The following is a 56779-nucleotide window of genomic DNA, read 5'->3' on the forward strand; positions in this document are numbered from 1 at the left end:
ACCACGGCGTGGCCACCGGCCTGCGGGACGTGTGGCTGGCGGTGGACGGCGCGATCGCCCTGGTCGTGGACCGGACCACGCTCGCCGACCTGCTGAGCGACCGGGCGACGGCACCCTGACGCGCGTCCGGTCACAGGGCGACGGCGCGCGGGGTCGCGGACCCGGCCGTTGTCGGCCACAGAGGGCATGACTCCTGGCCGATATGACTCTCGGGCATATTTATACCTGAGAGTCATATCGCTTTCCGGGCATCATCCGCCCGGCGGGGCTACTGAGCGTGCGGGACGCTCATCCCGGGCGTGAAGCTGCGGGCGGCGCCGCGATCCGGCGAGCCGCCGTCGGAGGGCCGCCAGGGCCCGAACGCGGCCATCGCGGCGAGCGCCAGGCCGGCCCCCGCCACCGCGAGCACCAGCAGCACTTCCCGTGCACCGCCCGATCCGGCTTCCCCCGCCATGAACCGCTCCCTCCGCGTCCGGCCGACCCCCCGACCGGTTCCCCGCCCGACAGCATCGCCGCCACGGCGAGGCCGGACAGTCGGACAGCCGACCGAACGTCGACTGATTCCCGACTCAGGAACGATCACCCGGCCCGCTCGAAGCCGAGCCGGTCAGGCGCGGTCAGCGGCGGCGCGGACGCCGACGGGGCCGGGTCGCCGGGGCGGGGTGCGCGGCAGCGGGCGCGGCGATGGTCACCGGCACACCGGACGGCTCCCGGGCGCCGGTGAGCCGGCTCAGCTCGCTGTCGCCGGGGCGTACCCGGGTGGTCTTGGGGTTGATGCCCGCGGTGCTCATCAGCCGGGCGACGTCGCGGCGCTGCTCCGGCAGCACCAGCGTGACCACGGTGCCCGACTCGCCGGCCCGCGCGGTCCGGCCGCCCCGGTGCAGGTAGTCCTTGGCCTCCGCGGGCGGGTCGGCGTTGACCACCAGGTCCAGCCCGTCGACGTGGATGCCCCGGGCCGCCACGTCGGTGGCCACCAGCGCGGTGACCTGGCCGGTGCGGAACTGCTCCAGGATGCGGGTGCGCTGCGGCTGCGACTTGCCGCCGTGCAGCGCCGCGGCGCGTACGCCCTTGGCGAGCAACTGCCGGGCCACCCGGTCGGCGCGGTGCTTGGTGGCGATGAAGACGATGGTGCGGCCCTCGCGGGCGGCGATGTGGGCCAGCGCGGCCTGCTTGTCGTCCGCCTCGAGGTGCAGCACGTGGTGGGTCATCGCGGTGACGGTGGCGGTGCCCGGGTCGACGGAATGCGTCACCGGGTCGGCCAGGAATCGGCGGACCAGCCGGTCCACGCCCCGGTCCAGGGTGGCCGAGAAGAGCATCCGCTGCCCGCCCGGCGCGACCTGCTCCAGCAGCTTCGTCACCTGCGGCAGGAAGCCCATGTCGGCCATCTGGTCGGCCTCGTCCAGCACGGTGATGGTCACCTGGTCCAGCCGGGCGTCCCCGCGATCGATCAGGTCGTGCAGCCGGCCCGGCGTGGCCACCAGCACCTCGGCGCCGGCGCGCAGCGCGGCCGCCTGCCGGGTCAGGGAGAGCCCGCCGACCACTGTGGCGCAGCGCAGCCCGAGCGTGGCAGCGTACGGGGTGAGCGCGGCGGTGACCTGCGCGGCCAGTTCCCGGGTGGGTACGAGCACCAGCGCGAGCGGACGGCCCGGGCGGGCCCGGCGGCCGGCCGTACGGTGCAGCAGCGGCAGCCCGAACGCGAGCGTCTTGCCGGAGCCGGTGCGGCCCCGGCCGAGCACGTCGCGGCCGGCCAGCGAGTCCGGCAGCGTGGCCGCCTGGATCGGGAACGGCGCGGAGATGCCCTGCGCGGTCAGCTCGGAGACGAGCGCCGGCGCCAGGCCGGTGGCGGCGAACGTGGGCAGGGTCGTGGTCATGCGGAAAGCCTTCCTCGAGGCGGCACGTGTCGAGGAAGGGCGCCGGGCTGCGGCGCGTCACCGGCGTCACCGGTGGTCACAAGCACGAACCGAAAGGGACGGGCCGGCCCGGCAGAGGCGGGCCGGCCCGTGCACCGCGCCCGAGAGGGCGCGGTGGTGGTGCCGGTTGATCCGAAGATCAGAGCGGGCGGATGTTCTCCGCCTGCGGGCCCTTCTGGCCCTGGGTCACCTCGAACTCGACCCGCTGGTTCTCGTCCAGGCTCCGGTAGCCGGAGGTCTGGATCGCCGAGAAGTGGGCGAAGACGTCGGCGCCGCCGTCGTCCGGGGTGATGAAGCCGAAGCCCTTGTCAGCGTTGAACCACTTGACGGTGCCAATTGCCATGTGTTTCGTCTCCTTGACGGAACGGTCGGCCCGCACGTGTTGCGGGCCGGAGAGGAGCACCCCGCGCGTGGAATACGCGGGGTGCCTGTCGCTGCTGGTCGCCCCGCCCGGAGAACTCCGGACACAACAAAGAGCGCCTGGGGCCACAATCCGCCAGGCGCACACAGAGTCTCTGGAAACCAAAACTGCAACCCGGACAACGTATCACGGACTCGTGCGCTGCGGTAGATCCCCCGGGATTTCCGGCACGGCGGCCACCAGATCGGCCAGCCCGTCCGCGTCGAGCAGGTCGGCCGGGCGGACGGTCACCGAGTCCCGGACGTAGTGGAACGCCGCGCCGACCCGCTCCACCGGCACCCCGGCCAGTTCCGCCCAGGCCAGCCGGTAGACCGCCAACTGCACCGCCGCCGCGTCGGCCTCCCGGCCGGTGGGCTGCCGCCCGGTCTTCCAGTCGACCACGTCGTAGCGCCCGCCCGGGCGGGCGAACACGGCGTCCATCCGGCCCCGGATCACCACCCCGGCGACGACAGTGGCGAACGGCACCTCCACCTCCACCGGCACCCGGTCGGCCCACTCGCTGGCCAGGAAGCGCTCCTGCAACTCGACCAGGGCCTCGTCCGGGGCCGCGTCCTCGTCCGCCGCGCCGGGCAGCTCGTCCACGTCGAGCAGCCGGTCCGCGCCGAAGCGCTGCTCCAGCCAGGCGTGGAACGCGGTGCCGCGCCGGGCGTACGGCGTCGGTTCGGTGGGCATCGGGCGGCGCAGCGTACGGGCCAGCGCCTCCGGGTCGCGGCGCAACGCCACCAGCTGGGTCACCGAGAGATGGCCGGGCAGTTCGACCTCGACCGCCTCGGCCTGCCGGGCCAGCTCCGCCCGCTCGGCGAGCAGCAGCTCGGCCTCACGCCGCCAGCGGGCCACCTCGGCGTCCTCCGCCGCGCCGGTGGTGGCGAGCAGCGCCGCCTCGCGCCGGGCCACCTCCGGGTCGGCGAGGTACCGGCGGACCAGCGCCGCCGCCTCGGTCAGCGCGGGCCGGCGGGCGCCCAGCGGGTCGGCCGGCCACTCGGCCCGCAGCACCGTCTCGGTGGTCGGGTTCACCGCGTCCCCGGCCGGCTCGGGCGTCCACGCGTCGACCACACGGCCGTCCGGGTCGGCCAGGCAGGCGTCGTGCACCTCCCGCAGGAACACCGACGGGCCGCGGAACCGCTTGGTCCCCTCCCCCCACCAGTAGCCGGAGCAGAGCAGCAGGCGGCGGGGGCGGGTCACCGCCACGTACGCCAGCCGGCGCTCCTCCCGCTCGTCGTGCGCCCGCCAGTCGTCGGTGAACTCGGTCAGCGCCCGGGCCACCCCGCGCTGGTCCTCCGCCTCCGGCAGGGCCAGCTCGGGCAGCCCGTCCGCGTCGCCGCGCAGCGGGAACGGCAGCACGCCCAGCCCGCCCAGCCAGTGGTCGGAGTTGCGCACCGGCCCCGGCCAGACGCCCCGGGTCATCCCGGCCACCGCCACCACGTCCCACTCCAGGCCCTTGGCGGCGTGCGAGGTGAGCACCTGCACCGCGCCGGCCACCACCTCGACCTCGCCCGGCGCCAGCCCACGCTCCTCGTCCTCGGCGGCGGCCAGGTAGGCGAGGAAACCGGCGAGCGTCGCGCCGGGCGTCTCGCCGCTGAACCGGGCCGCCACGTCGCCGAGCGCGTCCAGGTGCGCGCGGGCCAGCCCGGCGTCGCCCGCGCCGTCCCGGCCGGCCCGGACCGCCACCTCGACGTCGAGGCCGATGGTCCGCTCGATGTCCGCGATCAGTTCCGGCAGCGACTGGTCCAGGCGGTAGCGCAGCAGCGCCAGTTCCATCCCGTACGAGCGCAGCCGCGCGTAGCCCTCGGCCGAGTACGCCTGCGCCGGCCCCAGGTCCGCCAGCGCCTCCACGAGCGTCGCCTCGTCCAGCACGTCCACGGTGATCTCCGGGCCCTCGTCGCCGGTCAGTTCCCGGCGGCTGCGGGCGATCGCGCGAGCGCGGCGGTGCAGGGCGACCAGGTCACGCGGGCCGATCCGCCAGCGCGCGCCGGTGAGCAGTCGCAGCAACGCCGCCCCGTCGGTCGGGTCGGCGAGCACGCGCAGCGTGCACACCACGTCCCGTACCTCGGGGGTGTCCAGCAGCCCGCCCAGGCCGACCACGTCGACAGGAAGCCCACGGGCGCGCAACGCCGCCTCGATCGCCGGGATCTGGCTGCGCAGCCGCACCAGCACCGCGGTGGTCGGGCGGCGGTCGGCCGGGATGTGCTCGGGCAGCGCGCCGGGCATCCCGGCCGCGCCCCGCCAGGCCGCCAGCACGCTGTCCGCGATCCAGTCGGCCTCGTCGGCGTACGTCTCCAGCAGCGCGCAGTGCACGGTGCCGGCGGCCTGCCCGCCCGGGGTGCGGTGCGGGATCGGGTCGCGGACGCTGAGCGCGGCGTGCAGCTCCGGCACCCGCGCGCCGGCCGCCCGCAGCGGCACCGACAGCGTGTTGGCGACACCGAGGATCTCCGGCCGGTTGCGCCAGCTCGTGGTCAGGCTGAGCACGTCGGCGGGGCTGCCGTCGGTGCGGGCGAACTCGGCCGGGAACCGGTCCAGCGTGCCGGCGCTGGCCCCGCGCCAGCCGTAGATGGACTGGCACGGGTCGCCCACGGCGGTGACCGGGTGGCCGCCGCCGAACAGCGCGTTGAGCAGCACCACCTGGGCGTGGCTGGTGTCCTGGTACTCGTCGAGCAGCACCACCCGGAACCGGTCCCGCTCGATCACGCCGACGCCGGGGTGGTCGCGGGCCACCCGGGCCGCGCGGGCGAGCTGGTCGGCGAAGTCCATCGCCTCGAAGTCGTCCTTGCGCCGGGCGTACGCGCGCACCAGCGGCAGCAGCTTCAGCCGGGTCCGCTGGAGCTGGAGCGCCTTGCGCACGTCGGCGTAGACCCGGCCGGGACGCGACTGCACCTCGGCGAAGAACCGGCCGGTCCAGCCGGCCAGCTCGTCCGGGTCGACCAGGTGCTCGTCCAGCTCACCGGCGAGCGCCAGGACCGCGTCGGTGATGGTGGACGGCATCCGGTCCACCTCGGACATGTCCCCGTCGTAGTTGCGCACCAGCATGTCGACGAGCTGCCAGCGGGACGCCTCGGTGAGCAGCCGGGTGGTCGGCTCGTACCCGGCGCGCAGCCCGTGCTCGGTGACGATCCGCCCGGCGTACGAGTGGTACGTGGACACGGTCGGCTCGCCCGCCAGCGGGTCGTCGTGCGGGTCCCGCCCCTGCCGGCCGAGCCGCCGGATGAGCTGGTCGAGCCGGGTCCGGACCCGGTGGGCCAGCTCGCCGGCCGCCTTGCGGGTGAAGGTGAGGCCGAGGATGTGCTCGGGGCGCACGTAGGAGTTGGCGACCAGCCAGACCACCCGCGCGGCCATCGTCTCGGTCTTGCCGGAGCCGGCGCCCGCGACCACCAGCAGCGGCTCCACCGGCGCGGCGATGATCGCGGCCTGTTCCCGGGTGGGCGCGGGCAGCCGCAGCAGCCGGGCCAGCTCGACGGGCGTGTAGCGGGGCCCGGCGTCGGCCGCGCGCGGCGCGGGCGTGGCGGAGGCGCCGAACAGCGCCGGCTGAACGCTCATGAGTTCTCCGGTGGCGGCTCGACCACCTGGCGGCCCTGGCCGGAGACCGGGCAGCTGGTGCGTACCGGGCAGACCCGGCACTTGGAGTTGGCCACCGCGGCGAACGTCGAGGCGGCCATCGTGTCGGCGGTACGGCGCACCAGCGCGGTGGCCCACCCGGCCTCCGGCCCCTCCCCGGCCGCGGCCTGGGTCTGCTCCTTGGCGTCCCGCGCGCCGGTGCCGAGCTGCACCAGCGCGGCCCCGCCCGTTTCCTCGCCGAACTCGGCGAACCCGCCCGCCTCCACCGCCGCCTGGTACGCGCCGAGCTGCGGATGCTCGGCCACCTCCCGCTCGGTGACCGCCGTCGACTTGCCGGTCTTCAGGTCGATCACCACGAGCCGCCCCTCGGCGTCGACCTCCAGCCGGTCGACCCGGCCGGTCAGCTCGATCGGGCGGGACGGATCGTCGAGGCGGACCGCGAACTCGTGCTCGATCGCCAGCAGCCGGCGCGGGTTGCCGGCCAGCCAGCGCAGCAGCTTGTCCACCATCGCCTCGGCGCGCTGCCGCTCCGGGCCGGCCATCCACCGGGCGGCCAGCTCGATCGCGTCGAACCGCGCGGCCACGTACTCCAGCAACGCCTCCCGGTCGACGCTGGCGTCCTCGGCCAGCATCGCGGCGGCGTGCACCAGGTTGCCGACGCCCTGCGCGGCGCTCGCCGGCCCGCTGCCGCCGTGCCGTTCCAGCAGCCAGCGCAGGCTGCACCGCAACGCGCTCTCCATCGCCGACGGGGTGACCCGCACCGGCTCGCCCTCGTCGACCAGCGGCCGGTCGTCGGAGAGGCCGCGCAGCCCCCACCAGTCGTCCGGGTGCGCGCCGGGCACCCCGGCGGCGGCCAGCCGCGCCAGCTCACCCGCCGCCGCGTGCCGCCGGGTGATCGGCGCCGCCGGGTCGGTGACAGCGGTACGCAGCTCCGCCACCAGCGCGGACAGGGTGAGACCGCGTGGCGGCAGCGTGACCGGGAGTACGGCGGGCGGCCCGTCCTGCGGATGCTCGTCCCCGTGCGGCACCGGCCCGTCAGCGGTTTGCCCGCGCGTGACCTGGCCGGTCGGTCCGTTCCCGGCCGGGCCGGGGCCGGTCGGGTCCGGGCCGGTCGGGTCCGGGCCGGTCGGGGCGGTGCCGCCTGCGCCGGTGGCGGGTGGGTCGGCGGCTGCGATTTCGTGCAGGAAGCGGCTCGGCTGCTCCTCGTGGTCGTCCCCGCCGACCGCCGCCGACGCCACAGCGGTGACCAGCAGCCGCCGCCGGGCCCGGCTGATCGCCACGTGGAACAGTCGCCGCTCCTCGTCCAGCAACGCCGACGTCTGCCCGACCAGGCTGGCCCGCAGGCCGGCCCCGTCGGCGCGACCGGCCAGCACGTCGACCAGGCGCTCCGAGCCGAGCAGGCTGCCGCGCAGGCGCAGGTCCGGCCAGACGCCCTCCTGCACCCCGGCCACCGCGACCAGGTCCCATTCCAGGCCCTTCGCGGCGTGCGCGGTGAGCAGGCGTACCGCGTCGCCCCGGTCGGCGGCGGCGGCGAGCGTGTCGGCGGGCAGTTCCTGCCCGAGAACGTGGTCGAGGAACACCTCGGTACGCGCGCCGGGCAGCCGGTCGGTGAACCGGGCCGCCGCGTCGAACAGCACGAGTACGGCGTCCAGGTCCCGGTCGGCGGCCTCGGCCCGCCACCGCTGGGCGGTCTCGTGCTCGCCGGTGGCCGCCCGCCCCCTGGTGATCGCCCCGGCCCAGCGTTCGGCCAGCCCGCTCTCCCGCCACACCGCCCAGAGCACGTCCTCGACCGTCGCGCCCGGGGTGGCGGCGGCCTGCCGGGCGGTCTCCAGCAGGTGCGCCACGGCCTGCGCGGGGGCCGCCCAGCGGCGCTCGATGGTGGACAGTTCGGCCGGGTCGCGCAGCGCCTCCACCAGCAGGTCGCCGGAGGGACGGCGGTCGCCGCCGGCCAGCGCCAGCGCCCGCAGCCCTTGACGCAGCCGCCGCTCGGCCAGCGGGTCGGCCCCGCCCAGCGGCGAGTGCAGCAGCGCGACAGCGGCCTCGTCGTCCAGCCGGTCCGGTTCGAGCGCACAGCGCAGCAGGAGCAGCAGCGGGGCGACCGCCGGCTGGAGGTGCAGCGGAAGGTCCTCGCCGTGCACGACGGTCGGCACCCCGGCCGTGTGCAGCGCGCGCCGCAGCGACGGCAGTTGCCGGCCGGTGGAGCGGACCAGCACCGCCATCCGGGACCACGGCACGCCGTCGAGCAGGTGTGCCTCGCGCAACGCGTGGGCCAGCCAGGCCGACTCGCTGGTGGCGGAGCGGAACGTCCGTACCTCCACCGTTCCGGCCGGCGCATCGGGCAGCGGGCGCAGCCGCCGGTGCGCCGCCGGGCCGCGCAGCCGTCGGGCCAGCCGGGCGGTGGCCGCGAGCAGTTCCGGCCCGGCCCGGTACGAGGTGGTGAGCGTGACCTGGGCCGCCGGCGCGCCGGAGGCGGTGCGGAAGCGGTGCGGGAACGTGGCGACGCCGGCCGGGTCGGCGCCCCGGAAGGCGTACGTGGACGAGTCCGGGTCGGCGAACGCCACCAGGGACCGCCCGCCTCCGGCCACCACGGCGAGCAGGTCGAGCTGCGCCGGGTCGGTGTCGGCCAGCTCGTCGACGTACACGTGGGCCAGGCGGCGGCGCTCGGCGGCGAGCAGCTCGGGATCGTCGAGCAGCATGCCGGTGGCGGCCCGCACCAGCTCCGCCGGGTCGTACGCGACCGAGCCCCTGTTGCTCACGTCGCGCAGGGCGAGCACGGCGACGTACTCGCGCAGGAAACGCGCGGCGGCCGGCCAGTCGGCGCGGCCCAGCTTCTCGCCCAGCCGGGCCAGCTCCACCGGCCCGACGCCGCGCTCCGCGGCCCGCATCAGCAGGTCGCGCAGCTGCTGGGCGAACGCCCGGGTACGCAGCGCGGGGCGCAGGTCCTCCGGCCAGCCGACCGGGTCGTCGCCGGGCTCCTCCCCCACCACGTCGAGCAGCTCGCGGATGATCAGATCCTGCTCCGGGCCGGTGAGCAGCCGCGGTGAGGGCTCGCCGCGTTCGGCCGCCGCGCGGCGCAGCAGCCCGAAGGCGTACGCCGGGAACGTGCGCACCAGCGGCTCGCGGACCACGCGGTGTCCGTCCCCGGCGATACGCGCCTCGATCCGGTGGCGCAGCTCGGTGGCGCCCCGCCGGCCGAAGGTGAGCACCAGGATCCGCTCCGGGTCGACGCCCTCGGCCACCCGGGCGGCGACCGCCTCGACGAGCGTGGACGTCTTGCCGGTGCCGGGACCACCGACGACGAGCATCGGCCCGTCGGTGTGCGCCACCACCTCGGCCTGCACCGGATCGACCCGGCGCGAGACGTTCGTGCCCGCCCCGGCCCCGGTCCCCGCCGAAGCGGCCGACGGTGACGACACCCCGGTCTCGGTCTGCGGCGAAGCGCTGTCGTGCGGCGTGGCGGTCTGTGGGTGCGCGGCATCGCCCGCCGACCCCCCGGATCGCGGCTCCGCCTCGGCCGGCCCACCGGACCGACCCACCCCCTGCCCCGCCCCGGCGTCGTGGGTGACCCCCGCCCCCGCGCCGCCGGGCCGGCGCACCAACCGGTACGCCTGCATCACCGACATCCCACCACGCCGGTACGACACCCGGAAACCGACAGTCGTCCCGCCCGTCACCAGCTCACCTTGCCCGCGGCGCGCACCATTGCCGGCTCCGCCCCACGCCCGGCTCCATGCGTTCACGCCACCTCGGCGAAGTGGCCGCATCACGCGCGCCCGGACACCACCACCTCCCCGAAGTGGTGTCGATCAAGCACGCCGAGACGGTGGTGAACAAGCACGGGTGGCCGGGCGCGCGTCAGGTGAGGCGGGCGTCGATCAGGTCGAGCGCGGCGGGCACGCTGTCGGCGACCATCAGCAGGTCCAGCGCGGCCGGCTTGAGGAAGCGCTGCTCGCCGAGCCCGCGGATCCAGTCGAGCAGCGGCCGGTAGAAGCCGTCCACGTCGACGATCACCATCGGCTTGGCGTGCAGGGCCAGGGTGGCTGTGGTCCACACCTCGAACAGCTCGTCCAACGTGCCCAGGCCGCCGGGCAGCGCCACGAACGCGTCGGACTTCTCGTCCATCAGCGTCTTGCGGTCGGCCAGGCTGTCGGTCACCAGCAGCTCGTCGGAGTCCAGGTCGGCGACCTCCAGGTCGACCAGGGACTGCGGGATGACGCCGATGGTGCGGCCGCCGGCCGCCCGCGCGCCCTCCACCACGGCGCCCATCATGCCGACGCAGCCGCCGCCGCTGACCAGCGTGTGACCGCGCCGGGCGAGTTCCGCGCCGGTCTCGGTGGCCAGCGCGAGCCAGCGGTCGTCGAGGGTACGGGAGGACGCGCAGAAGACACAGACGTTCGCCACGTTCAGCTCCGTCCGGCCGGGCCCTCGGGGGCGGCCTCGGCGGCGGCGCGCTGGTCGGCGGCGACCCGGGCGACCGCCTCCTCGCGTACCGCCTCCTGCTCGGCGGAGAGCACCGCCTCGGCCTCCACGATGTGCCGGACCGCTTCGTTGACGTCGTCGGTGAGCCGGATCAGGTCGAGGTCGGCCGGGCCGATCTTGCCCTCGGCGGCCATCGTCGTACGCAGCCAGTCGAGCAGTCCGCGCCAGTAGTCGGTGCCCATCAGCACCACCGGGAACCGGGTCACCTTGCCGGTCTGCACCAGGGTGAGCGCCTCGAACAGCTCGTCCAGGGTGCCGAAGCCGCCGGGCAGCACCACGAACGCCTGGGCGTACTTGACGAACATGGTCTTGCGGGCGAAGAAGTAGCGGAAGTCGATGGCCAGGTCGACCCAGTCGTTGAGGCCCTGCTCGAACGGCAGCTCGATGCCGAGCCCGACGGAGAGGCCGCCGGCTTCGCCGGCGCCACGGTTGGCGGCCTCCATCACGCCGGGGCCGCCCCCGGTGATCACCGCGTAGCCGGCCCGGGCCAGTGCCGCGCCCACTTCCTCGGCCATCCGGCACTCCGGGCTGTCCGGCTTGCTGCGGGCGGAGCCGAAGACGCTCACCGCCGGGGGCAGGTCGGCGAGGGTGTCGAAGCCCTCGACGAACTCGGACAGGATCCGCAGGGCCCGCCAGGCGTCCTTGGTCTTCCAGTCGCTGCGTCCCCGGGAGTCGAGCAGTCGCTGATCAGCGGTACTCGTCGGAATCGCCCGGTTGCGCAGCGTCACCGCACCGCGGTGCCGTTCCACCCGACGCGTCTCCCCCCGCTGCCCCTGCCCAGCCGACTTCCCGCTGCTCTCGCCCATGTGGTCACCGTAATGGAGCGGATCCGGCGGGACGCGCTGGCCCGGGAGCCGAAGAAAATCTGGGATACGGGCAACTAAATCGCTGGCTCGTACGTCTTACTATTCACATACCCGGTATACCCCGGGCGACGCGCCTTCGGGGGAGGAGCCAGCGTTGATCAGTAACAGCGAGATGATCCGGATTCGCCGTCAGATGCAGCGGCGGATCCGCGACGTGGTGGCCGAGCGCCGCCGCGCCCGGATGATGGAGACCCACCGCACCGACCTCACCGGCGAGACCGGCGAGGCGGACGCGCCCCTGACGACCAGCGTCTGACGATCCGGGGCCCGCCAGGCGGGTGCGGGCCCCGGATCGCGGCGCGTCAGGCCGGGGCCAGCCAGCGGTGCAGGGTGGCCGCGCCGTCCCGGATCTTGGTCAGTTCGACGTGCTCGTCCTTGTGGTGCGCCAGGTTCGGGTCGCCGGGCCCGAAGTTCAGCGCCGGGATGCCCATGGCCGCGAACCGCGCCACGTCCGTCCAGCCCAGCTTGCCGATCGGGGCGGCGCCCACCGCCGTCAGGAACTCCTGCGCCGCCGGGTTGTCCAGCCCGGGTGGCGCGCCGGCCGCCGCGTCGGTGACCGCCAGGTCGAAGCCGGCGAAGACCTCGCGCAGGTGCGCCTCGGCGCCCGCCGGGTCGCGGTCCGGGGCGTACCGGTAGTTGATCTCGATCTCGCACCGGTCGGGGATGACGTTGCCGGCCACCCCGCCGGTGATCCGTACCGCGTTGAGGCCCTCGCGGTAGTCGCAGCCCTCGATCGTCACCCGGCGCGCCTCGTACGTGGTCAGCCGCCGCAGCACCTCGCTCGCGCCGTGGATGGCGTTCACCCCGTGCCAGGAACGCGCCGCGTGGGCCCGCTCCCCGTGCGTGGTGATCACCGCCCGCATGGTGCCCTGGCAGCCCGCCTCGACGATGCCGTACGTCGGCTCCAGCAGCACCGCGAAGTCGGCCTCCAGCCACTCCGGGTGGGTCTGCGCGACCAGGGTGAGGCCGTTGTACTTCGACTCGATCTCCTCGGCCTCGTAGAAGAAGTACGTGACGTCGTAGCGCGGGTCGGGCAGCGTGACCGCCAGGTGCAGGGCGAACGCCACGCCGGACTTCATGTCGGAGGTGCCGCAGCCGTACATCAGGTCGCCGCGCATGGTCGAGGGGAAGTTGCCGTTGAGCGGGACGGTGTCCAGGTGGCCGGCGAGCACCACGCGCTGGGCCCGGCCCAGGTCGGTACGGGCCATGACGGTGTTCTGGTGCCGGTACGTGGTCAGGTGCGGCACACGGCGCAGCACCTCCTCGACGCAGTCGGCGATCGCCTTCTCGTTGAGGGAGACCGACTCGATGTCGACCAGGGCGCGGGTCAGCGCCACCGGATCGGCCAGGACCTCGGGGGTCAACGGGTTCTGCATGTCTCGCACGGTACCGTCAACCTCGGCGGGCCAGGGAACACGTTCGGCGAGGCCCGCGGCCGCGAGCAGCGGCGGACGCCGTTGCCGGAGGAGAAGGGTGACATCGTGACGTCCGCACCATCTGCCTGGGGCATCGGCCTGGCCACCGTCACCGCCGAGGACCAGGTGCTCGACACCTGGTACCCGACCGGCAAGCTGGGTCTGGGCGAGCTGCCGCTGGTGCCCGGCGAGGACCAGGCCGACGTGCTCGACCTGCCGCCGGGCGCGATCGGCGCGCGGGCGCTGCCCGGGTTGCGCACGGTCGAGGTGACCACGGTGATCGGTTCGCTGGACGACCCGATCAAGGACGCGGCCGACGCGTACCTTCGGTTGCACCTGCTCTCCCACCGCCTGGTGCGGCCGAACGAGCTGAACCTCGACGGCATCTTCGGCAAGCTGGCGAACGTGGCCTGGACGTCGGCCGGGCCGTGCCCGCCGGAGCGGGTGGACGAGCTGCGTGTCATCGAGCGGGCGGCGGGCCGCCACCTGGCCGTGTACGGGGTCGACAAGTTCCCCCGGATGACCGACTACGTGGTGCCGTCCGGGGTGCGGATCGCCGACGCGGACCGGGTCCGGCTGGGCGCGTACCTGTCCTCCGGCACCACCGTGATGCACGAGGGCTTCGTCAACTTCAACGCGGGCACGCTGGGCACCTCGATGGTCGAGGGCCGCATCGTGCAGGGCGTGGTGGTCGGCGACGGCTCCGACGTCGGCGGCGGCGCCTCGATCATGGGCACGCTCTCCGGCGGCGGCACGGAGAGGGTGCGCATCGGTGAGCGCAGCCTGATCGGCGCGAACGCCGGTGTCGGCATCACGCTCGGCGACGACTGCGTGGTGGAGGCCGGCTGCTACATCACCGCCGCCTCGAAGATCACCCTTCCGGACGGCCGGACGGTCAAGGCCCGCGAGCTGTCCGGCGTCGACGGGCTGCTGTTCTGGCGCAACTCGGTGACCGGCGCGCTGGAGGCGAAGCCCCGCACCGGGCAGGGCATCAAACTGAACGCCGCGCTGCACGCCAACGACTGAGCCGTACCCCCGTCCGGGTCCGCGCCCACCGCGCGGACCCGGACGGCCGGCTCACCGCAGGCGGTACGCCTGGATGATCCGCTGGGTCACGGTGTTGCCGGCGTCGTCACGGGCGGTGGCCCGCAGCGACGCGTACCCCGGGCCGGCCGGGTGCCGGACGGTGGCCGTCCACGCCCCGCCCTGCTTCTTCACCGTCGCCTTGCGCCAGGTCTTCCCGCCGTCGTAGGAGACGTCGACGGTGAGCGCGACGACCCGGCCGGACGGCGCGCCGGGCTGGCGCTGCACCGCCACCGGCACGGTGAACGTCCGGCCCGCCGGTGCCGAGCTGTCCACCGCCAGCGGCGGGGTGAACCGGACCGCCATGGCCGGCAGCCGGGCCGGCACGTCGCCCGGAACCCGCTTGGAGCGGAACGTCCAGCTCGCCGAGACCTCGGTGCTCAGGTCGGTGAAGCCCCGCTTCGCCACGGTCTCCAGCCGGTAGTTCGCCGCGCCCGGCGGCACCGTGAACTCGCCGTACCCCGGGTAGGGCGACTCGCCGACCAGCTTGCCGTTGCGGAACAGCCGCGTGTGCTCGGTGTCGTTCAGCGAACCGCCCGGATGCCCGGCCGCGTCGCTGTGCACCGGCAGCGCGACCACGATGCTGTCGCCGATGCGGGTGATGCTCTCCTCCGGCCAGCGCGGCTGCGGGAACGACGGGCCGAAGGGGCCCTTGTTCCATTCCTCGGTGTAGGTGCGCCCGGCCCGGTAGCGGGTGGGCACGGACTGCAGCACCGCCCGCGCCTCCAGCCAGCCGTCCTCGTCCCGCTCACCGAAGTCCAGCTCGGCGCTCCAGCGGGTCTTGGCGGTGGAGAGGTGCTCGATCCGCTTGCCGGGCACCTGGACCGGCAGGACGATCGCCGAGCCGCCGATGTCGTAGTCGGACTCCGGGAACACGACCCGTTCGTTGTCCATCCCGGTGTAGCCGGCGGCGAACCGGCTCGTGACGGTGGCGAAGTCGGCGGGCCGGTAGTGCCTGACGAAACCGGTCGGGAACCGGCCCGGGAACTGCTCGTTCAGGCCGTAGAAGTACGGGCTGCGCTCGGGCGCCTTCGCCTCGGTCCACTGGCTGGCGACCGCGCCGACGAAGAGGTCGCCGGAGACGTTGCGGCCGACCTGGCCCGAGTAGAGACCGTCGAACTTGTCGGCCCAGAGCCCGAAGCTGGCTTGGAAGTCGTCGAGCTTCCAGGCCGCGGTGAGGTCGATCAGCAGCGGTGCCGCGCCGCGCTGCGGCACCGTGGTACGGACCGGCTTCGCCGCCCGCGCGTCCAGCACGAGCCGCTGGTTGCCGGTCACCACCAGCTCCGGCTGGGCGAGGAAGGAGACCTCCGACCAGCCCTCGTCGCCGGCTGCGAAGATCAGGCTCTGCACGCCGTACCGGCCCTTTGGCACCCGCAGCCGGGCCTCGCCGTCGGCGTCGTACACGTCGCGGTAGCTGGCGTCGTCGAGCCCGAGCAGGCTGGTGAAGTAGTCACCGGTCAGAGCGCCGGAGCGGTTGCGGTGCGTCACCGTCAGGTCGTAGCTCTCCACCTCGCGGTCGACCGCGAGCGGGGTCACCGCCACCGCGTCGCCGGCGCGGGCGACCAGGCGGCCGGTCCAGTAGCCGTCGGCGCCGCCGAGCCGGGTGTCCACGACCACCGTCACCTGGGCGCTGCCGCCCGCCGGGACGGTGAGCCGGGAGGCGCCGAGGGTGAGCATGCCGGCCGGTGCGGACCGTCCGCCCGGCCCGGTGAACTCGGTGCTCAGGTCCAGCGTGACCGGGGCGGTCCCGCCGTTGCGGTAGGTGACGGTCCGGCTGATCGGCTGGTCGTCGGTGTGCGGCCAGGTCGCCACGCCGAACGAGACGGACGGCGGGTCGCTGATCACCTGCTGGGTGATCGCGCGGGCGAGGTCGACCCGGCCCGCGCCCTGCTGGTACGCGGTCTGCTCCGGGTGCGGCTTGGCCGAGGCCATCAACGTCGCCTTGTAGCTGGCGGGCGTCCAGCCGGGGTGCTGCTGGGCGAGGAGCGCGACCGCGCCGGCCACGTGCGGCGTGGCCATCGACGTGCCGGACAGTGCGGCGTACTTGTCGCCCACCGGGTCGCCGATCTCGCCGTGTGCGGCCCGGGCGGCCACGATCTCCACGCCGGGCGCGGTGATGTCCGGCTTGATCGCTCCGTCGCCGACCCGGGGGCCACGGCTGGAGAAGTCGGCGAGCGCGTCGTCGCGGTCCACGGCGCCGACCGCCAGCGCGGCGTCGGCGCTGGCCGGCGACCCGACCGAGCCGTCGGCGCCGTCGTTGCCGGCGGCGATCACGAAGAGCGTCCCGTGCTGCTCGGTGAGCGTCCCCACCGCCTCCTCCAGCGGGTCCACCTCCGGCGTGTCGCCGCCGCCGAGACTCATGTTGACCACAGTGGCGTGCTGTTCGGCGGCGGCCCACTGCATGCCGGCCAGGATGGCCGACTCGGTGCAGCCGTAGACCTCGCAGACCTTCCCGGACAGCAGCGTGGCGTCCGGCGCGACGCCCCGGTACTTCCCGCCGGAGGCGGCCCCGCTGCCGGCGATGGTCGAGGCCACGTGGGTGCCGTGCCCGACGATGTCGTCCGGGTTGGTCTCCTCGGTGAAGTTGCGCGACTCGGCGACCTTGCCCGCCAGGTCCGGGTGGGTGAGGTCGACGCCGGTGTCGAGCACCGCGACCCGGACGCCCTTGCCGGTGTATCCGGCGGCCCAGGCGGTCGGCGCGCCGATCTGCGGCACGCTGTGGTCGAGCGTCACCCGCCGCCGGCCGTCGAGCCAGATCCGCTCGACACCCCCCGCCGCGTCGAGCCGGGCACCGGAACTGTCGGCGCTGACCGCGTTCCAGAGCGCGCCGGTGTCGCTCTTGGACGCGACGACCGCCGCGCCGGTGATCGCCGGCAGGTCGCGGGTCACCCGGGCGCCGGCGAGCGGAGCCGCCGCGCGCCGGGCCACCCCCGGCCGGTACGTCACGAGCAGCGGTACGGTGTCGCGCCGCGCGTCGTCGTAGCCGGCCTCGATCAGCCCGGTGACGTCGAACAGCCGCCGGTCGAGCTTGCCGGCGCGGACCAGCGGGAGCGCGTCCTGCGGCAGCACGGTGAGGCGGTCGCGCTCGCGGCGGACCAGGAACTCGATGCCGGTACGCCCGGCGCCGGGGCGTACCGCGGCGTGGCCGCCGGTGACGGTGACCCGGTCCCCGGTGATCAGGGTGACGGTGGCCGTGCGGTTGCCGGCCTGTTCGGACGGGCCGGTGGGCGCGGTCGGGCCGGTGGGCGCGGTCGGGCCGGTGGGCGCGGCAGCCCGCGCGGGCACCGGCAGACCGAGCGCCAGCGCCAGGGCCATGCCCAGCGCGCCCAGTTTTCTGCGATTCCGGAGCAACCTTCCTCCTTCGTCGAACGTTTCATCGATGAGGGACACATCGATGCGGGTATCAGCATTGCATACCGCGTATGCATCGGGAAGTCGCCGATCCGACGGAACCGCCACCACGCTCCCGAACCGGCCGGGACGATCGAGCGATGACCTCCATGAAGGACCGGATGCTGGCCGGCGAGCAGTACATCGCCGACGATCCCGCGATCATCGCCGACCTGGCGCGCGCGGCCCGGCTCAGTGAACGCTTCAACCGCAGCTCCGCCGACGATCCGGCGGGCCGCCTCGCCGCGCTGCGCGAACTGCTCGGCTCACTCGGCGAGGACGCCTGGGTCCGGCCGCCACTGCACTGCGACTACGGACACCAGACGCACATCGGCCCGCGCACGTTCGTCAACTTCAACGCGGTCCTCCTCGACGTCGCCCGCATCACCATCGGCGCGGACGTCCAGATCGGACCGAACGTGCAGCTGCTCACCCCCACCCACCCGGTCGAACCGGAGGCGCGCCGGGCAAAGTGGGAATCCGCACAGCCGATCACCATCGGTGACAACGTCTGGCTCGGCGGCGGAGTGATCGTCCTGGCCGGAGTGACCATCGGCGAGAACACGGTGGTCGGCGCCGGCGCTGTCGTGACCCGTGACCTGCCGGCCAATGTGGTGGCGGTGGGTAACCCCGCTCGTCCGATCAGAAGCCTGACTCAGCCATCCTGAGCTGCGGGAACAACCGCTCCAGCGGATGCGGACTCCAGCCCCGGCGTGCACTCTGAGTAGTAGGGCGTTCACCGGGAGGCACTATGGAGCGGGTCCTCGAACTACGGGTGCACGGGGTGTCGAACACCCCGCCGGATCAGCTGCTCGGCCTGAAAGCAGGCGCGAACGGTGACGGTGGGCAACCAGCACTCGTCGCCGGCGGTCAGGTGACCGGCTTCTACCGGTCCACCACAGCCGGCCGGGACGACCCGATCACCGTCGAGGCGTACAGCTGGGGGCAGTTGACCTCCGGCGCGCGGACCCGGCGGGACGTGGAACGGGCGCTGTGGACGCTGCTGCTCCCTTTCGCCCTGGCGAACGTCGCGCTGCACGCCCGCGCGGGCATCCCGCCCGACCCGGACCAGGAGCGCTGGGCCAGCCGGTCCGGCATCACCGCCTGGCTCATCCGCCTGTTCTGCCTGAGCCTGACCTGCACGCTCGTCATGACCGTGACCGGCGTCGGCGTGGACCTGATCGGCTGGCAGTGCGTGGAGGCGGACTGCCTCGGCCGGCTCCCCGGGCCGTGGCAGTTCCTCGGCGACTCCTGGTGGCGGCAGGGCACCCGGGCGCTCGCGCTCGGACTGCTGCTGCCGCTGCTCGTGCTGGCCGCGATCGGACTCGTCGCCTTCCGCACCTACCAGTACGAGGCGCAGATGCCCGCCGACCCGCACCACCATGCGCCCGTCCGGGAAGACGGTGAGCCGGTCGAACCACCGGAGCCGCGCGAGCCGCCGCAGAACCCGCTCCAGGATCCGACGTTCTGGAACGGGGAAGGGCAACTGCGCCGCGCCGCCGTGCTGCACCTGTGCACGGGCGCGGTCACCGCCGCCGCCGTACCCGTCACCGCGGTTCTCATCATGGATCCGCCGCGCGGCCTGCGGGCCGCTGTCGCCTGGCCGACCGTCGCGCTGCTCGCCGCCGTGGTGACGATCGCCGTGATCGCGGTGGCCCGGCCCTGGTTGAGCCGGCGCCAGGGCGCCACCCCGCTCGGCCGGTGGAGCATCGCCGTCGCGGCGCTCACCGCGCTCGGTCTGGTCGGCACGTTCGTCCTGCTGCTGCTGCCCGAGGGCCCGGCCGGCCGGCCGCTGTCGGCGTACCGGCCGCCGCTCGGGTGCGCGGCGCAGCCGGAGATCGCCGGCTGCCATGCCGACCGGTCACTGCCCGGGTACGACACCGCCATCGCCTGGCTCGTCGCCTACCAGGTGCTGCTGCTGGTGGCCATCGCCGCGGCGAACCGCTCCGGCCGGCGGGCACTGGCCGGTCCGGCCGCCGGGGCGCTGCTGCTGCCGCTGGGCGCGACCTGGATCGAACGCGGGCTGCCCGGCCTGCCCGACGCGCCGGACGCGCTGCGCACCTGGATGCTCGTCGGCCCGGCCGGTGTGCTGGCCGGCATCGGACTGCTCCTGCCCCGCCTGCGCCCGGCGGTGCCGACCCAGCCGCTCGGCGCGTACACCGATCTGGCCTGGCGGGGCTGCGCCCCGGCGGTCATCGCCGGTTTCGGCTGGATGATGGCGGCGGCCTACTGCGCCGGACTGCTCTACTGGGTCAGCGACCGGCTGGACGCGTCGGCCGAGCCGAGCGGCCCGAGCCGGGTGATACCTCCGCTCGCCGTCTTCTGGGCCGGGCTGGCCTGCGCGGTCGGCCTGCTCGCGCTGATCGGGCTGCTGGTCCGGGTCGCGGTCCTGCTGCACCGCCTGCGCCGGGTGGAGTACGCCCGGCTCACCGCCGCCCCCGGCCTGTCCGCGCACGACCGGCGACGCTGCCGCGACGTCAGCACGTACCGGGCGCTGCACCGGCTGGTCGGCGAGCACGCGGTCCGGCTGATGGGCTGCTACGCCGCGTTCTGCGCGGTCCTGGTCACGCTCTGCTGCGCCGCCGCGCTCTCCGGCGAACGGCCGAGCCCGCTGTCCCCCTCCGGCTGGCAGACCGCCATCCACTGGACCGCCGAACGGGGAGACGCCATCCTCGGCTGGCTGCCGGTGGTGATGGCGGCGCTCGGGCTGCTGGTCTACCGCACCGACTCGGTACGCCGCTCGGTCGGCGTGATCTGGGACGTGTGCACGTTCTGGCCCCGGGCCGCGCACCCGCTCGCCCCGCCCAGCTACGCCGAGCGCGCCGTACCGGAACTCCAGACCCGGGTCGCGGGCCTGCTGGCGCTACCGCCGCACCACAGCGACCGGATGGACGGCGTCATCCTCTCCGGGCACAGCCAGGGCACCGTCATCTGCGCCGCAGTGCTTCTGCAACTGCCCCGCCGGTGGCGGCTGCGTACCTGGTTCTTCTCCTACGGCTGCCAGCTCACCCGGCTCTACGGGCGGGTCTTCCCGTCCTACTTCGGCCCGGAGCGGCTGCGTACGCTGGCCGGCGCGCTCACCTGGCCCGGCGGCCACGTGGCCTGGACGAACTTCTGGCGGGACACGGATCCGCTCGGCTGGCAGGTCAGCGCCGGGCAGCGGGACGTGCCGGTGGCGGACCCGGAGGCGCTGCACCCGACCGGCGGCGAGGTGGCCGATCCGCCCATCCGCAGCCACAGCGGCTACCCGGAGGCGGCGGAGTTCACCCGCGAGCGCGCCGTGGTGGCCCGGTTGCTGCGCCGCACCGTGCCGTCGCCCCGGCAGCGGGCCGGCTGACCGTGTGCCGGTGCGGCGGCGGGTCGGCGGCAGCGCCCGGCGTCACGCCGGCGGCGGGTCGGCCAGGCGGACCACCAGGTCGGCGTGCACGGCCGTGCCCGCGACCAGCCGGGCGTTCTCCTCGTCGCTGCCCAGCGCCCAGGCCCGGGCCTGCTCCGGCGACTTCCCGTACGCCTCGTGCCGCGCGGTGAGGCGGCGCACCCGCACCTCCGCGTCCAGGTCGAGGAACCATGCCTCGTGCAGGAGCGTCCGCACCTCCTCCCACGGGTCGTCCCGCAGCAGGAGGTAGTTGCCCTCGGTGACCACCAGGCGCACCTCGGGCGGGACCTCGATCGCCCCGGCGACCGGCTCCTCCAGGTCACGGCGGAACTCCGGCGCCCACACCGACGTCGGCTCCAGCCGGCGCAACCGGCGCAGCATCGAGGCGAACCCGTTGACGTCGAACGTATCCGGCGCGCCCTTGCGCCCCGACCGGCCGAGCCGCTCCAACGCCGTCCCGGCCAGGTGGAAGCCGTCCATCGGGACCAGCCGGGCGACCGGGCCGAGCGCGGCCACGATCCCTTCCGCCAGGGTGGACTTGCCCGCACCGGGTGCCCCGGCGATGCCGAGCAGCTGACGCGGGCCGGCCTCGGCCAGCGCGCGCGCCCGGGCGACCAGGTCGTCGAGCCCGAGCACCTCCGCCGCCGGCATCAGCCCAGCACCGGCTCGCTGATGGTGAACCGCGCCTCGACCGCCGCCTGCACCGGCTGCGGCGCCGGGTCCAGCTCCAACTCCAGCTCCGGCTGCTCGCCGGAGCGCGCGTACGCCGCCTTGACCATCATCGGCGGGGACGCGCTCAGCCCGGTGTCGGACAGCTCCCGCAGCGCCGTCACCCGGGCGCCGAGCGCCTCGGCGTACTCCCGGGCCCGGACCAGCGCGTCCGCGATCGCCGCCTGCCGCGCCTCCCGGTAGGCCGGGCTGTCCGGCCGCAGCGACCACACCGGGCCGGCCACCTCGACCTGCTCCTGGTCGGCCAGGCGGAGCATCAGCTCGCCCAGCGCGGTGAAGTCGCTCGTCGTGACAGTGGTGCTCACGCTGCCCTGGTAGGCCACCACGCGGTCGCCGGAACGCCTCGTCACCGGCCAGACGTGCACCTGGCCCGTCTCCCGCCGCTCCACCGCCGGCTCGGCCGCGTCGAGCAGCGCCCGCACCGCGGCGGCCCGTTCGGCCAGCCGGGTCAGCGTGGTCTCGCGATCCCGGTCCCGGGCCGTCGCCGTCACCGTGAACCGCGCCAGCTCGGGCGCCACCTCCCGGTACGCCTCACCGCGTACCGCCACGACCGGTGCGTCCGCCATGCCGATCAGCCTAACGGCGGCGTGGCCGGCAGGTGCCCCGTGTAGGTGACCGCGCCGCCCGCCTCGCGTACCCCGGTCAGGTGACCGCCCGCGGCGCCCAACTCCCGCAGGTACGCCAGCTCGCCGACGTGGTCGGCGGCGCACGGGAACTCCCGCCGGTGCGCGGTGAACTCGCGCGCCCGCAGCGTGGACCGGGTCTGCCGCCCCTCGGCGAGGCGCTCGGCCAGCGCGTCGGCGTCGCCGGCGCGCAGCGCCTCGGTCAGCTCGCCCAGGAAGACGCCGAGCGCGTCCAGCTCGGCGAGGACGCGGTCGCGGTTCCCGAGCAGCATGTTCGCGGTCCGTTCGGGCGGCCCGCCGGCGACCCGGGTGCCGTCGGAGAAGCTCCCGGCCGCGAGCGTCAGAACCGCGTCCCGCAGCGCCGACCGGTGCACGGTGCCGGCCAGCGCCCCGGCGAGCACGTGCGGCACGTGCGAGGCGAGCGCCGCCGCTCCGTCGTGCTCCGGGGCGGACATCGGCACCACCCGGGCGTGGAAGACGTCCACGAGCAGCGCGGCCAGCCGCCGGAAGGCGTCCAGCCCGGTCGGCCCCGGGCAGAGCACCCAGGCGGCGCCGTCGAGCAGGCCCGGCTCGGCCGCGTCCGGTCCGGCCCGGTCGGCCCCGGCCATCGGGTGGCCCGGCACGAACCGGTGCCCGAGCCCCTGCACGGTGGCGACGGTGCTCACCTCGGCCTTGACGCTGCCGACGTCGGTGAGCACGCACCTGTCGTCGGTGACGGCGGCGACCCGGGCCAACGTCGCCGGCAACGTCGGCAGGGGGCCGCAGAGGAACACCACGTCCCGGCCGGCCACCGCGTCCTCGACCGTGTCGGCCACCACGACGCCCCGCTCGCGTACCCGCCCGCGGGTCTCCGGGTCCGGGTCCCAGCCGGTCACGTCGAGCCCGGCGTCGCGCAACCGGAGCAGCAGCGAACCGCCGATCAGCCCGGTGCCGACCACCGCCGCCCGTGCCAGCTCGCCCGCCATGTCAGGACCCGGTGAGCCGCCCGGCCACCGCGTCGACACGCTCGTCGGACTCGGTGAGCGCCACCCGGACGTGCCGGGCGCCGGCCGGGCCGTAGAAGATCCCGGCCGCGACCAGGATGCCCCGGCGGGCCAGCCAGTCCACCGTGTCCCAGCAGTCCTCGTCGCGGGTCAGCCAGAGGTAGAGGCCGGCCTCCGAGTGCTCGACCGTGAAGCCGGCCCCGGTGAACGCCGCACGCAGCTTCTCCCGCCGGACGCGGTAGCGCTCCCGCTGGGCGTCGGCGTGCTCCTGGTCGCCGAGCGCGGCCACCATCGCGGCCTGCACCGGCGCGGGCACGATCAGACCCGCGTGCTTGCGGATCTTGAGCAGCTCGGCCACCAGCGCCGGGTCACCGGCGACGAACCCGGCCCGGTACCCGGCCAGGTTCGAGCGCTTGGACAGCGAGTGCACCGCCAGCACGCCGTCGTACGAGCCGCCGCACACCTCGGGCGAGAGCACCGAGACGGGCTCGGCGTCCCAGCCCAGCGGCAGGTAGCACTCGTCGCTGGCCACCACGGCCCCGCGCTCGCGCGCCCACTCGACCACCTTGCGCAGGTGGGCGGCGGGCAGCACCCGGCCGGTCGGGTTGCCCGGCGAGTTGACCCAGACCAGCCGGACCCGGGGATCCGGGCCGAGCGCGGTCAGCGAGTCGGTGCGTACGGTGGTCGCGCCGACCAGCCGCGCCCCGTCCTCGTACGTCGGGTAGGCCACCGACGGCACCACCACCACGTCACCGGGGCCGAGCCCGAGCAGCGTGGGCAGCCACGCCACCAGCTCCTTGGAACCGATCGTGGGCAGCACGCCCAGCCCGTCGACGCCCGCGCCGCAGGCCCGGGCGACCCACGCCGCGATCGCGTCCCGCAGCGCCGCGGTGCCGGCGGTCAGCGGGTAGCCCGGCGCGTTCGACGCGTCGGCCAGCGCCTGCCGGATCAGCTGTGGCACCGGGTCGACCGGCGTGCCCATCGACAGATTGATGAGACCGTCCGGATGCGCCGCGGCCGTGGCGGCCGCGGCGTCCAGGGTGTCCCAGGTGAAGTCGGGCAGCCGTGCCGAGACCGGCGAGCGCCGGTTCAGTGGCCCTCGCCGCGCGGCGGCTGCGCGGCGACGAAGGTGGCGTCCTTCTCCACCTTGCCGATCTTCGAGGCGCCACCGGGCGAGCCCAGGTCCTCGAAGAACTCGTAGTTGGCCCCGGTGTAGTCCTTCCACTGCTCCGGGACGTCGTCCTCGTAGAAGATCGCTTCTACCGGGCAGACCGGCTCGCAGGCACCACAGTCGACGCACTCGTCGGGGTGGATGTAGAGCATCCGGTTGCCCTCGTAGATGCAGTCGACCGGGCACTCCTCGATGCATGCCTTGTCGAGCACATCCACGCACGGCTCGGCGATGATGTAGGTCACCGGTCTTCTCCTCCGCAGACTCGTCGCGATCACCCGCAACGGTAAGAGCCTAGTATCTCGCCGGGGAGGGGGTCGATCGTGCTCCGACAGCAGGACGTGGGACACCGGATCGTGGTCCGCCGGATTGTGGGGATTCGTGAGGGCCGCACGCTGTTCTCCGACGCGCTCGGCGAACTCGTCGAGCTGAGCGAGACCCACATCACCCTCGCCACCGACGCCGGCCCGCTGCGCGTACCGGTCGCCGAGGTGCACCGGGCCAAGCGGGTGCCGCCGGCCCGCCGCCCCACCGCCGCCGCCGTGGTCGCGCTGGAGCTGGCCGCCGACGAGGCGTGGCCCGCACCGGTACGCGGACGGCTCGGCGACTGGCGGCTGCGCTGGGCCGACGGCTGGACCGGCCGGGCCAACAGCGCGCTGCCGGTCGGCGACCCGGACCGGCCCCTGCCCGCCGCGCTGGACGCGGTGCAGCGCTGGTACGCCGAGCGGGGCGGCACCGCGCTGGTGAACACCCCGCTGCCGCTGGCCGCCCCGGTCGGCGCCGAACTGGACGCGCGCGGCTGGACGGCCCGGCCCCCGGTGCTGGTGCAGACCGTGCCGCTGCGCGCCCTGGCCGCGCCGCCGGACGCCGGGCTCGCCGACACGCCGCCGGATGCCGACACGCCGACCGCCGGCCCGGACGGCCCGCCGCCGCTCGCCGGTCCGGACGGCACGCCGCCGGTGACGCTGGCCGGCGCGCCCGCCGACGACTGGCTGGCGATCGCCGCCGGTCGCAAGGGAGGCCTGCCGGACGCCGCGCGGCACGTGCTCACGGCCGTCGACCGGGTCCGCTTCGCGGAGCTGCGGATCGACGGCCGGCTGCTCGCGGTCGGCCGGGGCACGGTGACCGGCGAAGGCCGCTGGCTCGGCGTCAGCCTGCTCGAAGTGCTGCCCGAGGCGCGTCGGCGCGGATTCGCCGTCGCGGTCGTCCGCGCCCTGGCCCGCTGGGGCGCGGACGAGGGCGCCACGCGGGCGTTCCTCCAGGTGGAGCAGAGCAACACCGGCGCGGTCGAGCTCTACCGCCGGCTCGGGTTCACCACCCACCACACCTACCTGACCCGGGTCGCCCCGGCCGCCTGAACGGCCGGAGGGTCAGCGCCGGACGACCCGGCGCGGCCGGGACCCCTTCATCTCGGCGTACCGCTTGAGCTGCCGGGACCGGTAGTCCCGGCCGAGCGCGGTGAGGATCAGGTAGCCGACCAGCACACCGGCGGCGGTGGCGGCGAGATAGAGCCAGATCTGGGCGAAGAAGAGACCGGCGCCACCGCCGAACGGGTTCTCCCCGACCACCAGCGGACCGACGAACACGGTGAGCGCCAGCGCCACCCCCACCGCGGCGGCCAGGTCACCGGCCAGGCGGCCGAGCGGACGGTCGGCCCCCCACCGGAACGCGACGCCCGCCAGGATCAGCCCGATCACCAGGAACATCACCAGCGACACCCGGTCGGACGCGGCGTCGTCGTCCGGGAACGCGAATCTGGTGACCAGCCGGGCCACCACGTTCACCGCGAACAACGCGGCCGCCAGCACTCCGACCGCACGCCACCGCTGACCCATCGCACGCCTCCCGCCGTACCGCCCGCTCCCTCGGCGGGCCTCTGGCAGGAATGTCTACCACCGTCGCCTGTGTGGCGTCAGCACCTCACCGGACAGGGGGCGGCGTCACCAGGTGCCGGAAACCGACCACCGCGAACGTGACCGCGCCGGCCACGATCAGCGCCAGCCCGAGCACGTTGTCGCCGACCAGCGCGAGATCACCCTCGACGGTCCGGACACCGCCCGCCACGATCACCACGAACCACGGCAGCGCGGCCAGCACGACCGCCCAGCGGCCCCCCGTCGACCGGTGCCCGAACGAGCCCAGCAGCACCGTCGCCGCCACCACCACCGGCACGCCGACGACCACCGCGCCCACCCCGACCAGCGCCTGCGCCGCGCCGGAACGGCCCTGCACCAGCTCCCAGGCCCAGGTCGAGAAGATCAGTTCGAGCAGCGCGAGCAGCACGCCGCCCCAGACCGTCAGCACGCCGCCGGTAACCCGCAGCGCGCGGTCGAGCGTCCGCTCCGCCCGGCTCGGCGGCGCGGCCTCCGGTGGCGGCTCGGCAACTGTCGACACGGGTACGGCCGGCAGCGTCACCGGACACCGGCCGCCGCGACGGGGGACCGATCCGCGGCGGCCGGGGCGATCCCGGCGAAGAGGTCGTCCTCCCAGCCGTACGGGCCATGGCCGGGCCCCTTCTCGCCCACCGCGAGCGTGAAGTACTCGACGCCCATGAACTCGCCGCCGAAGTTGCCGGCGATCGAGTAGAGCCACGAGTTGGCCGGGATCTGGGTGGCGTGGGCCCGCATCGCCGCCTCCTTGGCGGCGTGCTGCTCGGTGCCGTCGATCCGGGCGGCGATCTCCGCGTCCGGCGTGCCGAACGGCAGCTCGTCGGCGCTCTCGATGCCAGCGAACGGGTTGTCCGAGGACTCGGTGAACGTCTCCAGCCCGGCGTCGAGCACGCTGCGCGGCATGGCCGTCCAGTAGACCTTCGCCGGGGCGATCCCCTCGGCCGCAGCCAGCTCCACGCCGCGCATCGCCACCCGGTGCGCCTGGATGTGGTCCGGGTGGCCGTAGAAGCCGTTCGGGTCGTACGTGACGAGCACCTGGGGACGGACCTCGCGGATGACCTCCAGCAGGTGCCCGGCGGCGACGTCCAGGTCGGCCTGCCAGAACGCCCGCGGATGCTCGTTGGTGGCCATGCCCATCATGCCCGAGTCGCGGTAGCGGCCCGCCCCGCCGAGGAACCGGTGGTCGGTGACGCCGAGCGCGGCGCAGGCCTCGGCCAGCTCGCCGATCCGGTAGCCGCCGAGCTGGTCCGCCTCGGCCGCGCAGAGCTGGGCCAGCGCCGGGACATGGATCTCGCCCTCCTCGCCCAGCGTGCAGGTGACGAGCGTGACGTGGGCGCCGGTGGCGGCGTAGTGCGCCATCGTCGCGCCGGTGCCGATCGACTCGTCGTCGGGATGCGCGTGGACCAGCAGAAGGCGTCGGTCGGGCAGCGTCGTCACGCCCGTCACTCTAACCGGCGGTCCTGCCCGCTCGACGGTGATGCGTCCGCTCAGGTCGGCCACATCACCTCCGGCGCGCGCCTACGCTGCAGGCGTGGACTTTCCCGAGCTGGCCGCCCGTACCCGTCGGTTCAGCCACGGGGCGCCGCGCGCCGTCACCGTCTCCGGCGACGGCGCCCGGGTCGTCTTCCTGCGCTCCGCGGGACCGGAGGACCCGGCCGACGCGCTCTGGCTGCTCGACATCGACAGCGGCGAGGAACGCCTGGTCGCCGACCCGGCGGTGCTGCTGGGCGCGGACGCCGATCCGGCCCGCCTGTCCCCGGGTGAGCGGGCGCTGCGCGAGCGGCTGCGGCTCAGCTCCGGCGGCATCGGCTCGTACGCCCTGGACGCCGCCGGCCGGGTGGCCGCGTTCGCGCTGGCCGGGCGGCTGTTCCGGGCCGACCTGGTGCACGGCGACGTGGTCGAGGTGGCCACCGGCGGGCCGGTGATCGACCCCCGGCCCGACCCGACCGGCGAGCGGCTGGCCTACGTCACCGACGCCGCCGAGGGCGTACGCCGGGGCCAGCTGCGGGTGGTGGAGCCGGACGGTACCGACAACCTGCTCGCCGGTGAGGACAGCGGCGTGACCTGGGGGCTGGCCGAGCACATCGCCGCCGAGGAGTTCGACCGCTACCGCGGCTACTGGTGGGCGCCGGACGGGCGCAGCGTGCTGGCCGCCCGGGTCGACGAGTCCCGGCTGGAACGCTGGTACCTGCACGACCCGGCCGACCCGGCGAGCCCGCCGACGTCGCTGGCGTACCCCGTCGCGGGTGGCCCGAACGCGGAGGTCAGCCTGCACCTGCTCGACCTCGACGGCGGCTGGGTCGACGTGCACTGGGACCGGGAGACCTACCCCTACCTGAGCTCGGCGGACTGGTCCGACGGCGGGCCGCTGATCACGGTGCTGCGCCGCTCGCAGCAGCACGGCCTGGTGCTGGCGGTGGACCCGCGCACCGGGGAGACGCAGGTGCACGCCGAGCTGGCCGACCCGCGCTGGGTGGAACCGATCCCCGGCACCCCCGCCCACCTGCCCGACGGGCGGGTGCTGGTCGGCGGCGAGCTGGCCCACGACGGGTACGACGCACGCTGCCTGTTCGCCGACGGCACGCTGCTCACCCCGCCCTCGCTGTACGTGCGGCGGGTGGTCGGGCGGCTGCCGAACGGCCCGGGCACGACCGCGGACCTGCTGGTCGAGGCGAGTGAGGGTGAGCCGAGCCAGCGCCACCTCTACCGGGTGCGGACCACCATCGGCGGCGGCATGGACGCCCGCCGGATGGGCAGCGACCCCGGCTGGCACACCGCCTCGATCGGCGGCTCCACGCTGGCGGTGGGCATCGCGTCGCTGGAGCACCCCGGCGTGCGCTGGCGGGTCTGGCACGGCGACCGCGAGGTGGGTGAGCTGCGCTCGCTGGCCGCCACCTGCTCGTACGCGCCGCGGCCGACGATGGTCCGGGTCACCGACCGGCGGCTACCAAGCGCGGTGCTCTACCCGGCCGAGCACGTCAAGGGCACCCGGCTGCCGGTGCTGCTGGACATCTACGGCGGCCCCGGCCACCAGGAGGTGGTGGCGGCCCGCAGCGTCTGGCTGGAGCGGCAGTGGTGGGCCGAGCAGGGCTTCGCGGTGGTCACCATCGACAACCGGGGCACCCCCGGCATCGCGCCTTCGTTCGAGAAGGCGATCCACCGCCGGGTCGCCGACGTGATCCTCACCGACCAGGTGGACGCGCTCACCGCGCTCGCCGACAAGCACCCCGACCTGGACCTGGAACGGGTGGCGGTGCGCGGCTGGTCGTTCGGCGGCTGGCTGGCCGGGCTGGCGGTGCTGCGCCATCCGGAGTTGTTCAAGTGCGCGATCGTCGGCGCGCCGGTCACCGACTGGGCGCTGTACGACACCGCGTACAGCGAGCGCTACCTCGGCATGCCCGACGACGGCATGGACGTCTACGCCCACCACTCGCTGGTCGAGCTGGCCGCCGAGCCGCTCGGCGACCCGGCGCAGGCCCGGCCGATGCTGCTGGTGCACGGCCTGGCCGACGACAACGTGCTGGCCGCGCACACGCTGCGGCTGTCCGCGGCGCTGCTGGCGACGGGCCGCCCGCACGCGGTGCTGCCGCTGACCGGGGCGAGCCACCTGGCCGCGGGCGGGGTGTCCGAGCGCCTGCTCCGGCTGGAGCTGGACTTCCTCCGCCGCTACTTGTAAGGAAGGGCCCCCTGTTAACGCCTGCGGTAGAGGAAGGGCCCCCTATTAACGCCGCGCGTTAACAAGGGGCCCTTCCTTGCAGAGCTACTGCTTGACGTACGCGTTGACGAAGCTGGGCCAGCCGAAGATGCTGCCGATGAAGATGCCACCGGCCTTCTCGCCGTGCGCCACGGAGACCACCTCGTTGTAGAGCGGCACCGCCGGCGCGGACTCCTTCATCAGCTTCTCGTCCAGCTTGCTCCACTCCTCGGCCTGCTTGGCCGGGTCGAGGGCCAGCACCCGGTCGAACTCGGCGTTGATCGCCTCGTTGTTGAGCTGGGACGTGTTGCTGTTGCCCTCGGCCTTGAGGCTGCGGCCGTCGAAGAGCACCGGCAGGATCGAGGCGCCGCTGGGCCAGTCGGCCGCCCACGAGTCGACCCACAGGTCCCAGGGGTTGCTCTTCTTCTTCACGAAGTCGAGGTAGCCGTCCTCGGGGATCGGCTTGACGGTGACCGTGAAGCCGGCCTTCTCCAGCGCGTTCTTGACCTGGGTGGCGGTCTCCTGCGAGGCGGTGTCGTCGGAGGTGCCGAGCACCAGGTTCACCGACTTGCCGCCCAGCGTCTCCTTCGCCTTCGCCGGGTCGCCGCTCTCACCGGCCGGGTACGCGTCGAACTTCTTGTACCCGAGCGTGGTCGGGGGCAGCAGCGTGGTCAGCGGCACCGCGCCGTACGGGCCGCCGAGGTTCTTGGTGATGCTGCTGCGGTCGATCGCGTAGTTGATCGCCTGCCGCACGGACAGGTCGGTGACCCGGGTGGTGTTGATGCTCAGCCGATAGGCGTTGGGCGTCGCCGCGACGATCATCCGCGCCTTGAGCGCCGGGTCGCCGGTCACCTTCGCGATCAGCTCGGGCGGCACGCCACCGGTGGCGACCGCCGCCGCGTCGTTGCCGGTGCCGGCGAGGACGCGGTTGGTCTGGGTGGTGTTGTCCGAGCCGAGCGACCAGACGAACTTGTCCGGGTACGCGTGCCGCACCGGGTCGGTGGCCGGGTCCCAGTTCGTGTTGCGCTCCAGCACCATCTCCACGCCGGGCTGGATCTTGGTGAACCGGTACGGCCCGGACGAGAACGGCATGTTGTCCAGGTTGACGCCGGTGTCCTTGTCCGGCGGCAGCGGCGCGGTGGCCGGCAGCGACACCGCGAACGGCAGGTCGCAGCGGGGCTTGTTGAACTCGAAGCGCAGCGTGCGCGGGTCCGGCGTGGTCAGGCCGGGCGGCAGCGAGGTCTTGTTCTTCTTGAAGTCCCACTTGGTGTCGTACTGCGGGCTGTCGGCCAGCCACTCCTGCAGGTAGGTGGGGCCGCCGGTCAGGTCCGGGTCGAACGAGCGGGCGATGCCGTACGCGATCTCCTTGGAGGTGATCGGGCGGCCGTCCTCGAACTTGACGCCCTCCTTGATCGTGAACTCCCAGACCTTGCAGTCGTTGTTCACGTTCTTGCCGGGCGTCTCGGCGAGGTCGCCGACCAGCGTGACGTTGCCCTTGCCGTCGTCCTTGAAGGTGGTGAGGAACCGGGCGTAGAGCTGGCTGCCCATCAGGCCGGCGAACGAGTAGACCCGCTGCGGGTCCAGGTGGGAGATCTTGCTCTCGCGCAGGATGTAGAAGGTTCCGCCCTTGGCCGCGCCGGGCACCTCGGCCGCCGGGCCGAGCGAGTCCTTCGGGTCGGTCGCGATGGCGCCGCTGCGGGGCTTGTTCGTGTCCGCGGTGTCGCCGTTGTCGCCGGTGTTCTTGCTGCACGCACTGAGGGCGACCACCAGTGCCATCGCACCGCCCACGGCGGTGGCGAGTCTTGCTCGCATACTCAACTCCTCGGGTCCGATGAAGGAAAGCTTCGCCTAGCTTTCACTCGCGGTAAATTTCGAGCAGATAACGGGGGCACAACGATCGACCACCGGCGACGCCCGGATCAGCCCAGACGCACCCGTGGATCGATGAACGCGTACAGCAGGTCGACCACGATGTTCGCCACCACCACGAACAGCGCCGACACCAGGACGGTGGCCATGATGGTCGGCAGGTCGCCCTGGCGTACCGCCTCCACCGCCGTACGCCCCAGCCCCTGGATGCCGAACGTCGTCTCGGTGATGACGGTGCCGCCCAGTGCCGCGCCCACGTCGAGCCCGGCGATCGTCACGATCGGCGTGATCGCGGCGCGCAGCACGTGCCGTCCGTACACATTGCGTTTCGCCACGCCCTTGGCCCGCGCGGTCCGCACGAAGTCCTCGGAGAGCGTCTCCAGCATCTGCGCCCGGGACAGCCGCGCGTAGATCGCGGAGAAGAGCAGCGCGAGCGTCACCCACGCCAGCACCAGGCCACGCGCCCATTCGATCGGGTTCTCCAGGAACGGCACGTAGCGGGGTGTCGGCAGGATCTTCAGCGAGTACACGAAGACCAGCAGCAGCACGGCGCCGACGAAGTAGAGCTGCAGCGAGGCGAACGTCAGCGTCAACCCGATCGAGATGCGGTCGAGCAGCGACCCCCGCCGCAGCGCGGAGATCATCCCGAGCCCCACGCCGAGCGCCAGCCAGAGCACCGCCGCCGGGAGCACGATGTTCAGCGTCACCGGCAGCACCCGGGCGAACGTGTCGGTCACCGCCTCGCTGTTGACGTACGAGTAGCCGAGGCACGGCGCCTCGCACTTGCCGCCCTGCGCGCTGCCCAGGTCACGGCCGACGAAGATGCCCTTCATGTAGTTGACGTACTGCGTCGGCTTCGGGTCGTTGAGCCCCAGCTCCGTGCGTACCCGCTCCAGCCGCTCGGCGTTGCAGTTCTTCGGGCACATGCCGGTCACCGGGTCGCGGGGCAGCGCGAAGAACATGAGGAAACTGACGATGCTCACCGCGAGCAGCACCGAGACCGCGAGCAGCAGCCGCTTCAGCAGAAACCGCACCATGTCGTCGAACCCCCTACCGTGACGACTTCGGGTCGAGCGCGTCGCGCAGCGCGTCGCCGAAGAGGTTGAACGCCAGCACGAGCGCGAAGATGGTGATGCCGGGGAAGAAGACGTACGCCGGGTCGGTCTGCAGGTAGTCGATGCTGCGGTAGATCATCCGGCCGAAGCTCGGCACCGACTCGGGCAGCCCGACGCCGAGGAAGGACAGCGCCGCCTCGCCCGTGACGTACGACGGCACGGCGAGCGAGAACGCCACCAGGATCGGGGCCCAGATGTTCGGCAGCAACTGCCGGAACAGCATGTGCCCGAGCCCGGCGCCGCTGGCCCGCGCCGCCTCCACGAACTCCCGTTCGCGCAGCGACACCACCTGGCCCCGGACGAGCCGGGCCGTGCCGGTCCAGCCGAACGCGGCGAAGACCACGATCAGCGTGGTCACCGCGAACCACGTCGGCACCGCGTCCCGGGGGCCGTAGAAGCGCAGCGAGAACGTCGGCACCACGGCCAGCGCGAAGATGAGGAACGGCAACGCCAGCGCGACGTCGGTGATCCAGCTGATCACCGAGTCGACCACGCCGCCCAGGAAGCCGGCGACGATCCCGAGCACCACGCCGATGGTCGTGGTGACCAGCGCGGCGCCGAGCGCGATCAGCAGCGACGTCCGGATGCCGTAGATCATCCGGATGAAGATGTCCCGGCCCAGGCCCGGTTCCAGCCCGAACCAGTGGTCACCGCTGACGCCGCCCACGTAGCCCAGCGGCATGCCGGTGGCGTCCAACAGGTCACCGAACTGCTGGTTCGGCGACACGCCGTACAGCCGCTGGATCAGCGGCGCGGCCACCGCCGCCAGGATGAACAGGGCCAGCACGACACCGCTGACCATTGCGGTACGGTCGCGCCGCAGCCGGGCCCAGACGAGCTGGCCCGGTGAGCGGCCGACCAGCCGCTTCTTCTCGTCCGGCTCCTGATCGGAGGACTCGATCTCGGCGAGCGCCGCGCCCTCGACCGGCGACAGGCTCATTTCGACACCTCCACGGGTTCGCCGGTCGGCATGCCGACCGGTCCGCTCTCCGGGTAGTGGCAGGCGGTGAGCTGCCCGCCGTCCCGGGTGGTCAGCGCCGGTTCTTCGGTGGCGCAGTGGTCGGTGGCTTTCCAGCAGCGGGTGCGGAAGCGGCAGCCCGATGGCGGGTTGAGTGGGGTGGGGACGTCGCCGGTGAGGCGGATCCGGCCGGCGGGCCCGAGCGTGGAGACGTCGGGGATCGCGGAGAGCAGGGCGCGGGTGTAGGGGTGCTGCGGCCGGGTGTAGATGTCGTCGCGATCGCCGATCTCGACGATCTTGCCGAGATACATGACAGCGACGCGGTGGCAGAAGTGGCGGATGACGGCGAGGTCGTGGGCGATGAACACGAACGCCAGGTCCAGGTCGCGTTGCAGGTCGCGGAGCAGGTTGATGACCTGCGCCTGGATCGACACGTCCAGCGCCGAGACGGGTTCGTCGGCGACGATGAGCTTGGGTTTCAGCGCGAGGGCGCGGGCGATGCCGATGCGCTGGCGCTGCCCGCCGGAGAACTCGTGCGGGTACCTGTTGTAGTGCTCCGGATTCAGCCCGACGAGTTCGAGGAGTTCCTGGACGCGTTTCTTCACGCCGCCCGGTGGGGTGATCCGGTTGACCTGCAACGGCATGGCCACGATCCGCCCGACCGTGTGACGGGGGTTCAGCGAGGCGTACGGGTCCTGAAAGATGATCTGCAGGTCCTGCCGCAACGCGCGCAGCTCACGCCGCCCGCCGTGGGTGATGTCCCGTCCCGCGAACTCGATCGTCCCGGCCGTGGGTTCCAGCAGACGCACCAGCATCCGCCCGGTCGTGGTCTTCCCACACCCGGACTCCCCCACCAGGCCGAGCGTCTCGCCCGGCCGCACATCGAAGTCCAACCCGTCGACAGCACGCACCGCACCCCGCGCGCGCAGCCCCTGCCGCACCGGGAAGTGCTTGGTCAGTCCTCGCACCGACAGCAGCGGTTCGGTCTCGGCGCTCATCGGGCCACCCCCACCTGCGCGACCTCGTTGCGGTAGATCCGCTCCCGGTCACCCGCCGGCAGGTGACAGGCGACCAGGTGACCCGGCACGCCGGCCTCCCGCAGCTCGGGCACCTCGGTGCGGGACCGGTCACCGTTCACGCCGGCCCACCGGCAGCGCGGATGGAACGCGCACCCCGACGGCAGATTGATCAGAGACGGCGGGTTACCCGGGATCGGCACCAGGTCCGCATCCGCGTCACCGTGCAACGACGGCACACTCGACAACAACCCCCACGTGTACGGATGCTGCGGCGCCCGCAACACCCGCTCCACACTCCCGTGCTCCACCGCCCGACCCGCGTACATCACCAACACGTCATCAGCCACCTGAGACACCACACCCAGGTCATGCGTGATCAGAATGATCGCCGACCGGAACTCCGCCTGCAGATCCGCCAGCAGGTCCAGGATCTGCGCCTGCACCGTCACATCAAGCGCCGTCGTCGGCTCATCCGCGATCAACAGCTCCGGATCGTTCACCAGCGCCATCGCGATCATCGCCCGCTGCCGCATCCCACCCGAGAACTCGTGCGGAAACTGATCGAACCGCTTCGCCGGCTGCGGAATCCCCACCCGGCCCAGCATGTCCACCGCCCGCGTCCGGGCCTCCCGCCGCCCGGCCCTCGGATGATGCACCCGGTACGCCTCCGCGATCTGCCGCCCCACCGAGTAGTACGGATGCAACGCCGACAACGGATCCTGAAAGATCATCGCCATGTCCCGGCCCCGCAACCGACGAATCTCCTCCTCACGCAGCCCGACCAACTGACGCCCACCGACGGAGATCTCCCCGGAAATGGTCGTCCGCTTCGCGTTGTGCAGACCCAGGATCGCCAGCGACGTCACGCTCTTACCGGAACCGGACTCCCCCACGATCCCCAGCGTGCGGCCCCGCTCGACGGCGAACGACACCCCGTCCACGGCCTTGACGACACCGTCCTCGGTGTCGAACCGCACCCGCAGATCCCGGACCTGGAGATAGGGCCCGTCGCCGGAGCGCTGCTCCGGCACCTCCGGGCGGTCCGGCTCCCCGGACGGCACCGCCTCCGACCTGCCCATTGACCGCCTCCCCTTCGGTGATGAAGAGAACCTACAGGAAAACCCAGGAGGCGAAAATAAGCTACATCGAGCGGTCTGTCAGCGGCCGTAGCGTAACGACATGGTTTCTGGTCCGCCGATCCTGCCGCAGAGCCAGACCCACCACCCGCGCTCCCGGTGGGCGGGGCTCGGCCCGCCCACCGGGAGATATCAGCCTGCGGCGGTGAGGGTGAGGACCACCGGGCCGCCGGGAAGCGTGCGGCTGTCCGAGCGATCCGGCATGTTCCACGCGGTGCTGTTCCGGGCGGCGTCGCTCAGCTCGAAGCCCACCGTGTACGCCCCGGCGGGCAGATCCTGCCACCACGGAAGGTAGAGCCACGCGGTAAGCGTCCCGTCGGGGGCCTGGCTGCTACCCCCACCCGACTGCGACACCACCTCGCCGTTGACGTCGTACACGTAGACGCTCACGCCGGTGATCGGTGCGACCTTCACATCGGCGTCGATGGTGAGCTTGATCGAGGTCTGCCCCACCTCGCTCACCGGCAGTGAGGACGGGTCGAGGCTGGCGCTGCGGGCCGTCGGCGGCTCGGTGCTCGGCACCCGCGTGATCGTCAGATCCGGATCCGGCGCGCCGTACATGCTTCCGTAGAGCGCGACGTTGCCGGCACCGTCGATCACCGCCAAGCCCTCGACCTCACACTGCGCGGTCTGCTGATACACCATGACCTTGACGGCGACACGACCGTCCGCCCTGGTGGTCGGGAGACCCCACTGCTGGCAGCCGCCGACGAGATCGAGCTGCACTGTCGACAGACCCTTGCGGGTGTCGGTCACGACCATGGTGATGTCGGTCATCACCGAGTCACGCCAGTTGTCCACCGGGTTCGGCTCGATCGCGAAGTCGCTGGCCCGTACCGTCGAGTTGGTCGTCGTGGTGACGGACGGCGCGGTCGGGTTCTTGTAGGTGGTCGTCCCGCCGGCGTTGTTGCGCAGCACCAACGCGGCAACCCGCCAGTTGCCGGTGGCGGCATCCGCGGGCACGGTCACGTCGAGCACACACGGCATGTAGATGCCGTCCTGCTGGCCGCCGGTGACCCGGCCGCATCGCAGCCCGGTGCTGTACTCGTCCCGCTCCCAGGTGAAGGCGGTGGTGACGCTCGCGCCGCCCGGACCGGCCAGCCGGATGGTGCCCTTCCAGAAGCCGGACTGCCCGTCCTGCACCGTGAAGTCGTAGGTCACAGTAGCCGCGCCGTTCCCCACGTAGAAGTAGGGACGGCGCACCGGGGAGCTCAGCGAGATGGAGTCGGCGCTCGGCCCCGACGAGTCGATCAGCGTCCGGGCCGTGAACCGGTAACCGAACGCCTGGAGGCGGGTGCCCGAGACCGTGGCGGTGGTGCCCTGGGAACCGATGGTGACCTTCGTGACCTCCCAGATCGCGGTGTCCGCGTCGGAGTAGGCCCGCACCGGAAGGTCGAAGGAGTAGGTGGACTCCTGCGGCGTGCCCGACTCGTACACACCGTCACCGCAGCAGGTCTCCTGGTACGCGTAGCGCGCGACCAGGTCGTGACCGACCAGTTCACCGGTGACGGTGCTGCGCATGCGCATGGTGACGGTGCCGAAGATGGAGCCGGCCTCCGGGTCGGTGTTGGTGACCGTCCAGGTGAGCTTGTTGCTGGCGTAGTCGCCGGTGGCGTCGACCGTGTCGTTGGCGAAGGCGAGGGCGGTGAGCTTGAGTCGCGGGGCCGCGGCGTGGGCGGCAGTGGCACCGAACATGGTTGCGGCGACCATGACGACGAGCGTCAACGCACCGCGGAGTAGTCGGTGCGCGGAAGTGGCAGACATGGACCATTTCTTATCAGCGTCCGGCGACTCGGGTTGTCCCGTTCACGCGCAGGTCGGCATCGATTTCGCCACAGCCCGCCTCGGAGCCGGTCGGATGACGTCGTCCCCTGACGGATGTCGGTGCGCTGGCCTAGGGTCGGGCGCATGAGCGAGTTCGACGCGGCGACCGCTGCCGTCCAAGCCGCCCTGGACGCGGGCGCCCGCTACGCCGACGCCCGGGTCATGCACCGCCGCTACGAGTCGATGTCTGCGCGCAACGGCGACATCGAGGAGCTGAGCCAGGACGAGAGCATCGGGCTGGGCGTACGCGCGCTCGTCGGTTCGGGGTGGGGCTTCCACGCCGTACCCGATCTGTCCGACGCGGCGGCCCGCGACGCCGGCCGGCGCGCCGCGGCGATCGCCACCGCGAGCGCGCGGGTTCCCGGCCCGCCGATCGACCTGGTGCCTTCCGAGGCGGCGGTGGCGAGCTGGGCCTCGGAGTGCGCCGTCGACCCGCTCGGGGTGCCGCTGTCGGACAAGGGCGACCTGCTGGTCCGCGCCACCGCGACGATGCGCGAGCACGGCGCCGACCTGGCCGAAGGGCTCTACCAGATCTGGGACACCACGAAATGGTTCGTCTCCAGCGAGGGCCACCGGATCGACCAGCACATCCGGGAGTGCGGCGGCGGCATCTCGGCCACGTCGATCGGCGACGGCGAGACGCAGCGCCGGTCCTACCCGAGCTACCGCGGGCAGTACGGCACGACCGGCTGGGAGCTGGTCACCTCGCTGGACCTGGCCGCGCACGCCGCCCGGATCGCCGAGGAGTCCCGCGAGCTGCTCACCGCGCCGCTCTGCCCGGCCGGCGAGACCGACCTGATCCTCGGCGGCGAGCAGCTCGCGCTGCAGATCCACGAGTCGGTCGGGCACGCCATCGAGCTGGACCGCATCCTCGGCTGGGAGGCGGCGTTCGCCGGCACGTCCTGGCTCGACCTGGCCCGCCTCGGCTCGCTGCGGTACGGCTCCGAGCTGATGAACGTGACCATCGACCCGACCATCCCCGGGGCGCTGGGCAGCTTCGGCTACGACGACGAGGGCTCCCCCGCCGTGGCCCGGGACGCGGTCCGCGAGGGGCGGTGGGTCGGGGTGCTCGCCGGCCGGGACTCGGCCGCCGTCGCCGGCCTGGACTACGGCGGCAGCGTACGGGCCGACGGCTGGGCCCGGCTGCCGATGGTGCGGATGACGAACGTGGGCCTGGAGCCCGGCCCGCACACGCTGGACGAGATCATCGCGGCCACCGACGACGGGGTGCTGATGGACATCAACAGGTCCTGGTCGATCGACGACAAGCGGCTCAACTTCCAGTTCGGCTGCGAGGTCGGCTGGGAGGTCAAGAACGGCCGCCGGGGGCGGATGCTGCGCAACCCGACGTACACCGGCATCGGGCCGGTCTTCTGGCGCTCGATGGACATGCTCTCCTCGGAGACGGTCGCCTGGGGCACGCCCAACTGCGGGAAGGGGCAGCCCGGCCAGGTCGGGCACACCGGCCATCCGGCCGCGCCGGCCCGGTTCCGCGGCGTCCGGGTGGGGGTGCGGGCATGAGCGAGCGCAGCGAGCGAATCAGCAGGCTCAGGGCGACAGTGCCTCATGACGGCACGGAGCGAAGCGGAGTGCCGGCATGAGCGCCGAACTGGGGATCGCCGCCGGGGTGGTGGACCTGGTCCGGCGTACGGCCGGTCCGGGTGCCGAGGCCGAGGTGCTGGTGACCCGCACCGACCTGGCCCTGACCCGGTTCGCCAACTCCTTCATCCATCAGAACGTGTCCGAGACCGGTGTCTCCGTACACCTGCGGTTGCACGTGGACGGGCGGACCGCGACCGGCAGCGGCAGCCGGGTCGACGCCGACGGGCTGGCCGCCCTGGTCGAGCGGACCCGGGCCGCGGCCCGGCTCGCGCCGCCCGACCCGGCCTGGCCGGGACTGACCGCGCCGACGCCCGTGCCGTCCGGCCCGGCCACCGACGAGGCCACCGCGTTCGCCTCGCCCGGCGAGCGGGCCGAGCGGGTACGCGCGTTCGTGGACGCGGTCGACGGGCTGGAGGCGGCCGGCTACTGCCGCACCGCGTACCGGTCGGGGGCGTTCGCCAACTCGGCCGGGCACACGGCGGCCGGAAGCGCGGCCGAGGCGGCCATGGACGGCATCGCCCGCGCCGGCGCCGCGGACGGGGTGGCGCGGCTCTGCGCCGACCGGCTCGCCGACCTCGACGGCGCGGCGCTCGGCGCGCACGCGGCGGCGAAGGCACGGGCCGCGGCCGACCCGGTCGAGCTGCCGCCCGGGCACTACGAGGTGGTGCTCGAACCGGCTGCCGTCGCCGACCTGCTGCAGAACCTCGCCTGGTTCGGCTTCAACGGCAAGCGGTACGCCGAACGGCAGTCGTTCGCCGAGCCGGGCACCGCCCAGTTCGACCCGCTGGTGACGCTGGTGGACGACCCGCTGCACGCCGGTACTGTGCCGTTCGACCTGGAGGGCACGCCGCGGCGGGCGTTGCCGCTGGTCGAGGGCGGCATCACCGGGGCGGTGGCGTACGACAGGCGCGGCGGCGCGGAGGCGGGCAGCGGGTCGACCGGCCACGGCATGCCGGGTAGCGCGACGTTCGGGCCGATCCCGCACAACATCCGCCTGCTGGCGGATCCGGGTGTCGCCGACGCGGACGCGACAGTCGCGGCCGGGCCGGTGAGCGCGGGCGTCACCGGGGCGGTGGGCGACCCGGACACCGCCGCGCTGGTGGCCGGGATGCGGCGCGGGCTGCTGGTGAGCGACTTCTGGTACACGCGGGTGCTGGACCCGAAGCAGCTGGTGGTCACCGGGCTGACGCGCAACGGGGTGTGGCTGGTCGAGGACGGCGTCCCGACCCGGGCGGTGCGCGACTTCCGGTTCACCGAGTCGTACCCGCGGGCGCTGGGGCCGGGGCGGGTGCTGGGCCTGGGCCGGGCGCCGGTCCGGCAGCCGGGCCGGGTCGACGGGTCCTGGTACGAGGCGCCGACGCTGCGGCTGTCCTCCTGGCACTTCACCGGCGGCGCGTCCGGGTGATCCGGCGCGTCGCCGGGCGCATCCGCGGCGCCGGTCGGCGCACCGTTCGACCGACCCGCCACATTGATCATGAACTGACTCTTTCCAAGCTGCGGGACACACGGGACACTGCGTTGCGCGGCCGGGCCGTGAAGATCGGCGTAACGTGTGTCACTTAGCCGCACCGGTTCGCCGGTGTGGCCTCGTGCGTGCGCAAGACGTGACAGTGACGTCAGGGAGATGACTCGAATGACAACTACGTCGGCCAAGACGCCGAGATCGCAGCCGCGGGGAGGGCGGGCGCGCGCCGCCATCGCGGCGAAGACGTTGCGGACCGACCGGTGGTGGTTCGCTCCGCTGATCACCGTGGTCGGGCTCAGCGCGTGGGTCATCTACGCGACGGTCCGGGTCTTCATGCACAAGTGGTACTGGGTGGAGCAGTACCACTACCTGACACCGTTCTACTCCCCCTGCGTCACCGACCGCTGTGTCGAGGGCTCCTCGCACTTCGGCCAGTTCCTGCCCGGCTGGTGGATCATCCCGGACGCGGCGCTCACCCTGCCGTTCCTGCTGCTGTTCCGGCTGACCTGCTACTACTACCGCAAGGCGTACTACCGGTCGTTCTGGCTGTCGCCGCCGGCCTGCGCGGTGCCGGACGGTCACCAGTCGTACAGCGGTGAGACGCGGTTCCCGCTGCTCGGGCAGAACCTGCACCGCTACTTCTTCTACGCCGCCGCGATCATCTCGCTGATCAACACCTGGGACGCGATCCTGGCCTTCCACTCCCCCGACGGCTTCGGCTTCGGCCTGGGCAACATCATCCTGGTCGGCAACGTGGTGATGCTGTGGGCGTACACGATCTCCTGCCACTCCTGCCGCCACATCATCGGCGGGCGGCTCAAGCACTTCTCCAAGCACCCGATGCGCTACAAGGCGTGGACCGGGGTGTCCTGGTTGAACGTCCGGCACATGCAGCTCGCCTGGATCACCCTGGGCACCCTGGCGCTCACCGACTTCTACGTGATGGCGGTCGCCGCCGGCTGGATCAACGACCTGCGGTTCATCAACTGAGAGCCTGGACATGACTGAGACGCGAATCGAACGACACCACTACGACGTCGTCGTGATCGGGGCCGGCGGCGCCGGCCTGCGCGCGGCGATCGAGGCCCGGCTGGCCGGCAAGAAGACCGCGATCATCTCGAAGTCGCTGTTCGGCAAGGCGCACACGGTGATGGCCGAGGGCGGCGCCGCCGCCGCGATGGGCAACGTGAACTCGCGGGACAACTGGCAGGTGCACTTCCGGGACACCATGCGCGGCGGCAAGTTCCTGAACAACTTCCGGATGGCCGAGCTGCACGCCAAGGAGGCTCCGCAGCGGATCTGGGAGCTGGAGACGTACGGCGCGCTGTTCGACCGCACCAAGGACGGGAAGATCTCGCAGCGCAACTTCGGCGGCCACGAGTACCCGCGCCTGGCGCACGTCGGCGACCGGACCGGCCTGGAGCTGATCCGTACGCTCCAGCAGAAGATCGTCTCGCTCCAGCAGGAGGACAAGCAGGAGTTCGGCAGCTACGACGCGCGGATCCGGGTCTTCTCCGAGACCACGATCACCGAGTTGCTGCTCGACGGCGACCGCGTCGCCGGCGCGTTCGGCTACTACCGCGAGTCCGGCGAGTTCATCCTCTTCGAGGCGCCCGCCGTGGTGCTCGCCACCGGCGGCGTCGGACGGTCCTACAAGGTCACCTCGAACTCCTGGGAGTACACCGGGGACGGCCACGCGCTGGCGCTGCGCGCCGGGGCGACGCTGATCAACATGGAGTTCCTCCAGTTCCACCCGACCGGCATGGTCTGGCCGCCCTCGGTGAAGGGCATCCTGGTCACCGAGTCGGTGCGCGGCGACGGCGGGGTGCTGAAGAACTCCGAGGGCAAGCGGTTCATGTTCGACTACGTCCCGGACGTGTTCCGCAAGCAGTACGCGGAGACCGAGGAGGAGGCGGACCGCTGGTACACCGACCCGGACAACAACCGGCGTCCGCCGGAGCTGCTGCCCCGTGACGAGGTCGCCCGCGCGATCAACAGCGAGGTCAAGGAGGGCCGGGGTACGCCGGCCGGCGGCGTCTACCTGGACATCGCCTCCCGCAAGTCGGCCGAGGAGATCCGCCGCCGCCTCCCGTCGATGTACCACCAGTTCAAGGAGCTGGCCGACGTCGACATCACCAAGGAGCCGATGGAGGTCGGCCCGACCTGTCACTACGTGATGGGCGGCGTCGAGGTCGACCCGGACTCCGGCGCGGCGTACGGCACGGTGCGCGGGCTCTACGCCGCCGGTGAGGTGTCCGGCGGCATGCACGGCTCCAACCGGCTCGGCGGCAACTCCCTGTCCGACCTGCTGGTCTTCGGCAAGCGCGCGGGCGGGCACGCCGCCACGTACACCGATCAGCTCACCAGCCGCCCGGCGGTGTCGGTGGCGGCGGTGGAGGCCGCCGTGGAGACGGCGCTGGCGCCGTTGCAGCGCGACACCGGCGAGAGCCCGTACCAGCTCCAGCAGGACCTCCAGGCGGTGATGGGCGACCTGGTCGGCATCATCCGGCGCGAGGGCGAGCTCGCGGACGCCATGCGCCGGCTGGCCGAGCTGCGGGAGCGGGTGGCGAAGGTGAGCGCGGTCGGCGGCCGGCGCTACAACCCGGGCTGGCACCTGGCGCTGGACCTGCGCAACATGCTCGTGGTCTCGGAGTGCACCGCGATGGCGGCGCTGGAGCGGCAGGAGTCGCGCGGCGGGCACACCCGGGAGGACTACCCGGCGATGGACCCGAAGTGGCGGCGGGTCAACCTGGTCTGCTCGCTGGACGGGGACGCGGTCCGGCTGACCCACAAGCCGCTGCCGAAGATGCGGCCGGAGCTGATCGGGCTGTTCGACCGGGCCGAGCTGGCCAAGTACCTGACCGACGAGGAACTCGCCGAGTTCGACGCCCTCACCGAGGAGGCGAACACTGATGGGAAGTAAGCGCCAGTTCCGCATCTGGCGGGGCGACGAGACCGGCGGCGACCTGAAGGACTACACGGTCGAGGTGAACGAGGGCGAGGTGGTCCTCGACGTGATCCACCGGCTGCAGGCCACCGAGGCGCCGGACCTGGCGTGCCGGTGGAACTGCAAGGCCGGCAAGTGCGGCTCCTGCTCCATGGAGATCAACGGCAAGCCGCGGCTGGGCTGCATGACCCGGATGTCGACGTTCGAGGAGTCGGAGACCGTCACGGTCACCCCGCTGCGCACGTTCCCGGTGATCCGGGACCTGGTCACCGACGTCTCGTTCAACTACGAGAAGGCCCGGGAGACCCCGGCGTTCGCGCCGCCGGCCGACGTGGCGCCCGGCGACTACCGGATGCAGCAGGTCGACGTGGAGCGCTCGCAGGAGTTCCGCAAGTGCATCGAGTGCTTCCTGTGCCAGAACGTCTGCCACGTGATCCGGGACCACGAGGAGAACAAGCCGGCGTTCTCCGGCCCCCGGTTCTTCATCCGGGCGGCCGAGCTGGACATGCACCCGCTGGACGCGCGTACCGACCGCCGGGAGTACGCGCAGTCCGACATGGGACTCGGCTTCTGCAACATCACCAAGTGCTGCACCGAGGTCTGCCCCGAGCACATCAAGATCACCGACAACGGGATCATCCCCATGAAGGAACGGGTCGTCGACCGCAGGTACGATCCCCTTGTGTGGCTCGGTAACAAGATCTTCCGGAGGGGTCAGGTGCCTCAGACCAGCGCGACCAGCGGGCATTCCAGCGGTGCCGTCACGTCCGGAGGGGCGCACGGCGGGGCGCACGCGCACTCCGGCGGAACGCACTCGCACGGCGGGGTGCACTCGCACGCGGGCGGCTCGCACGACAGCGCCGCCGAGCGTCAGGCCCAGCAGGGCGTCAACTGGCACCGCGAGGTGCCGCACCCGACCGCCCCGGCGGTGGACGCCAACGGCAAGCTGCCGCTGACCGAACTGACGTTCAACCGGGCCGCCGCGCCGTCGCCGTTCGGCGACGACGTGACGTTCCCGCTGCCCCCGGAGCACCTCAACTTCGCCCACCCGCAGCAGGACGAGCCGAAGCACTGAACGACAGCACGACGACGGGGGCCAGCGGCACACGCCGCCGGCCCCCGTCCCGTTTCGGCCCGCCTGTCCGGTCCGGAGCCTCAGTCGGACGCGGCGAGCAGCGGACGCAACGCGGCCACGATCGGCACGTCGGCCGGAAGCCAGTCGACGCTGTCCAGCTCGGCGGCGGAGAGCCAGCGCAGCTCCGCGTGCTCCAGGGCCTTCGGCTGGTCGCCGTGCAGCAGGCGGGCGGCGTAGACGCGCAGCACGGACCGGCCGTGCGCCATCCGTACGTCACGGCCGACGCGGGCGCCGACAGCCACCCGTACGCCCAGCTCCTCGGCGCACTCGCGGGCCAGCGCGTCGGTCTCGGCCTCACCCGGCTCGACCTTCCCGCCGGGGAACTCCCACCGGCCCGCCACCTCGGGGGGCGCGGAGCGCTCGCACGCCAGCACCCGGCCGCCCTCGATGATCGCGGCCCCGACGACCACCCTCGGCTCCCGCCGGTCGGCGTGTCCGCCCCCGCTAATCCGTTCGGTCCGCACGGGCCACCAGCGTGCCAGATCAATCGGCGGTTTGGGTAGCTGCGTCGGCCGTCAGGTCAGCAGAACACGGAAGTGTGGGCGTGGACACACCATCTGAGTGGCGAGAGACTAGAGAGCGTCGACTGGGACACGGGATGGCGACGATTTGGCCACAAGCCGGCAACGACGCCTGGGAGGTGCGGTGATGCGCGTGCTGTTCAGCGGCCGTGCGAAGCACGACTACCTCAGCGACGCACTGGCCCTGCTGTCGGGATGGACGCGCGAGGGCGAACAGATCCGCCGCACGATCGTCCTCGACGACACCCAGCACGCCGCGCTCACCGAACGGGTGGCGGTGGTCGCCGACGCGCTGCGGCTGCGGCCGGAGATCAGCCGCCGGGCCGATCGTACCCAGATCCGCCTGGGCCACGGCGACGGCGAGCCACTCACCGAGGGTGAGGTGCTGCTCGCGGCGCGCATCGAGGACGCGGTCCGCGCGGTCACCGAGCCCTGAGCGCTGGCGCGCCCCGCCTACCCTCAGATGCATGTCTGGCCCCACGTACGACCGCAAGGAACAGTTCCAGCAGATCCAGAGCGGGCTGCTGCCCGGTGAGCAGATCATCGCCGTCTACGACGCGGTGGGCACCGGCACCGGCTTCATCGGCCTGACCGACCGGCGGGTGATCATCCAGGACCGCTCCTTCGTCGGCAAGCGGTACGCCATCACCAGCATCCCGTACTCGAAGATCACCAGCGTGAGCGTGGTGAGCAACAAGTCCTGGGGTGGCTCGTTCTTCTCCACCGGGTCGATCGCCGTGCACGTCGGCACGCACACCTACGAGGTCGAGTTCCGGGGCGCGGAGAAGAGCCACCACGTGCACAACGTGATCCTGCACCACATCTCCTGACCCGCACTGGCACAATCGCCGCCATGCGAGGGCTGACGGCGCGCTGGCGGGCCTGGCGGGGCGACCACGGCCGGGCCGTACGCCTGGTCCGCCGGCTCCTGGTGCTCGCCACGGCCGCCGTGGTGCTGCTGGGCGCCGCCACGATCGCCAGCGTGACCTGGGTCCGCGGCGCCGCCGAGGGTCGCCTGTTCGGCGCCGCGGACGTGCCCGAGACGCCGGTCGCGCTGGTGCTGGGCACCAAGGTGGACCCGGACGGCACCCCGGCGCCGTTCCTCGCCGGCCGGCTGGAGATCGCCCGCCAGTTGTACGCCGCCGGCAAGGTCAAGGTGCTCCTGCTCTCCGGCGACCACATGGACTGGGACTACGACGAGCCGGACGCGATGCGGCGCTGGCTCGTCGAGCGGGGCGTCCCGGCGGAGAAGACGGTGCTGGACCATGCCGGCTTCGACACGTACGACTCGTGCGTGCGCGCGCATCGCGTCTTCGGGGTCCGGCGGGCCACTGTGGTCACCCAGTCGTTCCACCTGCCGCGCGCGGTGGCGCTCTGCCGGGACGCCGGCATCGACACCGTCGGCGTCGGCGACGACACCGCCCGCCGGTACGCCGGTCAGTGGCGGATCAGCTCCACCCGGGAGCACGCCGCCTGCCTCAAGGCCGCCGTGGACGTGCTCAGCGGGCGTGACCCGGTGCACCTCGGCCGCCGGGAGACCGGTGTGGACGACGCGCTGCGGGCGTAATCCGGTTGTCGCCCCGGTCGGCTGCTGGTCTGCTGGACCCCTCGAAGCCGACCGGAGGGAGCACCGCCATGCCACACGCTGCGAAGCCCAACCGACCCGTCGTCACCCTTGCCGAAACGAGGCTTCGTGTTTCCGTACCCCATTCCGGCGGAGGTCGCTGACCTCGCGCCGCGTCCTGTCCCTTCCGCCCGGCGGGAGGGCGTGTGATGTCCGTCTTCGACGATCCCGGCTTGTTCGGCCGGCTCTGGGCCGACACCTACGACGGCCCCGGCAATCCCGACCCGGCCCCGGCCGTCGACTTCCTCGCACCGCTGGCCGAGGGCGGCCCGGTGCTCGAACTGGCGGTCGGCACCGGCCGGGTGGCCCTGCCGCTGGCCGCCCGCGGTCTGACCGTGGAGGGCGTCGAGGCGTCCCCGGAGATGGTCGCGCACCTGCGCGCCAAGCCGGGCGGCGCGGACCTGCCCGTGACCATCGGCGACATGGCGGACGTCCCGGTCGCCGGGCCGTACCGTCTGGTCTTCCTGGTGTTCAACACGCTGTTCAACCTGGTCTCCGAGGAACGCCAGGCGGCGTGCTTCCGCAACGTCGCCCGGGTGCTCGCGCCCGGCGGGGCGTTCGTCATCGAGACGTTCGTGCCCGACCCGGCGGACTTCGACCGGGACGAGCAGGTCCAGGTGCGGGAGGTGACCGAGGACTCGGCCACCATCCGCGTGCACCGGTACGACCGCGCGGCGCAGACTTTCGTGCGGCAGACCGTCACGTTCGACGCCTCCGGCGTGCACCTGAAGCCGTTCGCCATGCGCTACGCCTGGCCGGAGCAGGTCGACGAGCTGGCGGAGCGGGCCGGGCTGCGGCTCACCGAGCGGTACGCCGACTGGGACCGGTCGCCGTTCGACGCGGACAGCCGCTCGCACATCTCCGTCTACCGGCGGCGGTAGCGCTCACGTCGAGGGGCCGGGCATCGTACCGGCCCCTCGACGCGCGACTACGCTGACGACCGCCGGTCCGGACAGGGGGAACCGATGACTGTCACCGTCGTCGCGATGGACGACTCGCACGCCGACGCCGTACTGGAGATCTACCGTCTGGGCATCGCCGAGGGCAACGCCACGTTCGAGACCGAGCCGCCGGACTGGGCGCGGTTCACCGCCACCCGGCTGCCCGGCCACCGCTGGGTGGCGCTCGACGAGGCAGGCGACGTGCTCGGCTGGGTGGCCTGCTCCGCTGTCTCCGACCGCTGCGTCTACGCCGGTGTGGTCGAGCACTCCGTCTACGTGCACCCGCGGGGGCGCGGGCGCGGGGTCGGCCGGGCGCTGCTGGAGGCGCTGATCGCCTCGACCGAGGCGGCCGGGATCTGGACCATCCAGTCCGGCGTGTTCCCGGAGAACACGGCGAGTCTCGCGCTGCACGCGACGTGCGGCTTCCGCGTCGTCGGCACCCGCGAGCGGGTGGGCCGCCACTACGGCACCTGGCGCGACGTGACCCTGATCGAACGCCGCAGCCCGCACGTCACCTGACGCTCCCCGCCCCGCCCGCCCCGCCCGCCCCGGCCCGGGCCCGCCCCGGTCCGCCTGGTGATCAAGGAGTTTGTGTCCGGTCGGCGCGGTCCGGGAGACGTAAACCCCTTGATCACCGGGTGAGGTCGCGGCAGGACACGCTCCAGGATCAGGTCAACCATCTGCCGGAACTCGGGGAGCTTGCGGCCGAAGATCGGGCTGTCCCCCGCGACCTCACCGCCGTTGACGAGCGTCGCGGCCGGCCCCGGCGAGCCGGCCACCGGCCCGACCCGGCAGCCGAAGGTGACGCGTCGTCAGCATGCATGTCGGCCCAGGTCCGCTCCGCGGCGGTGTCGCAACAGCCGCAGACGGACTGCCGTACCTGGCGGGTGCTCTCGTCGATCGTCAGTGTCACGGCGCGAACTCGATCGAGCCGTAATCGGCCGCGCGTACCCGAAGAAGACTTGACGCCCCGGCCCGCGAGCGCCAAGGTTAGTTACATGAGTAATGAACCAAAGAACCAGGATGGATGACGGCCGGCCGATCTTCGTCCAGATCGCGGAGATGATCGAAAACTCGATCATCGACGGGACGTACGCGGAGGAGACCCAGGTGCCGTCGACGAACGAGCTTGCGGCGTTCCACCGGATCAACCCGGCGACCGCCGCCAAGGGGATCAACCGCCTGGTCGATGACGGGCTTCTCTACAAGCGCAGGGGGATCGGAATGTTCGTGGCAACGGGCGCCGTCGAAACACTCCGGGAACGCCGCCGGCGCGAGTTCTCCGACCAGTACGTGCGGCCCCTCATCGAGGAGGCACGCAAGTTGGGCATCGGCACCGAGGAGCTGAAGAAGCTCATCGACACAGGGGAGGAACAGCGATGAGCGTCGTGGCGGCAGCCGGACTCACGAAGCGGTTCGGCGAGGTGACCGCTCTCGATGACGTCACCTTCACGTTGACGGGCGACAAGATCTATGGGCTTCTCGGCCGCAACGGCGCCGGCAAGACGACGCTGATGCAGCTGATCACCGGCCAGAACAGCGGCACCAGCGGCGACCTCATGCTCTTCGGTGAGCGGCCGTACGAGAACGAGCGGGTGCTGTCGCGGGTGGTCTTCATCAAGGAGAGTCAGACGTACCCGACCGCGTACCAGGTCCGGCACGTGCTGAGCCTGGCCAAGCGGCTGTTCCCCAACTGGGACGAGGACTTCGCGCAGTCCCTGGTGGACGACTTCGACCTGCCGCGCAAGCGCAAGGTACGCAAACTGTCCCGCGGCATGCTGTCCGCGCTGGGCGTGACGATCGGCCTGGCCGCACGCGCGCCGCTGACCTTCTTCGACGAGCCGTACCTCGGTCTCGACGCGGTCGCCCGGCAACTCTTCTACGACCGGCTGCTCGCCGACTACGCCGAGAACCCGCGCACCGTCGTGCTCTCCACGCACCTCATCGACGAGGTGGCCGAACTGATCGAGCACGTACTGCTGCTCGACCGCGGAAAGCTGCTGCTCGACGCGCCCAGCGACGAGCTGCGCGGCGAGGTGGTGGAGGCGTCCGGCCCGGCCGCTGCGGTGGACGAGTTCGCCGCCGCGCACCGGGCGCTGCATCGTGAGCAACTCGGCGGCGCGGTCCGCGCGTCGCTGCGCGGGTCGTTCGACGACGCCGAACGGACGCGCGCCAAGAAGCTCGGCATCGACCTGGCGCCGGTGTCGCTCCAACAGGCCGTGGTGCGCCTGACGACGGAAAGGACGAACGCGCGATGACTCGTATCCTCGACGTCGCCCGGGTGCACACCATCGCCTGGGTCAGCCAGTTGGCCTGGCCATGGGGCATCATGGCCATCTCGCTCGGCGTCAACCTGCTGATCTTCGCCTCGATCGACGAGGCCGCGCCGGGCAAGAACACCACGGGCGGTCTGGCCAGTATCTACATCGTCTGCTCGATCGTCGCCGCCACCTCGATCAGCCAGGTGTTCCCGTTCGCGCTCGGCATGGGCGTCACCCGGCGCACCTTCTACCTCGCCACGGTGCTCGTCAACGTGGTGCAGGCGGTCGTCTACGGCATCCTGCTCTACCTGCTCAACCTGATCGAGGGCGCCACGGGCGGCTTCGGGATCGAGCTGCGGTTCTTCCGGATCCCGTACGTCGACGTCGACAACGGGCTGCTGCAGATCGCCGTCTACGCGGCGCCGTTCCTGTTCCTGAACTTCGTCTCCGTCTTCGTCGCCGTCTGGTACGTCCGGTTCGGCATGAACGGCCTGTTCGGGGCCGGCGCGGCCCTGATCCTGGTGACCGGCCTGCTCGTCGCGTTGATCACCTGGCAGGGATGGTTCGGTGACATCTGGCAGTGGCTGAGCAGCCAGCACCAGGTCAGCCTGCTGGTGGGGTGGCCTGCCCTGATCGCCGCGGTGGCCGCCCTCGGGGGGATGGCGGCCATCCGCCGGGCCAACGCCTGACGGCGGGCACGGATGGTCGGCCGACGATCCGCGCGATGCGGGTCGTCGGCCGCCACCCGCAGCTCCCCGGTTCGGTCGCATCGACAGCTGTTGTCGGACCTGCTCGCTAGCATTGCCGCGATCGCCGACGGGAGGGGTGCGCCGTGGACCAGAGTGACCTCACGACGTTCGTGGACAGGGACCTGCAAGGCGCGCGCTTCACCAGGTCGACGCTGGCCGGCGCGGTGATGCGCGGCGTCGACGTGCGCGGGCTCGACATCGACGCGCCGTGGCTCACCGACGGCGCGCTGCTGGTCAACGGTGTCGACGTCGTGCCGCTCGTCGAGGCCGAACTCAACCGGCGGTTCCCCGGGCGCGAGCTGAGGCGTGCCGAGGATCCCGACGGCCTGCGCGCGGCGTGGGCTGCGCTCGAACGAGCCTGGGCGGCCGCGGTCGACCGGGTCGTGTCCATGCCCGAGGGTGCCGCCGACATCTCGATCGACGGCGAGTGGTCGTTCGCGCAGACCCTGCGCCACCTCGCGTTCGCCACCGACGCCTGGCTCGGCAAGGCGATCCTGCGCCTGCCGCAGCCCTTCCATCCGCTCGGGCAGCCACATGCCGAGTACGAGACGGACGGACTCGACATGTCGATCTTCCCCGCGGCGCGGCCGAGTCTCGCCCAGGTGCTCGATCTGCGCGCCGAGCGGCAGGCCATGGTGCGGGACTTCCTCACGGGCGTCACTCCGGAACTGCTCGCCGAGCCTCGACCGACAGCGTGGTCACCCGAACACGAGGAGCCGGTCCTGCACTGCCTCCACGTCATCTTCGACGAGGAGTGGGAACACCTCCGCTTCGCAGTGCGCGACCTGGACGCGCAGGAGTAGCGTCCGGTGTCCAGGTGGACCGGCCCCGCATCGGAGGCCTCGGCGGACGGCTCTCCCAATGCGCGCATCGTCACCGGGTTGCTGTGCGACGGCAACCGGATACTCCTGTGCCACCGCTCTCCCCTGCGTCGTGTGCTGCCCGACGTCTGGGACCTGCCCGGCGGGCACGTCGAGCCCGGGGAACCGCCCCGTGTCGCACTTGCTCGTGAGCTCCGAGAGGAACTGGGCGTCGACGTGGCGGTGCCGTCGGGTCCGCCCGTGCACGAGATTCACGCCGACACGTTCTCCATGCGGATCTGGCTGGTCGAAGCGTGGACGGGGTATCCGGCCAACCTCGCGCCGGAGGAACACGAAGCCATCGGCTGGTTCACCGAAGACGCGCTCGGAGCGCTACCGCTGGCTCATGCCGACTACCCCGCCCTGTTCCGCAGGGTCCTTGCCGAGCGTCGCGCCTGACCACCAGGGAGAACGGCGGCGGTGGTCAGTGACGTCGTAGCCAGTCCGGCGTCGGCGGCGACGAGACCCGCATCGGTCCGCGACGATCGCGGATGTACGTCGCGTAGTCCGCGATGTGGCGGCGGCTCAGGTAGTGCGGGTAGTGGTCGAAGTGCCACCGGCAGTCCTCGATGAACCCGGTGTGGTCGTCGAGCCCGAGGCGGGCACAGGTGCGAGCGAACTCGTCCAGACCGTCCAGCATCTCGGCGCACTGTGCGGGTGTCGCGCCGTCGGCGCCCCACAGCACCCCGGCCGGAAGCTCGTGCACCGCGTGTTCGAGCCACCGGCGGTCATGCCGGTAACGGTCCTGGTCAGCGCTCACGCCGCTCCTCGCGCCACAACTCGTGGCCGCGCATCAGCCAGCCGACCCAGAACACCGCGAACATGATCAGGAAGCACGCGAACAGCACCACGGCGAGCACTGCCGCGATCGGCTGGAACCGCCCTGCGTCGCCGTTCCATCCGCTCGCCGCAAGGGTCCCGAGGCCGCCACAGACGATCATGGAGATGAGCAGGACCGGCCGGTCAACCGGGTGGGGCTCACGGGGCAGACGCACATCGACTCCTCGGTCGGTGAGACACGAGACGTCCGCACACGGCCGCCTCCGACGGCCTGCATCGTCGCAGTGCCGGCCAAGAGATCAAAGACCCGGAATCCGGCGTACGGGCGTCTGACAGGTCGGATGGTCGTCCCGCTCCCAGCGCTCCTGGTCAGATCTGGTTCACGGTGGCAGTGTCCTGCCGTGATGCAACGAGACCTGGTGACCTGGCGGGAGGATCTGCGGAAGGCGGTCGCTTCCGCGGTGCTCGACTTCGAGGACCGCTACGGATACCCGCCCGGCGAGAATGCCGTCAGTGAGCCCACGACGACCTCTGCCGCGCTGATCGCCGCCGCCCGTCCCGCCGTCCCCGCTGTCCTTGCCGACCTGTACGCGGTAGTGGACGCCGTCGACCTGGCCGACATCGACAACGGGTTCTTCCTGCACAGCGCCTCCCACGTGGTCCACGTCCACGAGGCACGGGACCTCTGGCGCGTACGTGGCCGCCACGACGCCGATGTAATCGTGTTCGCCAGCGACGGCGGCGGCACGCAGTACGCGCTGGCGACGCCGGACGGGTGGCCCGTCTACCGGCTCCCTCCGGACCTCGTCCTCGACGGCATCTACACCTCGGAGGATCCGCGCTTCGACGTGGCCGCCCCGGACCTGGCCACCTTCCTGGACCTCCTGCTTCAGGACGTGAAGACGTTCGCTGCGTCGAGCTCTCGTCGGTAGCCTCGCGCAGTGACCGCACGGGTCCCGGCCTTGTGCACAGGAACGCCTGCACGACCGGGTCCTGGCGACTGCGGCGGGACCAGTGCGCGAGGAGCTGCTCGACGCTCTGCGCCGAGGTGCCCAGATCAAGCTGTGGATCAACGGCCCTAATCGTCGGCACGCTTGACCTGCGGCAACGGCCGACTTGAGGGCGTCACCCGGCTGGTCGCTCGGCGCCGCCTTCGACGTCGGCCGACCGTAGCCTCACCTGCCAATTGTGAACGGTATGGTCGGCCACGACCGCCTCGAAGCAGACGCCGAGAGCGGGCAGCTCGCCGCCGCGGGATAGCGCGGTTGTCTCCAGCAGACCGAGCGCATCCGGCTGGCCCTCTATCTCGACGAATACGCCGAACGGCATCGCCGCGAGCACTCGTACCCGGACTTGTTCACCAACAGGCAGTGCCGCCCTGGTCGCCGACCACGAGCGCCTCGCCCGCTCGGCTCTGCCGTCGATCAAGCTCCAGGCGTCGGCGTTCATCGCCGCTGATCTTCGCACGGCCAGCTTGGGAGTCGGTCTGATCGTCGTCGTCACTCCCCGACCAGCCATCTGCTGATCGGCGGCACGGCCCCTGCCACACCTTGCCGGCGACGCCCTTCCCCTTGTGCTTCAGGCGAACCCTTATATCGCCCCCCGATATATGCTCGCGTCCGATATATTGCTGCTCATGGACACACCGCTGCGCGAACCCACCTTCTTGATCCTGACCGCGCTGGCCAAGGAGCCGATGCACGGCTACGGGTTGATCGGCGACGTCGCCGCTCTCTCCGACGGCAGAGTCACCCTTCGCCCGGGCACGCTTTACGGCGCGCTCGACCGGCTGGTCGACGCCGGCCTGGTCGAGGTCGACAGGGAAGAGATCGTCAACGGTCGAGCGCGCCGCTACTACCGCCTCTCACCCGCCGGTGACGCCACGTTGACCGAGGAGACGGAACGGCTGCGACGCAACGTCGAGGTGGCCACGATCCGGCTCCGCGCACGAGGCCGCACCTTCCGCCCGCGTACCGCTGGAGGACTCGCGTGACGACCCTGGAACGCCGCTACCTGCGCCTGCTGAGCGCGTACCCCTCGGACTATCGCCGCTCGCGTGGCGCGGAGATCGTCGGGACGTATCTTGACCTGGCCAAGCCCGGCCAGCGCTGGCCCTCACCCGGAGATGTCGCGGATCTGATGCGCGGGGGCCTTCGTCAGCGGCTGCGCGCCGCCGGCCTCCTCGACCTGATTCACGGGGTGCGTCTCGCCTCGGTCGTGGCACTACTGGTCGCCACCACGCTTGCGGCCATCTGGTGGGTGGCCGAACTGCGCCCTGCCCCGCCTGAGTGGAACATCCCGCATGTCGGCCCGCTCGCCTCACCGGGGTTCATCGCGTGGACCGCCTGGCTCGTCGCCGCAATCGCCGTGGCTCTCTCACCGGGACGGGCAACCCGGGCCGCAGTAGGCGTCGCTCTTGTGCTCACGATCGCGACTGTGCCGGCGGGCGCGATGACCGGCCTGCCCAGGCCACCACTGTTCATCCTGCTGCCCCAGGCCACTCTCGGCGCGCTGGCGCTCCTGCTACCGGAGCGGCTGTCCCCCAGCATCCGGATTGGAACACCACTCGCGGCGGTAGGCGCCGGCGGGACAACCGCATACCTGGCCGCACACCATGCGCTTGACGGGTACTACGCCGCCAGTACCGCCCGGTTCCTACCGACCGCCGCCGGGCTCCTGATGGCTGTCGCTCTGCTGCTGGCCCTCGGGCTCGCCCTCCACCGCGACAACCGCGGCATCTGGGCCCTACTCGTGCTGCTCGCACCGGTCGGGCAACTCGCGCTGCACAAGCTCGCTGGAACCGTGAGCCCGTATCGGGGCTCCCCAAGCGTGGAGTTCGGCACCCTGGCTGCCTACGCGATCCTCGTGAGCCTGCTCGGCCCGGCGCTGCTCATGCTGGGAATCGCCGGCCGCCGACGGGCGATCACTAACGGGAGGGGCGAACGACGTCCAACTCGCCGAAGCCTCCGCAGGCACATGTTCCGGCTGTAGCCCACCACTGTGAGCCGCCCGATCGCGTCGTCACAACGGGGGTGAGCGAAGCGACCGGGCGGCCGGCCACATTAAGCCTGAGGCGCGGGGGATGCGCCCGATTTCAGACGTTGAAGCGGAACTCCACCACGTCGCCGTCCTGCATGACGTACTCCTTGCCTTCGATCCGGACCTTGCCGGCGGCCTTCGCCGCCGCCATCGATCCGGCCTCGACCAGGTCGTCGTAGGAGACCACCTCGGCCTTGATGAAGCCGCGCTGGAAGTCGCTGTGGATCACCCCGGCGGCCTCCGGCGCGGTCGCGCCGACCGGGACGGTCCAGGCCCGCGCCTCCTTGGGGCCGGCCGTCAGGTACGTCTGGAGCCCGAGCGTGCGGAAGCCGACCCGGACGAGCTGGTTCAGGCCGGGCTCGGACTGCCCGATGGACTCCAGCAGCTCGCGGGCCTCGTCCTCGGGCAGGTCGACCAGCTCGGACTCGATCTTGGCGTCCATGAAGATCGCCTCGGCGGGCGCGACCAGGCCGCGCAGCTCGTCGAGGAACTCGGCGTTGCCCAGCTCGGCCTCGTCGACGTTGAAGACGTAGAGGAACGGCTTGGTGGTGAGCAGGTGCAGCTCACGCAGGTGTTCCAGCTCGACCTTCGCGGCTGCGGCGCCCGCGTACAGGGTCACACCGTTGTCGAGGACCTCGACCGCCTTCTTGGCGGCCTCGACGGCGGCGGCCCGGTCCTTGCGGAGCTTGGCCTCCTTCTCCAGCCGGGGCAGCGCCTTCTCCAGCGTCTGGATGTCGGCCAGGATCAGCTCGGTGTTGATCGTCTCGATGTCGTCGGCCGGGGAGACCTTGCCGTCGACGTGCACCACGTTCGGGTCGGAGAAGGCGCGCACCACCTGGCAGATCGCCGAGGCGTCGCGGATGTTGGCGAGGAACGCGTTGCCCCGGCCCTGCCCCTTGGACGCGCCGCGGACCAGGCCGGCGATGTCGACGAAGGAGACGGGCGCCGGCAGCACCTTCTGCGAGGAGAAGATCTCGGCCAGCTTGGCCAGCCGCTCGTCGGGCAGCCCGACCACGCCGACGTTCGGCTCGATGGTGGCGAACGGGTAGTTCGCGGCGAGCACGTCGTTCTTGGTCAGCGCGTTGAACAGGGTGCTCTTGCCCACGTTGGGCAGGCCGACGATGCCGATGGTGAGACTCACGACGAACCAGCTTACGCGGTTCGCCGCCCGCGCCGGGCAGGCAGGTCCGCGAAGCCTGTCACTCCGACAGCAGGCTCGGCTCGATCCGGGTCTCCCGGGCGGTGCCGTCCTCGGCGCGGACCAGCTCGTACGCGGCCACGCCCGGCCGGTCGGCCACCGCCTCGGCCAGCCGGGTGCCCCGGTAGATCAACCCGACGCCGTCGTCGGTGCAGTGG

54 protein-coding genes (2 of these 54 only partly in view) are annotated in these 56779 nt (G+C 72.6%); 25 read left to right on the forward strand and 29 right to left on the reverse strand.

Annotated features, from left to right (window positions below):
* Positions 1 to 119, forward strand: partial view of an Rrf2 family transcriptional regulator gene (locus KBX43_RS06070; RefSeq protein ID WP_069087336.1) — the final stretch only. 325 nt of this gene lie to the left of the window's left edge; 119 of the gene's 444 nt are visible here — the last part of the coding sequence; the start codon falls outside the window, past its left edge; the stop codon is at positions 117 to 119.
* A gap of 149 nt (positions 120 to 268) precedes the next feature.
* Here KBX43_RS06070 and KBX43_RS06075 read toward each other — a convergent pair whose 3' ends face one another.
* From KBX43_RS06075 to KBX43_RS06105, 7 genes are all read right to left on the reverse strand, one after another.
* Positions 269 to 454 (reverse strand): hypothetical protein, encoded by a 186-nt coding sequence (locus KBX43_RS06075; protein ID WP_209963125.1) that lies wholly within the window; start codon positions 452 to 454, stop codon positions 269 to 271.
* A gap of 163 nt (positions 455 to 617) precedes the next feature.
* Positions 618 to 1871 carry a DEAD/DEAH box helicase gene (locus KBX43_RS06080; RefSeq protein WP_030503654.1) on the reverse strand — a complete coding sequence of 418 codons (1254 nt, stop codon included), beginning with the start codon at positions 1869 to 1871 and terminating at the stop codon, positions 618 to 620.
* A 178-nt stretch (positions 1872 to 2049) separates the two neighbouring features.
* On the reverse strand, positions 2050 to 2253 hold the full coding sequence (locus KBX43_RS06085; protein ID WP_013288421.1) for a cold-shock protein: 204 nt from the start codon (positions 2251 to 2253) through the stop codon (positions 2050 to 2052).
* Positions 2254 to 2457: 204 nt separating this feature from the next.
* The gene (locus KBX43_RS06090; RefSeq protein WP_187694457.1) at positions 2458 to 5862 is read right to left on the reverse strand and encodes an ATP-dependent helicase; all 3405 of its coding nucleotides are present in this window, start codon (positions 5860 to 5862) and stop codon (positions 2458 to 2460) included.
* Positions 5859 to 9494: an ATP-dependent helicase gene (locus KBX43_RS06095; RefSeq protein ID WP_210883833.1), complete on the reverse strand. Its 3636-nt coding sequence runs from the start codon at positions 9492 to 9494 to the stop codon at positions 5859 to 5861. The genes KBX43_RS06090 and KBX43_RS06095 overlap by 4 nt, the downstream gene beginning before the upstream one ends.
* Positions 9495 to 9735: 241 nt before the next feature.
* Positions 9736 to 10281, reverse strand: a complete 546-nt coding sequence (locus KBX43_RS06100) for a TIGR00730 family Rossman fold protein (protein WP_104115151.1) — start codon at positions 10279 to 10281, stop codon at positions 9736 to 9738.
* Between the two features lie 2 nt (positions 10282 to 10283).
* Positions 10284 to 11165 carry a TIGR00730 family Rossman fold protein gene (locus KBX43_RS06105; RefSeq protein WP_210883638.1) on the reverse strand — a complete coding sequence of 294 codons (882 nt, stop codon included), beginning with the start codon at positions 11163 to 11165 and terminating at the stop codon, positions 10284 to 10286.
* 154 nt (positions 11166 to 11319) lie between these two features.
* On the opposite strand from KBX43_RS06105, the gene KBX43_RS06110 reads away from it, so the two are divergent.
* Positions 11320 to 11481, forward strand: a complete 162-nt coding sequence (locus KBX43_RS06110; protein ID WP_166457212.1) for a hypothetical protein — start codon at positions 11320 to 11322, stop codon at positions 11479 to 11481.
* A 46-nt stretch (positions 11482 to 11527) separates the two neighbouring features.
* Here the strand turns inward: KBX43_RS06110 and dapE are convergent, their stop codons facing one another.
* Positions 11528 to 12601: a succinyl-diaminopimelate desuccinylase gene (dapE, locus tag KBX43_RS06115; protein WP_104115152.1), complete on the reverse strand. Its 1074-nt coding sequence runs from the start codon at positions 12599 to 12601 to the stop codon at positions 11528 to 11530.
* A 105-nt stretch (positions 12602 to 12706) separates the two neighbouring features.
* Here dapE and dapD point away from each other — a divergent pair, with 105 nt between their 5' ends.
* Positions 12707 to 13666: a 2,3,4,5-tetrahydropyridine-2,6-dicarboxylate N-succinyltransferase gene (gene dapD / locus KBX43_RS06120; protein WP_043330947.1), complete on the forward strand. Its 960-nt coding sequence runs from the start codon at positions 12707 to 12709 to the stop codon at positions 13664 to 13666.
* Between the two features lie 51 nt (positions 13667 to 13717).
* Here dapD and KBX43_RS06125 read toward each other — a convergent pair whose 3' ends face one another.
* Positions 13718 to 17074 (reverse strand): S8 family serine peptidase, encoded by a 3357-nt coding sequence (locus tag KBX43_RS06125; protein WP_210883645.1) that lies wholly within the window; start codon positions 17072 to 17074, stop codon positions 13718 to 13720.
* Between the two features lie 140 nt (positions 17075 to 17214).
* On the opposite strand from KBX43_RS06125, the gene KBX43_RS06130 reads away from it, so the two are divergent.
* Complete coding sequence (locus KBX43_RS06130) at positions 17215 to 17781, forward strand: sugar O-acetyltransferase (RefSeq protein ID WP_210883647.1); 567 nt, start codon at positions 17215 to 17217, stop codon at positions 17779 to 17781.
* A gap of 83 nt (positions 17782 to 17864) precedes the next feature.
* Complete coding sequence (locus KBX43_RS06135; protein WP_210883650.1) at positions 17865 to 20450, forward strand: hypothetical protein; 2586 nt, start codon at positions 17865 to 17867, stop codon at positions 20448 to 20450.
* Positions 20451 to 20492: 42 nt separating this feature from the next.
* Here the strand turns inward: KBX43_RS06135 and KBX43_RS06140 are convergent, their stop codons facing one another.
* Genes KBX43_RS06140 through fdxA form a run of 5 tightly spaced genes read right to left on the reverse strand, consistent with a single transcriptional unit; the run spans position 20493 to position 24240 of the window.
* Entirely contained in the window at positions 20493 to 21140 is a 648-nt protein-coding gene (locus tag KBX43_RS06140; RefSeq protein WP_043328439.1) for a nucleoside/nucleotide kinase family protein, read from the reverse strand.
* A complete protein-coding gene (locus KBX43_RS06145; protein ID WP_030504648.1) occupies positions 21140 to 21784 on the reverse strand; it encodes an SIMPL domain-containing protein in 645 nt (214 codons plus the stop codon). Before KBX43_RS06145 ends, KBX43_RS06140 begins: the two co-directional genes overlap by 1 nt.
* Positions 21785 to 21789: 5 nt before the next feature.
* Positions 21790 to 22806 (reverse strand): prephenate dehydrogenase/arogenate dehydrogenase family protein, encoded by a 1017-nt coding sequence (locus KBX43_RS06150; protein ID WP_069087329.1) that lies wholly within the window; start codon positions 22804 to 22806, stop codon positions 21790 to 21792.
* A gap of 1 nt (position 22807) precedes the next feature.
* Positions 22808 to 23917 carry a succinyldiaminopimelate transaminase gene (gene dapC / locus KBX43_RS06155; RefSeq protein WP_113974725.1) on the reverse strand — a complete coding sequence of 370 codons (1110 nt, stop codon included), beginning with the start codon at positions 23915 to 23917 and terminating at the stop codon, positions 22808 to 22810.
* Positions 23914 to 24240, reverse strand: coding sequence for a ferredoxin (gene fdxA, locus KBX43_RS06160; RefSeq protein WP_007464872.1), 327 nt, complete (start codon positions 24238 to 24240; stop codon positions 23914 to 23916). Before fdxA ends, dapC begins: the two co-directional genes overlap by 4 nt.
* A gap of 78 nt (positions 24241 to 24318) precedes the next feature.
* On the opposite strand from fdxA, the gene KBX43_RS06165 reads away from it, so the two are divergent.
* Positions 24319 to 25353, forward strand: coding sequence for a GNAT family N-acetyltransferase (locus KBX43_RS06165; protein WP_104115156.1), 1035 nt, complete (start codon positions 24319 to 24321; stop codon positions 25351 to 25353).
* Positions 25354 to 25365: 12 nt separating this feature from the next.
* On the opposite strand, the gene KBX43_RS06170 is transcribed toward KBX43_RS06165, so the two are convergent.
* The 3 genes from KBX43_RS06170 to mshB form a co-directional block, all read right to left on the reverse strand.
* Entirely contained in the window at positions 25366 to 25830 is a 465-nt protein-coding gene (locus KBX43_RS06170; RefSeq protein ID WP_210883657.1) for a hypothetical protein, read from the reverse strand.
* 85 nt (positions 25831 to 25915) lie between these two features.
* Complete coding sequence (locus KBX43_RS06175) at positions 25916 to 26410, reverse strand: hypothetical protein (RefSeq protein WP_043328433.1); 495 nt, start codon at positions 26408 to 26410, stop codon at positions 25916 to 25918.
* Positions 26407 to 27330 carry an N-acetyl-1-D-myo-inositol-2-amino-2-deoxy-alpha-D-glucopyranoside deacetylase gene (gene mshB / locus KBX43_RS06180; RefSeq protein ID WP_210883665.1) on the reverse strand — a complete coding sequence of 308 codons (924 nt, stop codon included), beginning with the start codon at positions 27328 to 27330 and terminating at the stop codon, positions 26407 to 26409. Before mshB ends, KBX43_RS06175 begins: the two co-directional genes overlap by 4 nt.
* An 85-nt stretch (positions 27331 to 27415) precedes the next feature.
* Between mshB and KBX43_RS06185 the strand changes: the two genes are divergently transcribed.
* Complete coding sequence (locus KBX43_RS06185; RefSeq protein WP_043328429.1) at positions 27416 to 29560, forward strand: prolyl oligopeptidase family serine peptidase; 2145 nt, start codon at positions 27416 to 27418, stop codon at positions 29558 to 29560.
* Positions 29561 to 29644: 84 nt separating this feature from the next.
* Here KBX43_RS06185 and KBX43_RS06190 read toward each other — a convergent pair whose 3' ends face one another.
* From KBX43_RS06190 to KBX43_RS06215, 6 genes are all read right to left on the reverse strand, one after another.
* Entirely contained in the window at positions 29645 to 31390 is a 1746-nt protein-coding gene (locus KBX43_RS06190) for an ABC transporter substrate-binding protein (protein WP_043328427.1), read from the reverse strand.
* Between the two features lie 107 nt (positions 31391 to 31497).
* Complete coding sequence (locus tag KBX43_RS06195; protein ID WP_210883667.1) at positions 31498 to 32484, reverse strand: ABC transporter permease; 987 nt, start codon at positions 32482 to 32484, stop codon at positions 31498 to 31500.
* Between the two features lie 13 nt (positions 32485 to 32497).
* A complete protein-coding gene (locus tag KBX43_RS06200; protein ID WP_064447917.1) occupies positions 32498 to 33502 on the reverse strand; it encodes an ABC transporter permease in 1005 nt (334 codons plus the stop codon).
* Positions 33499 to 34518 carry an ABC transporter ATP-binding protein gene (locus tag KBX43_RS06205; protein WP_210883670.1) on the reverse strand — a complete coding sequence of 340 codons (1020 nt, stop codon included), beginning with the start codon at positions 34516 to 34518 and terminating at the stop codon, positions 33499 to 33501. The genes KBX43_RS06200 and KBX43_RS06205 overlap by 4 nt, the downstream gene beginning before the upstream one ends.
* Complete coding sequence (locus KBX43_RS06210; protein ID WP_210883672.1) at positions 34515 to 35618, reverse strand: ABC transporter ATP-binding protein; 1104 nt, start codon at positions 35616 to 35618, stop codon at positions 34515 to 34517. The genes KBX43_RS06205 and KBX43_RS06210 overlap by 4 nt, the downstream gene beginning before the upstream one ends.
* A gap of 189 nt (positions 35619 to 35807) precedes the next feature.
* Positions 35808 to 37439, reverse strand: a complete 1632-nt coding sequence (locus KBX43_RS06215; protein ID WP_210883674.1) for a hypothetical protein — start codon at positions 37437 to 37439, stop codon at positions 35808 to 35810.
* Positions 37440 to 37583: 144 nt separating this feature from the next.
* On the opposite strand from KBX43_RS06215, the gene KBX43_RS06220 reads away from it, so the two are divergent.
* The 5 genes from KBX43_RS06220 (at position 37584) to KBX43_RS06240 (ending at position 44588) form a co-directional block, all read left to right on the forward strand.
* Positions 37584 to 39020, forward strand: a complete 1437-nt coding sequence (locus KBX43_RS06220; protein ID WP_043328418.1) for a TldD/PmbA family protein — start codon at positions 37584 to 37586, stop codon at positions 39018 to 39020.
* 76 nt (positions 39021 to 39096) lie between these two features.
* On the forward strand, positions 39097 to 40506 hold the full coding sequence (locus KBX43_RS06225; protein ID WP_210883675.1) for a TldD/PmbA family protein: 1410 nt from the start codon (positions 39097 to 39099) through the stop codon (positions 40504 to 40506).
* A gap of 228 nt (positions 40507 to 40734) precedes the next feature.
* Positions 40735 to 41556 carry a hypothetical protein gene (locus KBX43_RS06230; protein ID WP_043328416.1) on the forward strand — a complete coding sequence of 274 codons (822 nt, stop codon included), beginning with the start codon at positions 40735 to 40737 and terminating at the stop codon, positions 41554 to 41556.
* A gap of 10 nt (positions 41557 to 41566) precedes the next feature.
* The gene (locus tag KBX43_RS06235) at positions 41567 to 43489 is read left to right on the forward strand and encodes a fumarate reductase/succinate dehydrogenase flavoprotein subunit (RefSeq protein WP_043328415.1); all 1923 of its coding nucleotides are present in this window, start codon (positions 41567 to 41569) and stop codon (positions 43487 to 43489) included.
* Positions 43479 to 44588, forward strand: a complete 1110-nt coding sequence (locus tag KBX43_RS06240; RefSeq protein ID WP_043328414.1) for a succinate dehydrogenase/fumarate reductase iron-sulfur subunit — start codon at positions 43479 to 43481, stop codon at positions 44586 to 44588. Before KBX43_RS06235 ends, KBX43_RS06240 begins: the two co-directional genes overlap by 11 nt.
* 80 nt (positions 44589 to 44668) lie before the next feature.
* Here the strand turns inward: KBX43_RS06240 and KBX43_RS06245 are convergent, their stop codons facing one another.
* Positions 44669 to 45112 carry a (deoxy)nucleoside triphosphate pyrophosphohydrolase gene (locus KBX43_RS06245; RefSeq protein WP_181373769.1) on the reverse strand — a complete coding sequence of 148 codons (444 nt, stop codon included), beginning with the start codon at positions 45110 to 45112 and terminating at the stop codon, positions 44669 to 44671.
* Between the two features lie 184 nt (positions 45113 to 45296).
* On the opposite strand from KBX43_RS06245, the gene KBX43_RS06250 reads away from it, so the two are divergent.
* From KBX43_RS06250 to KBX43_RS06295, 10 genes are all read left to right on the forward strand, one after another.
* Complete coding sequence (locus tag KBX43_RS06250; RefSeq protein ID WP_018784696.1) at positions 45297 to 45605, forward strand: 4a-hydroxytetrahydrobiopterin dehydratase; 309 nt, start codon at positions 45297 to 45299, stop codon at positions 45603 to 45605.
* A 31-nt stretch (positions 45606 to 45636) separates the two neighbouring features.
* Positions 45637 to 45999, forward strand: coding sequence for a PH domain-containing protein (locus KBX43_RS06255; protein ID WP_018784695.1), 363 nt, complete (start codon positions 45637 to 45639; stop codon positions 45997 to 45999).
* 23 nt (positions 46000 to 46022) lie between these two features.
* Entirely contained in the window at positions 46023 to 46736 is a 714-nt protein-coding gene (locus KBX43_RS06260; RefSeq protein WP_210883677.1) for a vancomycin high temperature exclusion protein, read from the forward strand.
* A gap of 206 nt (positions 46737 to 46942) precedes the next feature.
* A complete protein-coding gene (locus tag KBX43_RS06265) occupies positions 46943 to 47674 on the forward strand; it encodes a class I SAM-dependent methyltransferase (protein WP_104115168.1) in 732 nt (243 codons plus the stop codon).
* A gap of 84 nt (positions 47675 to 47758) precedes the next feature.
* Complete coding sequence (locus KBX43_RS06270; protein WP_209963165.1) at positions 47759 to 48253, forward strand: GNAT family N-acetyltransferase; 495 nt, start codon at positions 47759 to 47761, stop codon at positions 48251 to 48253.
* 504 nt (positions 48254 to 48757) lie between these two features.
* A complete protein-coding gene (locus KBX43_RS06275; protein WP_043328406.1) occupies positions 48758 to 49117 on the forward strand; it encodes a GntR family transcriptional regulator in 360 nt (119 codons plus the stop codon).
* Positions 49114 to 49992, forward strand: coding sequence for an ATP-binding cassette domain-containing protein (locus tag KBX43_RS06280; protein ID WP_210883680.1), 879 nt, complete (start codon positions 49114 to 49116; stop codon positions 49990 to 49992). Before KBX43_RS06275 ends, KBX43_RS06280 begins: the two co-directional genes overlap by 4 nt.
* Positions 49989 to 50684: an ABC transporter permease gene (locus tag KBX43_RS06285; protein ID WP_210883686.1), complete on the forward strand. Its 696-nt coding sequence runs from the start codon at positions 49989 to 49991 to the stop codon at positions 50682 to 50684. The genes KBX43_RS06280 and KBX43_RS06285 overlap by 4 nt, the downstream gene beginning before the upstream one ends.
* Before the next feature lie 143 nt (positions 50685 to 50827).
* A complete protein-coding gene (locus KBX43_RS31360; RefSeq protein ID WP_210883689.1) occupies positions 50828 to 51547 on the forward strand; it encodes a DinB family protein in 720 nt (239 codons plus the stop codon).
* Between the two features lie 6 nt (positions 51548 to 51553).
* The gene (locus tag KBX43_RS06295) at positions 51554 to 52003 is read left to right on the forward strand and encodes an NUDIX domain-containing protein (protein ID WP_307851476.1); all 450 of its coding nucleotides are present in this window, start codon (positions 51554 to 51556) and stop codon (positions 52001 to 52003) included.
* A 25-nt stretch (positions 52004 to 52028) separates the two neighbouring features.
* Here the strand turns inward: KBX43_RS06295 and KBX43_RS06300 are convergent, their stop codons facing one another.
* Positions 52029 to 52364 carry a hypothetical protein gene (locus tag KBX43_RS06300; protein WP_210883697.1) on the reverse strand — a complete coding sequence of 112 codons (336 nt, stop codon included), beginning with the start codon at positions 52362 to 52364 and terminating at the stop codon, positions 52029 to 52031.
* The gene (locus tag KBX43_RS06305; RefSeq protein ID WP_210883699.1) at positions 52354 to 52599 is read right to left on the reverse strand and encodes a hypothetical protein; all 246 of its coding nucleotides are present in this window, start codon (positions 52597 to 52599) and stop codon (positions 52354 to 52356) included. Before KBX43_RS06305 ends, KBX43_RS06300 begins: the two co-directional genes overlap by 11 nt.
* 189 nt (positions 52600 to 52788) lie before the next feature.
* Here KBX43_RS06305 and KBX43_RS06310 point away from each other — a divergent pair, with 189 nt between their 5' ends.
* Positions 52789 to 53316 carry a hypothetical protein gene (locus KBX43_RS06310; protein ID WP_210883701.1) on the forward strand — a complete coding sequence of 176 codons (528 nt, stop codon included), beginning with the start codon at positions 52789 to 52791 and terminating at the stop codon, positions 53314 to 53316.
* Between the two features lie 193 nt (positions 53317 to 53509).
* On the opposite strand, the gene KBX43_RS31365 is transcribed toward KBX43_RS06310, so the two are convergent.
* Entirely contained in the window at positions 53510 to 53887 is a 378-nt protein-coding gene (locus KBX43_RS31365; RefSeq protein WP_259275798.1) for a hypothetical protein, read from the reverse strand.
* A gap of 133 nt (positions 53888 to 54020) precedes the next feature.
* Between KBX43_RS31365 and KBX43_RS06320 the strand changes: the two genes are divergently transcribed.
* Together KBX43_RS06320 and KBX43_RS06325 are read left to right on the forward strand one after the other, a co-directional pair.
* Positions 54021 to 54377, forward strand: a complete 357-nt coding sequence (locus KBX43_RS06320; RefSeq protein WP_210883703.1) for a PadR family transcriptional regulator — start codon at positions 54021 to 54023, stop codon at positions 54375 to 54377.
* Positions 54374 to 55375: a hypothetical protein gene (locus tag KBX43_RS06325; RefSeq protein WP_210883710.1), complete on the forward strand. Its 1002-nt coding sequence runs from the start codon at positions 54374 to 54376 to the stop codon at positions 55373 to 55375. Before KBX43_RS06320 ends, KBX43_RS06325 begins: the two co-directional genes overlap by 4 nt.
* 103 nt (positions 55376 to 55478) lie before the next feature.
* Here KBX43_RS06325 and ychF read toward each other — a convergent pair whose 3' ends face one another.
* Complete coding sequence (gene ychF, locus KBX43_RS06330; RefSeq protein WP_043328395.1) at positions 55479 to 56564, reverse strand: redox-regulated ATPase YchF; 1086 nt, start codon at positions 56562 to 56564, stop codon at positions 55479 to 55481.
* Positions 56565 to 56622: 58 nt separating this feature from the next.
* Positions 56623 to 56779, reverse strand: the 3' portion of a protein-coding gene (locus KBX43_RS06335; protein ID WP_113974743.1) for a peptidase E. It continues 581 nt past the right edge of the window; only the last 157 of its 738 coding nucleotides appear in the window; its start codon lies off the right edge, out of view — the gene reads right to left on this strand; it ends in the stop codon at positions 56623 to 56625.

This window comes from Micromonospora sp. C41 (genome assembly GCF_018070485.1).
GTDB lineage: Bacteria > Actinomycetota > Actinomycetes > Mycobacteriales > Micromonosporaceae > Micromonospora > Micromonospora chalcea.

Excerpts from the sequence above, each read along its gene's own strand:
- KBX43_RS06075 (WP_209963125.1), bottom strand. The coding sequence starts at position 454 with ATGGCGGGGGAAGCCGGATCGGGCGGTGCACGGGAAGTGCTGCTGGTG.
- KBX43_RS06080 (WP_030503654.1), bottom strand. The coding sequence starts at position 1,871 with ATGACCACGACCCTGCCCACGTTCGCCGCCACCGGCCTGGCGCCGGCG.
- KBX43_RS06085 (WP_013288421.1), bottom strand. The coding sequence starts at position 2,253 with ATGGCAATTGGCACCGTCAAGTGGTTCAACGCTGACAAGGGCTTCGGC.
- KBX43_RS06090 (WP_187694457.1), bottom strand. The coding sequence starts at position 5,862 with ATGAGCGTTCAGCCGGCGCTGTTCGGCGCCTCCGCCACGCCCGCGCCG.
- KBX43_RS06095 (WP_210883833.1), bottom strand. The coding sequence starts at position 9,494 with ATGCAGGCGTACCGGTTGGTGCGCCGGCCCGGCGGCGCGGGGGCGGGG.
- KBX43_RS06105 (WP_210883638.1), bottom strand. The coding sequence starts at position 11,165 with ATGGGCGAGAGCAGCGGGAAGTCGGCTGGGCAGGGGCAGCGGGGGGAG.
- dapE (WP_104115152.1), bottom strand. The coding sequence starts at position 12,601 with ATGCAGAACCCGTTGACCCCCGAGGTCCTGGCCGATCCGGTGGCGCTG.
- KBX43_RS06130 (WP_210883647.1), top strand. The coding sequence starts at position 17,215 with ATGACCTCCATGAAGGACCGGATGCTGGCCGGCGAGCAGTACATCGCC.
- KBX43_RS06135 (WP_210883650.1), top strand. The coding sequence starts at position 17,865 with ATGGAGCGGGTCCTCGAACTACGGGTGCACGGGGTGTCGAACACCCCG.
- KBX43_RS06140 (WP_043328439.1), bottom strand. The coding sequence starts at position 21,140 with ATGCCGGCGGCGGAGGTGCTCGGGCTCGACGACCTGGTCGCCCGGGCG.
- KBX43_RS06145 (WP_030504648.1), bottom strand. The coding sequence starts at position 21,784 with ATGGCGGACGCACCGGTCGTGGCGGTACGCGGTGAGGCGTACCGGGAG.
- KBX43_RS06150 (WP_069087329.1), bottom strand. The coding sequence starts at position 22,806 with ATGGCGGGCGAGCTGGCACGGGCGGCGGTGGTCGGCACCGGGCTGATC.
- KBX43_RS06170 (WP_210883657.1), bottom strand. The coding sequence starts at position 25,830 with ATGGGTCAGCGGTGGCGTGCGGTCGGAGTGCTGGCGGCCGCGTTGTTC.
- KBX43_RS06190 (WP_043328427.1), bottom strand. The coding sequence starts at position 31,390 with ATGCGAGCAAGACTCGCCACCGCCGTGGGCGGTGCGATGGCACTGGTG.
- KBX43_RS06195 (WP_210883667.1), bottom strand. The coding sequence starts at position 32,484 with ATGGTGCGGTTTCTGCTGAAGCGGCTGCTGCTCGCGGTCTCGGTGCTG.
- KBX43_RS06200 (WP_064447917.1), bottom strand. The coding sequence starts at position 33,502 with ATGAGCCTGTCGCCGGTCGAGGGCGCGGCGCTCGCCGAGATCGAGTCC.
- KBX43_RS06205 (WP_210883670.1), bottom strand. The coding sequence starts at position 34,518 with ATGAGCGCCGAGACCGAACCGCTGCTGTCGGTGCGAGGACTGACCAAG.
- KBX43_RS06210 (WP_210883672.1), bottom strand. The coding sequence starts at position 35,618 with ATGGGCAGGTCGGAGGCGGTGCCGTCCGGGGAGCCGGACCGCCCGGAG.
- KBX43_RS06215 (WP_210883674.1), bottom strand. The coding sequence starts at position 37,439 with ATGTCTGCCACTTCCGCGCACCGACTACTCCGCGGTGCGTTGACGCTC.
- KBX43_RS06220 (WP_043328418.1), top strand. The coding sequence starts at position 37,584 with ATGAGCGAGTTCGACGCGGCGACCGCTGCCGTCCAAGCCGCCCTGGAC.
- KBX43_RS06225 (WP_210883675.1), top strand. The coding sequence starts at position 39,097 with ATGAGCGCCGAACTGGGGATCGCCGCCGGGGTGGTGGACCTGGTCCGG.
- KBX43_RS06230 (WP_043328416.1), top strand. The coding sequence starts at position 40,735 with ATGACAACTACGTCGGCCAAGACGCCGAGATCGCAGCCGCGGGGAGGG.
- KBX43_RS06235 (WP_043328415.1), top strand. The coding sequence starts at position 41,567 with ATGACTGAGACGCGAATCGAACGACACCACTACGACGTCGTCGTGATC.
- KBX43_RS06240 (WP_043328414.1), top strand. The coding sequence starts at position 43,479 with ATGGGAAGTAAGCGCCAGTTCCGCATCTGGCGGGGCGACGAGACCGGC.
- KBX43_RS06250 (WP_018784696.1), top strand. The coding sequence starts at position 45,297 with ATGCGCGTGCTGTTCAGCGGCCGTGCGAAGCACGACTACCTCAGCGAC.
- KBX43_RS06255 (WP_018784695.1), top strand. The coding sequence starts at position 45,637 with ATGTCTGGCCCCACGTACGACCGCAAGGAACAGTTCCAGCAGATCCAG.
- KBX43_RS06260 (WP_210883677.1), top strand. The coding sequence starts at position 46,023 with ATGCGAGGGCTGACGGCGCGCTGGCGGGCCTGGCGGGGCGACCACGGC.
- KBX43_RS06265 (WP_104115168.1), top strand. The coding sequence starts at position 46,943 with ATGTCCGTCTTCGACGATCCCGGCTTGTTCGGCCGGCTCTGGGCCGAC.
- KBX43_RS06270 (WP_209963165.1), top strand. The coding sequence starts at position 47,759 with ATGACTGTCACCGTCGTCGCGATGGACGACTCGCACGCCGACGCCGTA.
- KBX43_RS06275 (WP_043328406.1), top strand. The coding sequence starts at position 48,758 with ATGGATGACGGCCGGCCGATCTTCGTCCAGATCGCGGAGATGATCGAA.
- KBX43_RS06280 (WP_210883680.1), top strand. The coding sequence starts at position 49,114 with ATGAGCGTCGTGGCGGCAGCCGGACTCACGAAGCGGTTCGGCGAGGTG.
- KBX43_RS06285 (WP_210883686.1), top strand. The coding sequence starts at position 49,989 with ATGACTCGTATCCTCGACGTCGCCCGGGTGCACACCATCGCCTGGGTC.
- KBX43_RS06310 (WP_210883701.1), top strand. The coding sequence starts at position 52,789 with ATGCAACGAGACCTGGTGACCTGGCGGGAGGATCTGCGGAAGGCGGTC.
- KBX43_RS06320 (WP_210883703.1), top strand. The coding sequence starts at position 54,021 with ATGGACACACCGCTGCGCGAACCCACCTTCTTGATCCTGACCGCGCTG.